Here is a 57,671-nt window from a genome sequence, read left to right on the forward strand (position 1 = left end):
AACAATGAAGACGAAGCGCGTCTGGCGGAAAAGTACCGCCTGCAGGGTGTGACCCGTACGGGCTTCGACGGCATGGACGTGGACGTGCTTGGTGGAAAATACAACCTGACGGACGTTGCCGCACGCGTGGGACTTGGCCAGATGCCGCATCTGGCGCAGTTCAACCGCCGCCGCACGGCGCTGGCACAGTGCTATTTCGACACGCTCGCGGGCGGACCGGCCGTGGCGCTCGGGCTCGGCCTGCCGCCGGCCGACTTCACGAATTCGAACTGGCACATGTTCCAGATCGAACTGCCGCTCGACAAGCTCACGATCGACCGCGCCGGCTTCATGGAAAAGCTCAAATCACGCGGCATCGGCAGCGGCGTTCACTACCCGGCCATCCACCTGTTTACAATGTACCGGGCGCTTGGCTTCCATGAGGGGCAGTTCCCGAACGCGGAACGTCTCGGCCGCGCGATTCTCACGCTGCCGCTTTTCCCCGCCATGACGAATGCCGACGTCGCTCGCGTCTGCGAAGCCGTTAACGCCATTTGCGCTGATCATCAAAAATGAATTGTCCACAACTCTCCGTCGTCATCCCGGTTTATAACGAAGAGGCCGGCCTCGCCGCGCTCTTCGCCCGGCTGTACCCGGCCCTCGACCAGTTGGGTGTGACTTACGAAGTGGTGTTCGTCAACGACGGCAGCCGCGACCGCTCGGCCGCGCTGCTTGCCGAACAATATCGCGCGCGTCCCGACGTCACGCGCGTGGTGCTGTTCAACGGCAACTACGGCCAGCACATGGCCATCCTGGCCGGCTTCGAACATACCCGCGGCGAATGGGTCGTCACGCTCGACGCCGACCTGCAGAACCCGCCCGAGGAAATCGGCAAACTCGTCGCGCAACTGGCGGCCGGTCACGACTACGTCGGCACCGTGCGCATGAATCGTCAGGACACCTGGTTCCGCCGCAATGCCTCGCGCGCCATGAACCGTCTTCGCGAGCGCATCACCCGCATTCGCATGACCGACCAGGGTTGCATGCTGCGCGGCTACAGCCGCCACATCGTCGACACGGTCAATCAGTGTCGCGAAATCAACACGTTCATTCCGGCGCTGGCGTACACCTTCGCGCAGAACCCCACCGAAGTGGACGTCGCCCACGAGGAGCGCTTTGCGGGCGAGTCGAAGTACTCGCTCTACAGTCTGATCCGCCTGAATTTCGACCTCGTCACCGGCTTCTCGGTCGTACCGCTGCAATGGCTGTCGGGCGTGGGCATCACGTTGTCGGTGGCCTCGGGCCTGCTGTTCGTCGTGCTCATCGCGCGACGCTTCATTTTCGGCTCCGAAGTCCAGGGCGTGTTCACGCTGTTCGCCGTCACGTTCTGCCTGCTGGGTGTGATTCTGTTCGGCATGGGCCTGCTCGGCGAGTACATCGGTCGCATCTACCAGCAAGTCCGCCAGCGCCCGCGCTATCTGGTGCAGGCCGTGCTCGAGGCTCCGCCGGCCGGTCGTACGGGCAGCTGCGCGAACACGGCCGAGCCGGGCGTCGCCCAGGCGCAGGCCGCCAGTGCCGCCGAGCTGGGATCGCAAACGTCATGAGCGCTCAGACGCCCAACACCGCCCGCGCCGTCGTCTTCGCCTATCACAACGTTGGTGTTCGCTGCCTGCAAGTGCTGCTCGCACGCGGCGTCGATGTCGCCCTCGTGGTCACGCATCAGGACAATCCGAACGAGAACATCTGGTTCGGCAGCGTTGCCGGCGTCGCCGCCGAGCATGGCATCCCGGTCGTCACCCCCGACGACCCCGCCGATCCCGCGCTCGCCGCGCGCATCCGCGAGGCTGCACCGGATTACATCTTTTCCTTCTACTACCGCCACATGATCCCGGTGACGGTGCTGGAGATCGCCCCGCGCGGCGCCTTCAACATGCACGGTTCGCTGCTGCCGAAGTACCGGGGACGCGTGCCGGTGAACTGGGCGGTTTTGCGCGGCGAAACGGAAACCGGCGCCACGTTGCACGAAATGGCCGCAAAACCCGATGCCGGCGCGATTATCGACCAGACGGCCGTGCCCATCCTGCCAGACGATACGGCGGGCATGGTGTTCGAGAAGGTCACCGTGGCCGCCGAGCAAACCCTCTGGCGCTGCCTGCCGGGCCTGATGGCGGGCACGGCGCCGCGTCACGTCAACGAGCTCGCCTCGGGCAGCTACTTTGGCGGACGCAAGCCGGAGGACGGTCGGATCGACTGGTCGCAACCCGCGCAGCATGTCTACAACCTGGTTCGCGCCGTCGCCCCCCCCTATCCGGGAGCATTCACCGATCTGGCAGGCCGCCGCTGGGTGGTCGCACAGGCCCGTCTGTCACGCGCGCCGGCACCGGCCGGTTTGCCCTGCGGACTGCAAGTAGTGGATAATGCGCTCCTCGGCATTTGCGGCGACGGAAATGCCATCGCCATTCATGAACTAACGCTGGACGGCAAGCCTGTCACGCCGGAACAGTTTTCCCAGCTCAATCACTGACCGCAATATGAAAAAAGTCCTGATTCTCGGTGTCAACGGGTTCATCGGCCACCATCTGTCGAAGCGCATCCTGGAGACGACCGACTGGGAAGTTTATGGCATGGACATGCTCACCGATCGCCTCGGCGATCTGGTCAACCACGAGCGCATGCACTTCTTCGAAGGCGACATCACGATCAACAAGGAGTGGGTCGAGTATCACATCCGCAAGTGCGACGTGATCCTGCCGCTCGTCGCCATCGCCACGCCGGCCACGTATGTGAAGGCGCCGCTGCGCGTGTTCGAACTCGACTTCGAGGCGAACCTGCCGATCGTGCGCTCGGCCGTGAAGTACGGCAAGCACCTGGTGTTCCCGTCGACCTCCGAGGTCTACGGCATGTGCACCGACAGCGAATTCGATCCGGAAAACTCGCCGCTGATCTACGGCCCCATCAACAAGCCGCGCTGGATCTACGCCTGCTCCAAGCAACTCATGGACCGCGTGATCTGGGGCTATGGCATGCAGGAAGGCCTGAACTTCTCGCTGTTCCGCCCGTTCAACTGGATCGGCGCCGGCCTGGACTCGATCTACACGCCGAAGGAAGGTTCGTCGCGCGTGGTCACGCAGTTCCTCGGTCACATCGCCCGCGGCGAGAACATCAGTCTGGTCGACGGTGGCCATCAGAAGCGCGCCTTTACCGACATCGACGACGGTATCGACGCCCTGGTGCGCATCATCGACAACAAGGACAACGTTGCCAGCGGCAAGATCTACAACATCGGCAACCCGAAGAACAACTTCTCGGTGCGCGAGCTGGCCAACATGATGCTCAAACTCGCGGCCGAATTCCCGGAATACGCCGAGACCGCCAAGAAGGTGCAGCTCGTCGAAACGTCGTCGGGCGCCTACTACGGTAACGGCTACCAGGACGTGCAGAACCGCGTGCCGAAGATCGACAACACGATGCAGGAACTTGGCTGGGCGCCGACCACGTCGATGGACGACGCGCTGCGCAAGATTTTCGAAGCGTATCGCGGTCACGTTGCCGAAGCTCGCCGTCTGGTCGAGGGCGAATAACGCGATATTGCGCGCCATTCCGCCTCATTCCGCGCTATCTCACGATATTCGCGAATGACCGCGGCAACGGTCCGGCCCGCCACTCAGGTGTTGCAGGCCGCGACGGTGGCACACGCACTGCACGCCCGGTGCGCCCTTGGCGCATCGGGCGTTTTTCCATCGGCAATGGAATTCGACATTCCCGGCATCGCGTCGCATGCCTGCGATGCCCCACACAAGGGCGGCTATGGCCAAGATTGTCCTGAAGATCGACGTCGACACGCTGCGCGGCACGCGTGAAGGCGTGCCCAACCTGCTCGCCGCGCTGGCGGAGCACCATGCGCAGGCGACGTTCCTGTTCAGCCTCGGACCGGATCACACCGGGTGGGCGCTCAAGCGCGTCTTTCGCCCCGGTTTCCTGAAGAAAGTCTCGCGTACGTCCGTCGTCGAACACTATGGATTCAAGACGCTGATGTACGGCACGCTCCTGCCCGGCCCGGACATCGGCCGCCGTGCGGCGGATGTGATGCGCACGGTGCAAGGCGCCGGCCACGAGACCGGCATCCACACGTGGGACCACACCTATTGGCAGGACAACGTGCGCACCCGAGACGCCGCCTGGACCCAGCGACAAATGTCGCAGGCATACGCGCGCTTCATGCAGATCTTTGGCACGCCGCCACTTACGCATGGTGCCGCGGGCTGGCAGATGAACAACGATGCCTTTCGCCAGATCGATGCATGGGGCATGAAGTATGCGTCGGATGGTCGTGGACGTGCGCCGCACTATCCCATCGTCGACGGCGTGCGTCTGAATCACGTGCAAATGCCGACGACGCTGCCCACCGTCGACGAGCTGCTGGGCGTCGACGGCCGTGACATCAACGGTGTGGCCGAGCATCTGCTTGCCCTGACTCGCGATCCGGCGCAAGATCACGTGTTCACGTTGCATGCGGAGCTCGAAGGCCAGAAGCTGGCCCCGCTGTTCCGTCAGGTGCTGGCCGGATGGCGTCGCCAGGGGCACGATCTGGTGACCATGGGCCAGTATTACGAGACGCTCGACCTCGCCGCGCTGCCCGCGCATCCGGTCGTCTGGGGTGAAATCCCGGGCCGCTCCGGCGATCTGATTCTCGAAGGCCGGGCGGCGAGCGCCTGAGTCCCGATCCACTTCCCCGTTCCGGCCTCGCAAGGCCACCCAAGGAGACCATAGTGACGGTAGCCATCGACACCCTCGTGCCCGATTTCACCGCACCGGCCACCGGCGGCGATTTTTCGCTCAACGCGCATCGCGGCCAGAAAGTCGTGATCTATTTCTACCCGAAGGACAACACGCCCGGCTGCACCACGGAGGGCATGAACTTCCGTGACATGTACGACCAGTTTCAGGCAGCGGGTGCGCAGATCGTCGGCGTGTCGCGAGACAGCCTGCGCTCGCACGAGAACTTCCAGAAGAAGCTCGGGCTGCCCTTCCCGCTGATTTCGGACGCGGATGAAGCGGTGTGCCAGTTGTTCGGTGTCATCAAGTTGAAAAAACTGTATGGCAAGGAACACATGGGCATCGAGCGCAGCACATTCCTGATCGACGAGAAAGGGGTATTGCGCCAGGAATGGCGTGGCGTGCGCGTGCCCGATCACGTCGCGGAAGTCCTGGCCGCCGTCCAGGCGCTCTGATCGGTCGCGTCCGGCGACGGCGTTGTCCCGCGCCTGTTGCAACCAGGCCGGTGGCGCCCGCCGGCAAGGGCATTCAACGCTATACAAGCACGGCGAGAGACGATATAGTCAGCCGTAATGATCAAGCGCATTGAACGAGACTATTGCAGGCGTCGCCAAGGCGGCGCCTTCAGCCAAGCCGCCTCTCCGGTGCGTCCGGGCAGGCGGCTTTTTTGTTGCCGGGACGTGTTGCACCGCCGTCTGTCCCGGCCGAGTTGTGTTGTGTTTTCTTGAACGGGAAATCTATGCCATTGCCATCGGCGCCGACCAAACCGGGCTCGCTGCTTGCCCCGGAACAATTCCCCACTCGCCTCAAACCTTCGCGCACGGAGGCCAAGAAACCGATCCCCTCGTCTGAACAACATGCACTGGGCGAGACGTCCGGTGCAGCGGGTACCGCCGGATCCCCCGGCACGGCCGAACTGAAGGTTGTCCCCAAGACACCCCCAGCGACGCAGACTGCACCACAACCGTCGCCCGTCGCACGCTCGCCCCAGTCGCCGCCGTCGACAGACTCTGCCGGCGCGTCCACCTCGCTCAAGGCGGTGAAGCCGTCGGTGGCGGGCCCGGGCTCGAAGCGCGCACGCAACAAGGATATGGAACCGGCCAAGCTCTTCGTGCTCGACACGAACGTGCTCATGCACGATCCGAGCAGCCTGTTCCGCTTCGAAGAGCACGACGTCTATCTTCCGATGATGACGTTGGAAGAGCTCGACAATCACAAGAAGGGTATGTCGGAAGTGGCGCGCAATGCGCGTCAGGTGAGCCGCACGCTCGACGGGCTGGTCGCGGAAAGCGGCACGAAGTCGATGTCCGAAGGCATTCCGCTTTCGCGCCTCGGCAACAAGGACGCCACCGGACGCCTGTACTTCCAGACCGACCTGCCCGAGGTACCGCCGCTCGAAGGACTGCCGCAGGGCAAAGCCGACAACCAGATTCTGGGCGTCGTGCGTGCCTTGCAGGACAAGTTCCACGATCGACAGGTCGTGCTGGTGTCGAAAGACATCAACATGCGCGTCAAGGCGCACGCGCTCGGCCTGCCCGCGGAAGATTACTTCAACGACAAGGTGCTCGAAGACAGCGATCTGCTGTACTCGGGCGTGATGGCCCTGCCGCCGGATTTCTGGACCAAGCACGGCAAGGGCATGGAAAGCTGGCAGGACAACCGGACCGGCACCACCTTCTACCGCATTACCGGCCCGCTGTGCGCCAATTTCCTCATCAACCAGTTCGTCTACCTGGAGACGAACAACGGCGAGGCGCCCTTCTACGCGCAAGTCAGGGAAATCAACGGCAAGACAGCGCTGCTCCAAACGCTGCGCGACTACGGACACCACAAGAACAACGTGTGGGGTATCACGGCGCGCAATCGCGAACAGAACTTCGCGCTGAACCTGCTGATGAATCCCGAGGTCGACTTCATCACGCTGCTCGGCCAGGCAGGCACGGGCAAGACACTGCTCGCCCTGGCCGCCGGGCTGGCGCAGACACTCGACGAGAAACGCTACAACGAGATCATCATCACGCGCGCCACCGTGCCTGTCGGTGAAGACATCGGATTCCTGCCGGGTACCGAGGAAGAGAAGATGCAACCGTGGATGGGCGCGTTCGACGACAACCTCGAAGTGCTGCAGAAGACCGACGACTCCGCCGGTGAATGGGGTCGCGCGGCCACGCAGGAGCTGATTCGCTCGCGACTCAAGGTCAAGAGCATGAACTTCATGCGCGGTCGCACGTTCGTGAACAAGTTCGTCATCATCGACGAGGCGCAGAACCTCACGCCAAAGCAGATGAAGACGCTCGTCACGCGCGCCGGCCCCGGCACCAAGCTGATCTGCCTGGGCAACATCGCGCAGATCGATACGCCGTACCTCACCGAAGGCAGCTCGGGGCTCACCTACGTGGTGGACCGCTTCAAGGGCTGGGGACACAGCGGGCATGTCACGCTCGCTCGCGGCGAACGCTCTCGCCTGGCCGATTACGCCGCCGAGATTCTCTGACGACGTTACGCGGTAAGCGAGCTGCCATGCTCGAGACGACGGCGCCTTCGGGCGCCGTTTTTTTGCATCCCGTCAGCACCGCCGCCTCCCCGGCGGCATCCCGTCAGCAGGGCGCGTGGACGACGAAATCGCCCCGGAAGTGGTGAATTTGTGACATCGATGCCACAGAATGTCCATGATTCGGCACTTATGCGATGCATTCGCGCAGCAAGCATCGTAAACTCGGCGCATGCGAAACCAGCGCTCACTCAGCCCATCTCGCTTTGCGGCTCGCCACGCAACGTCGTTGGCGACGCTGCCCGGTGCGTCCTGGCGAAGTGTCGCCGTGCTGGCGCTCACGCTGCTGGTTGCGGCTTGTTCGTCCGGTCCTGCGATCAGATCGGGCAGCAGTGCCAACTATGGCAACCGCACGATGGGCCCCGAGCACAGCGCCGGCCAGGAGGAGATCACGCTCGAAGCGATGAGTCTCGTCGGCATTCCCTATCGCTACGGCGGCAACACCCCCGATTCCGGATTCGATTGCAGCGGTCTCGTGCGTTATGTGGTGGCGCGCGCCGCCGGCGTCAATCTGCCGCGCACCACGGCTGACATGAGCGGTGTCGGCACGGTGCTCGATCGCGACGAGCTCGCCTCCGGCGATCTTATCTTTTTCAATACGACCGGACGCGCGCACTCGCACGTCGGCATTTACGTCGGTCAGGGAAAATTCGTGCACGCACCGAACACAGGTGGGACAGTGCGTCTGGAGAGTCTCTACATCCCGTATTGGGCGAGACGGATCGACGGTGTGCGCCGCGTTGCAGCCAACAAGGCGCCCGCGGGGAATACAACCTATGTGAACCGGACGCCGTCGCCCGCGCCTGTCGAGACGCAAAAGCCGAACGCGCCCGCCAGCATCGCTGCCTACACCGCCGGCACCCCCGTATCGCCGACGACTGCCGCACCGGCAAACCGGCCGCTCACGGCCTCGACATCCTCGCCGATGGATACCCCGCAGGTGTCGCCGCCGAGCAGCACAGCCAATCTCTCGACGCCGCCGTCGCAGGACGACGACCCCATCGCCCGATTCGCCAACAGTTCGATGTAGTTCACCTGCGGCCGACGAGGTACATCACCCCTGTCGGTCCGTAGCGCTCGGCGTGCGGTTCGTTGGCGCGCAAGTGAAAGACGTCGCCCTCGCGGTAGACACGCTCGTGCGCGCCGACACGAATCGCTATCTCGCCCGACAGAATCAGCGCCTTTGCCTCGAAGGGATGCACGTGCACATCCAGATCGCCGGCGTCGCGCGTTACCGTCACCCGTTGCGTGAAGCCCTCGCGGTCCAGTTCTCGTTCGAATACGTCCCGTTGCATCACTGCCTCCTTGCGGCGCAGGCGAGTGGGTCAGCGCAGATGTGCGAGCAAGGTTGCCGCACCACCCATGTTGATCGCTACGCCCATGAGCATGCTCAGTGGGCGGTTGCGCAGCGAGCGGTGGATCAATGCAGCCATGGTAGCCTCCTCGAGAAATATAAAACACTATGGATAAATAATATTCAATCGCAATAAACTATTGAAATTGATTATCCCGATCGAGGCGATACGCGGTCTCAATGCCGGCATGGCGCGTTGCGCGACAGACCGACGCAAAAAAAGCGGCCGAAGCCGCTTTTCTCGCCGTCTGGCGGGGCGCTCCGCGATCGCCGCGGCGCGCATCCCCGCTCAGGGATTACAGGATCTGCTTGCCGACCCACCAGGCGATAGCGGCGATGAACGCCGAGGCAGGAATCGTCAGGACCCAGGCCCAAACGATGTTGCCGGCCACGCCCCAGCGAACAGCGGAGAGCTTGCGCGTGGCGCCCACGCCGACGATGGCGCCGGTGATCGTGTGCGTGGTCGAGACCGGCACACCGAGCCACGACGCGAAGAACAGCGTGAAAGCGCCGCCCGTTTCCGCGCAGAAGCCCCCCACCGGCTTGAGCTTGGTAATCTTCTGGCCCATCGTTCGCACGATGCGCCAGCCACCGAACATCGTCCCCAGACCGATGGCGAGGTAGCAGCCGACGATCACCCACAGCGGAGGCTCGGCCGCTTCCTGCGGCCACAAGCCCGCCGCGATCAGCAACATCCAGATAATGCCGATGGTCTTCTGGGCGTCGTTACCGCCGTGCCCCAGGCTGTACATGCCGGCCGAGACCAATTGCAGGCGACGGAACCACCGGTCCACGCGCGCGGGCGGCGTTCGGAAGAACAGCCACGACACCAGCAGCATGAAGAACGAACCGAGCACGAAGCCGAGCAGCGGCGAAAGAAAGATGAAGGCCACGGTCTGGAGCAGACCGCTCGCCACGAGCGATCCCGTGCCGGCCTTGGCCACCGCGGCGCCGACCAGACCACCGATCAGCGCGTGCGACGAACTCGACGGGATGCCGTAGTACCACGTGATGATGTTCCAGGCGATGGCCCCGACGAGCGCGCCGAAGATCACGTAGTGATCGACGATCTCGGGATGCACCGTGCCCTTGCCCACCGTCGCCGCCACCTTCAGGTGGAAGATGAACAGCGCGATGATGTTGAACATGGCGGCGAAGGCCACCGCCTGATGCGGCTTGAGCACGCCCGTCGACACCACCGTGGCGATGGAGTTGGCGGCATCGTGAAAGCCATTCATGAAATCGAACAGGAGCGCGAGTGCGATCAGTAGTCCGACCAGCCAGAGGCTGATGTGCAGCGTTGCCATCGACAGTCTCCGCTCAGGCGTTTTCCAGCACAATGCCTTCGATGATGTTGGCAACGTCTTCGCACTTGTCGGTCACCGACTCGAGCAGTTCCGACACGGCCTTCTGCTTGATGAGCTCCTTCACGTCGGACTCTTCGCGGAACAGCTTCGACAGCGACGCACGTAGCAGCCGGTCGGCCTCGGATTCCAGGCCGTCGATTTCCTCGCACAGCTTGAGAATCTCGCTCGCGCGATCCATGTCGCTGAGCAGCGCCACGGTGCTTTGCACACGCTCGCAGCATTTCACGCAGATTTCGCCCAGCGTACGCGCCTCGGCGGGCACGCTCTTGACGTCGTACATCCACACGGCCGTCGCCACGTCTTCCATCAGATCCAGGATGTCGTCCATGGTGCTGATCAGCTTGTGGATCTCATCGCGGTCGAAAGGCGTGATGAACGTCTTGTGCATCAGATCGATGGTCTCGTGCGTGATGCGATCCGCTTTCTTCTCGCTGTTCTGCACGGCAACGGTGCGTGCCTCCGCATTGGGCAGGTCGTTGAGCATGGCGGACAGCTCGCGGCTGCCGGCAACCATGCACTCGGCGTGCTGGTTGAACAGGTCAAAGAACTTGCCCTCGGTGGGCATGAAGCGACCGAACATTATTGGAAAACTCCGGGTATTGATTGGGGACGGGTCGACACAAAAACGTCACATTCTACCTCGTCGCGGGCGCGCTTCACCGCACGCCCTTTCACACGAGGGGAAATCGGGGCGTCAGTACTGCGGTCCCGCCAGATTGTCGAACTTGGTATAGGCACCGATGAACGCCAGACGCACGTGCCCGATCGGACCGTTACGCTGCTTCGCGATGATGATCTCGGCAGTGCCCTTGTCAGGCGTGTCAGGGTTGTACACTTCGTCGCGATAGATGAACAGGATGATGTCGGCATCCTGTTCGATGGCGCCCGATTCACGCAAATCCGACATGACCGGACGCTTGTTCGGGCGTTGTTCGAGGCTTCGGTTGAGCTGCGAGAGCGCAATCACCGGCACGTTCAGCTCTTTGGCGAGCCCCTTGAGCGAGCGCGAGATTTCGGAGATCTCGGTCGCCCGGTTTTCGCCGCCGCCCGAGCCGCTCATGAGCTGCAGGTAATCGATGATGATCAGCCCGAGCTTGCCGCACTGACGCGCCAGTCGACGCGCCCGCGCCCGCAATTCCATCGGGTTCAACGCCGGCGTTTCATCGACGAACAGTTGCGTCTCGTTCATCTTCTGCATCGCGTGCGTGAGCTTGGGCCAGTCCTCGTCGACCAGCTTGCCGGTGCGCAACCGATGCTGGTCGAGGCGCCCGACCGAACCCAACATACGCATGGCGAGCTGCGTGCCCGGCATTTCCATCGAAAACACCGCGACAGGCAACCCCTCCTCCACGGCGATGTGCTCGCCGATGTTCATCGAGAAGGTGGTCTTGCCCATCGACGGACGACCGGCCACGATGATCAGGTCGCCGCCATTGAAACCCGACGTCATGCGATCCAGATCGACGAAGCCCGTCGGAATGCCCGTGATGTCGCTGCCGCCCTCGCGGTGATACAACTCGTCGATGCGCTCGACCACCTGGGTGAGCAGCGGTTGCAGCTCGAGAAACCCACTCGTGCTTCGCGAGCCCTCTTCCGCGATGGCAAAGACTTTCGCCTCGGCCTCGTCGAGCATCTGACGCACTTCCTTGCCCTGAGGGTTGAAGGCGTCGGACGCGATCTCGTCGGCCACCGTCACGAGCTTGCGCAGCACGGCCCGGTCGCGCACGATCTCCGCATAGCGACGGATGTTCGCGGCGCTCGGCGTGTTCTGCGCGAGGGCGTTCAGGTAGGCGAGACCGCCCACCTCTTCGCCCTTGCCGGCGGAACTGAGCGATTCGAAGACGGTAATGACGTCGGCGGGACGGTCGCTCGCAATCAGACGACCGATGTGCTGGTAGATGATCCGGTGATCGTAGCGATAGAAGTCGGATTCGGCCACGAAGTCGCCGATACGATCCCATGCGCTGTTATCGAGCAGCAACCCGCCGAGCACGGATTGCTCCGCCTCGATGGAGTGCGGCGGCACCTTGAGCGAATCGAGCTGGGGATCGGGCGCGTTCATGCCGGGCATTATACCGTTCCCGCGATCCCGGTCCGACCCGGCGAAATCCCGCTTGCGCGACGACTTTTCCGAGCGGGGTTTGTTCAGCAGTTTCCCTGGAGGCAGCATAAGACGGAGCTATCGAGCGGTGACAAACGTGCAAGGGGAAGGCGCGGCCGGGAGTCGATCGGCAGAGACAACAGCGCATGACCGGCAACCGGGCGTTCCGGCAGCCTACACGACAGAACGGACAGACATAAAAAAACGGAAGCCGGCGGGACCGACTTCCGTCTTTTGTTCGCGTCGGAAGCTGACGCGGGTACGACTTAGGCGTGCTCGCCGAGCACCGACACGTTCACGTCGACGAGGACGTCCGTGTGCAATGCCACCTGGACCGGGAAATCGCCCACGGTCTTGAGCGGGCCGTTCGGCAGACGCACTTGCATCTTCTCGACCTTGAAACCTTGGGTGCCCAGGGCTTCTGCGATGTCGAAGTTGGTGACCGAGCCGAACAGACGACCGTCAACGCCGGCCTTCTGCGAGATTTGCACGGTCAGGCCAGCCAGCTTCTCGCCTTCGGCTTGTGCGGCGGCCAGCTTCTCGGCGGCGGCCTTTTCCAGTTCGGCGCGGCGAACTTCGAATTCGGCGATCGCGTCCTTGGTGGCGCGGCGAGCCATCTTGCTCGGGATCAGGAAGTTACGTGCGAAACCGTCCTTGACCTTCACGATGTCGCCCAGGTTACCCAGGTTGACGACCTTTTCCAGCAGAATCACTTGCATTATCTATTCTCCTTCGTCGACTGGCGATTAAGCACCGTGCAGGTCGGTGTACGGCAGCAGCGCCAGGAAACGCGCGCGCTTGATGGCCGTATCGAGCTGGCGCTGGTAGTGCGCCTTGGTACCCGTCAGGCGAGCCGGGGTGATCTTGCCGTTGTCGCCGATGAAGTCCTTCAGCGTTTCGACATCCTTGTAATCGATCTGCTCGACACCGGCGACGGTGAAGCGGCAGAACTTCTTGCGCTTGAACAGCGGGTTTTGCTGTTGGCGGCGGCGATCAAACTTCTTGTTTTTACCGTTAGGACGCGGCATGTTCAACAATCCTTTTCAAATGCTTGCAATGCAGTGATGTGAAACACCAGGGTGCGGCTATTGCGATGCTTCTTGGCGAGGAACCCTGCCCACTGAGCCGGTTTCTCGAGTCCCAACGCCATGACGTTGGCGCTGATGGGACCGATCGCAACTGCCGGTATCGAGAATTCCACCTGACGGGCCACGCCCGCCTCTTCGGTGGTTCCCGCATGGGCCAATGTCACATCGATCACGGGGAGCCCGGCCGGGGTATGGCGCAGCGTGCCGATTTCGACGATGCTGGCCTCGAGCCGTAAGCGATTCACGCGGTCGACGGTTCCGTTGGCGCCCTGATGCGTTCCGGTGCGCTAATTACGAAGCGGCGGCTTCGGTAGCGGGCGTCGCGGCAGCCTTCTTGGCTTCTTCGCGGGCCACTTCCTTCATCATCGGCGACGGCGCCGTCTCGGCCTTCTTCATGCGGACCACGAGGTGGCGCAGAACGGCGTCGTTGAACTTGAATGCGTGTTCCAGCTCGTCCAGGGTTTCCTGGTCGCACTCGATGTTCATGCACACGTAGTGAGCCTTCGCCAGCTTCTCGATCATGTAGGCCAGTTGACGACGGCCCCAGTCTTCGACGCGGTGAATCGCGCCCTGACGGCCTTCGACCGTGCTGCGGTAGCGTTCGATCATCGCAGGCACCTGCTCGCTTTGATCGGGGTGAACGATAAATACGATTTCATAATGACGCATATGAGCTCCTTATGGACAAAGCCGCCTGGGCGTCAGAACCAGTGCAGCAAGGTTGCAGAACCCGCGATTCTAGCGGATTTCATGTCGATCATCAACTCCCGCCCTATCGGTACCATCCGGCCGCCCCCTGGCGGCAGCCCCGAGGGACCCGCCGTCGCGCCGTCCGGCGGCCCTGTCGCCACTGTCAGCCCCGCCCTCGAACCGCCCGGGTCGCGGGGCCGACCGGGTTGCGGTCGCCGCCTCAGACGTTTTCCAGCCAGTAGTTCGGACGTGCGTAGATCTGACGCAACTGGTCAATGAAGAGCCGCACCCGGGCCGGTTGGAATCGCTGCTGGGGGTAGACCGCGAGAATGTCGTAGTCGGGCAGCGCATATTCGTCGAGCACCGTTTCGAGCTCGCCGGAGAGCAGCTCGCGCTGGATTTCCCAGGTCGAGCGCCAGCCGAGGCCCAGGCCCTCCAGCGCCCAGCGGTGCAGCAACTCCCCGTCGTTGCAGTCCAGGCTGCCCGCCACGCGAATCGTCACCAGCTTGCCCTGGCGCTTGAAGTACCAGCCTCGCTGCTGTCCCCCCTGAAGGTTGAATGCGAGGCAATTGTGCTTCGACAGGTCTTCGAGCGTCTTCGGGCGGCCGTGCCGTGCGAAATACGCCGGAGTGCCGCAAACCACGCGCCGGTTCTGGGCGAGCTTGACCGCCACGAAGTTCGGGTCGACCGATCCGCCGATGCGGATGCCCATGTCGTAGCCCTCGCGCACGATGTCGACCACGCGATCGGTCAGGTTGAACGAGATCTGGACCTCGGGATGCTGGCGCAAAAACGCCGGCGCGTGCGGCGCCACGTGTTTGCGCCCGAAGGCCGCCGGCGCCGAGACGATCAGGTGTCCCGAGACCGCGTGGCGCCCCGCGCTGATTTCGTTCTCGGCCATCTCCCAGTCGCCCAGCAATTGCTTGCAGCGCTCCAGGAACGCGCCCCCCTCTTCCGAGAGCGCGAGCCGCCGCGTCGAGCGATACATGAGCTTGATCCCGAGGCGCTTCTCGAGCGCATCGATGCGCCGCCCGAGAATCACCGGCGAGACGCCCTCCTTCAGTGCGGCGGCGGCCAGACTGCCGGCCTCGGCCACCTGCACAAAGGTTTCGATCTGTTTGTAGCGATCCATCACGTCTCCATTCGATACTTTTTGTTCTTAAAAAAACGATCTTTTGTGATCTTATCAAACAAATCGTACCGGCTTAAAGTGACCTCCAAGCTCAATACTCATTACCCATTGGAGGAGTCACATGGCCAAGATGACCGCCGTAGAGGCCGCCGTCCGCGTGCTGGAGAAGGAAGGCATCACCACCGCGTTCGGTGTGCCCGGTGCCGCCATCAACCCGTTCTATTCGGCGCTGCGCAAGGCAGGCAGCGTGGAGCACGTGCTCGCGCGCCACGTCGAGGGCGCATCGCACATGGCCGAAGGCTACACTCGCGCCGAGGCGGGCAACATCGGCGTGTGCATCGGCACCTCGGGCCCGGCGGGCACCGACATGATCACGGGCCTGTATTCGGCGTGGGCCGACTCGATCCCCATCCTGTGCATCACGGGTCAGGCGCCGCGCGCCCGTCTGTACAAGGAAGACTTCCAGGCCGTCGACATCGAGTCGATCGCCAAGCCGGTCACCAAGTGGGCCGTGACGGTGCGCGAACCGGCCCTCGTGCCGCGCGTGTTCCAGCAAGCGTTCCACCTGATGCGCTCGGGCCGTCCGGGTCCGGTGCTCATCGATCTGCCGTTCGACGTGCAGGTCGCCGAGATCGATTTCGATCCAGAGACGTATGAGCCGCTGCCGGTGTACAAGCCTGCGGCCACGCGCGCGCAGATCGAGAAGGCGATCCAGATGCTGGTCGCCTCCGAGCGTCCGCTGATCGTCTCGGGCGGGGGCGTGATCAATGCCGACGCGGCCGACCTGCTCGTCGAGTTCGCCGAAACCGTCAATGTGCCGGTCGTGCCCACGCTCATGGGCTGGGGCACCATCGCCGACGATCACCCGCTCATGGCGGGCATGGTCGGCCTGCAGACGTCGCACCGCTTCGGCAACGCCACGATGCTCGCGTCCGACTTCGTGATGGGCATCGGCAACCGTTGGGCCAACCGCCACACGGGCAGCGTCGACGTCTTCACCAAGGGCCGCAAGTTCGTCCACGTCGATATCGAGCCGACGCAAATCGGCCGCGTGTTCGGCCCGGATTACGGCATCGTCTCCGACGCCAAGGCCGCGCTCAAGCTGTTCGTCGAGGTGGCACGCGAGCTCAAGGCGGCCGGTCGCCTGCCGGATCGCTCGCAGTGGGTGGCGGACTGCCAGAAGCGCAAGCGCACCATGCTGCGACGCACCGACTTCGACCAGGTGCCGATCAAGCCGCAGCGCGTGTATCAGGAAATGAACGCCTTCTTCGGCCGCGACGTGCGCTACGTCTCGACCATCGGCCTGTCGCAGATCGCGGCCGCCCAGTTCCTGCACGTGAACAAGCCGCGCCACTGGATCAACTGCGGCCAGGCGGGCCCGCTCGGCTGGACCGTGCCGGCCGCCATCGGCGCAAAGGTCGCGTCGCCGTCGTCGGACGTCGTGGCAATCTCGGGCGACTACGACTTCCAGTTCATGATCGAGGAACTGGCGGTGGCCGCGCAGTTCAAGGTGCCCTACATCCACGTGGTGGTGAACAACTCGTATCTGGGCCTGATCCGTCAGGCGCAGCGCAACTTCGACATGGACTACTGCGTGCAGCTCGCGTTCGAGAACGTGAACTCGCCGGAAGTGAACGGTTATGGCGTCGATCACGTGAAGGTGGCCGAAGGCCTCGGCGTGAAGGCGATCCGCGTGTTCCAGCCGAACGACATCCAGCCCGCGTTCGAACAGGCCCGCAAGCTGATGGCCGAGTTCTCGGTGCCGGTCATCGTGGAAGTGATTCTCGAGCGCGTGACGAACATCGCCATGGGCACGGAAATCAACAACGTCAATGAATTCGAGGAAATCATCGACGTCGTGGAGGAAGACAACACGGTCACGGCGTAAGCCGCGCACGTGAAAGGAATTGCGGGGCGCGCGCGTCCCCTCCGCTTTCGGCTAGACCCCGTGAACGGCCCAGGCGCGCGCTCCGCAACCCGGCATCACCCTTGCATCGAAATCGTCGAAACCACCCCCTGAAAAGAGAAAGAGAGGAGTCAGCGCAATGCCGAAATTTGCCGCCAACCTGACCATGCTGTTCAACGAGGTGCCGTTCCTCGACCGCTTCAAGGCGGCCGCCGCAGCGGGCTTTCGCGGCGTGGAGTTCCTGTTCCCGTACGCATTCCATCGCGACCAGATCGCCGACAAGCTCAACCAGTACCAGCTCGACCTCGTGCTGCACAACCTGCCGGCGGGCAACTGGGACGCCGGCGAGCGTGGCATCGCCATCTTCCCCGATCGCGTTGCCGAATTCCGCGACGGCGTAGGCGAAGCGATCACCTACGCCAAGGCGCTCGGCGTGAAGCAGCTGAACTGCCTCGTGGGCAAGCAAGGTGCCGATCTGTCGACGCAAACCGCACAGGAAACGCTCGTGGGCAATCTGCGCTTCGCGGCCGACGCCCTGAAGGCCGAGGGCATTCGCTTGCTGGTCGAGCCGATCAACACGTTCGACATCCCGGGCTTCTTCGTGAACCGCACGAAGCAGGCGCTGGAAATTTTCGATGCCGTCGGCTCGGACAACCTGTTCCTGCAGTACGACATCTATCACATGCAGCGCATGGAAGGCGAACTCGCCAAGACCATCGAAACGAACCTGGCGCGCATCGCCCACGTGCAACTGGCCGACAACCCGGGACGCAACGAGCCGGGCACGGGCGAAATCAACTACGCGTACCTGTTCGCATTCCTCGACCGCATTGGCTACAACGGCTGGATCGGCTGCGAGTACAAGCCCGCCACGACGACCGCCGAAGGCCTCGGCTGGTTCAAGGCAGCGGGCCTTCGCGAAGCGGCGTGATCGACCTGGGCATGGTCGCGCCGCATGTCGGATAGACAGCGACGCGACATTGCCGGCAATCCCCCCATAGCCGCGCGTCGCCTCCCCCGGCGGCGTGCAGACGAACGACGGAGCGCCCACCCCATCCGGCGAGGGCGCTCCGGCTGACCGGGTTTCGACGAGGAAGGGCCCCGCCGGCCGCATGCAGGGGGCATGCGGCCGGAGTCCGGGGCGCGCACGCGCATCACGACGCGCGCGACGGCCTCACCCGTTCCGGCATCAGCGACAACACTTCAAACTTTGGCAACAAGGAGTCTCGAAATGGCACAACTCGGTTTCATTGGTCTGGGCATCATGGGCGCGCCGATGGCAAAGCATCTGCAAAACGCCGGTCACAAGCTGTTCCTGTACGAGCGCCGCACGCCCCCGCAAGACCTGATCGACGGCCAGGCAACGGTTTGCACGTCGGCCAAGGAAGTCGCCAAGCGCGCCGACATCGTGTTCGTGATGGTGCCGGATACCCCTGACGTGGGCGCCGTGCTGTTCGGTCAGGACGGTCTGGCCGAAGGCCTGTCGGCCGGCAAGATCGTGGTCGACATGAGCTCGATCTCGCCGATCGAAACGAAGGAATATGCCAAGAAGATCAAGGCACTTGGCTGCGAATACCTCGACGCTCCGGTCTCGGGCGGCGAAGTGGGCGCGAAGGCCGCGACGCTGTCGATCATGGTCGGCGGCTCGCAAGCCGCGTTCGACGACGTGAAGCCGTTCTTCGAACTGATGGGCAAGAACATCACCCTCGTGGGCGAGAACGGTGCGGGCCAGACCTGCAAGGTCGCCAACCAGATCGTCGTCGCCCTGACGATCGAAGCCGTGGGCGAGGCCCTGCTGTTCGCCTCGAAGGCCGGCGCCGATCCCGCCAAGGTGCGCGCCGCGCTCATGGGCGGCTTTGCGTCGTCGCGCATTCTCGAAGTGCACGGCGAGCGCATGGTCAAGCGCAACTTCGAACCGGGCTTCCGCATCGCGCTGCACCAGAAGGATCTGAACCTGGCGCTGCAAACGGCGAAGACCCTGGGCGTGTCGCTGCCGAACACGGCCACTGCGCAGGAACTGTTCAACGCATGCGCCGCCAATGGTGGCGCTGCGTGGGATCACTCGGGCATGGTGCGCGCGCTGGAAATGCTCGCCAACCATACCGTCGCGTAACCGGGGCGTTAGCGAGAAGACGAAGGAAGCGGCTGTCAGAGCCGTGTGCAGGAAGTCTGAAGACGTACCGGAGTGGACTGGCAGCGGTGCCGACCGGCACCCTGCCAAGCATCACGGCGCAGGTCGGCGAACGCCCGACGGCGCCGTATTTTTTTGTGCGCAGCGCGCGAAACGCGCAGCCTCGGGCAGGTGCGCGCGGCGCCGCCGACGGCGACTCAATACTCGTCGAACACGCTCTGCATGCGCTCGCAGGGCACACCCGCCTGCAACGCCAGCATGAGCAGCACCCGCGCCTTGAAAGGGTGCAGATTCCCGGCGCTCACGAAACCGTACTGATCGTCGGGCGCCGCACCGTTGCGCATGACGTGTCCGCTGCCCACTCTCGCCGAGCGCACCACGGTCACACCGCGCTGCACGGCCTCGGCCAGCGCCTGCTGCAACAGCGCATGCAGCGAACCGTTGCCCGTGCCCGCCACCACGATGCCCTGCACGCCGGCCTCAACGAGGGCATCCACGGCAATGCGCGAGACGCCGGCGTAGCTCGACACCACCTCCACCGCCGGCAACTCGCCCGAGAGACCCACGAACTCGCTCTCCACGGTGTGGTACTGCAACGGGGCGCGCTGAAAGGCCACGCGTTCGTCCTGAACCCAGCCCAGCACGCCGATCTCCGGCGATTGGAACGCATCGACCTTGTAGGTGCTGGTCTTGATGACGTCGCGCGCGCAGTGGATCTGATTGTTGATGGCGACCATCACGCCGCGTCCGGCGGAAATCGGATCGGTCGCCACGCGCACGGCGTTGAGCAGATTGAGCGGGCCATCCGCCGAGAGTGCCGTGGCGGGCCGCATGGCCGCCGTGAGCACCACGGGCTTGCGGCTGTTGACCGTCAGATGCAGGTAATACGCGGTTTCCTCGAGCGTGTCGGTCCCGTGCGTGATGACCGCGCCTGCGACGTCCGGCTGCGAGAGCAACGCGTTCACGCGTGCGGCAAGCTTCTGCCAGAGCGCCACGCTCATGTCCTTGCTGTCGATCTGCGCGACCTGTTCCGCATGGATGTGCGCCACACTGCCCAACGCCGGCACTGCCGCGAGCAGGTCCTGAACGCCGAGCGCCCCGGCCTGATACCCGGCCGTGCGCGTGGCATCGGGCGCGCTGCCCGCGATCGTGCCGCCGGTGGCGAGCACGGCCACGCGTGGCAGGTCGCCCGACGACACGGTGTAATGAGGAATGGGGTTGAATGAGGTCAGGGTCATGCCAGCGATTGTATCCAATACTGCGGCGCTTCCCAATCGCTGAAAATATCGATCCCCCGGCCGCGCCGGATCGATATTGCACCGTGGCGAGGTGCGACCGCGCCGGTACCCGCCCTCCCCCCGGCACGAGCCACTGACGCGTCACGCCCCCATCAGGCGGCGAATTCCAGCGCTTCGCGCAGCTGCGTCGAAATTTCCCGCTCCTTGAGCGCGGGTGCGAGCATCTCGATGAACCGGTAGGCGTAGGACCGCAGGAACGCGCCACGGCGCAGGCCAATGCGCGTGGTGCTGGGCTCGAAGGCGTTATCGAGCGCCAGCACCGACAGATCCTGGTCCTTGCGGGGATCGACGGCCATTGCCGCCACGATGCCCACCCCCAGCCCGAGTTCGACGTACGTCTTGATCACGTCCGTATCGAGCGCGGTCAGCACGATATCCGGCACCAGCCCCTGCTCGGCAAACGCCTTGTCCACGTGTGAGCGCCCCGTGAAGTCGCCGTCATAAGTAATGATGGGATATTCGGCAATGTCGGCGAGCGTGACATTCTCGCGGCCAACCAGCGGATGCGCCTTCGGCACGACTGCCACGTGATGCCACGAGTAGCACGGGAACGTGACGATGTCGGGAAAGCGGTCGAGCGCCTCGGTGGTGATGCCGATGTCGGCCTCGCCGTCGATGACCATCTGCGCGATCTGCCGCGGGCTGCCCTGGCGCAGCGCGAGGTGCACCTTCGGGTACACACTCGTGAACTGCTTGATGACCTGCGGCAGCGCGTAACGCGCCTGCGTGTGCGTGGTTGCGACGACCAGATGACCGCTGTCCTGGTCGGCGAATTGCCGCGCCACCCGGCGCAGATTCTCCGCGTCGAGCAGCATGCGCTCGATCACCTGCAGCACCGCCTTGCCCGGCTCCGTCAGCCCCGTGAGGCGCTTGCCCCGTCGCACGAACACGTCGACCCCGAGTTCATCCTCCAGGTCCTTGATCTGCTTGCTCACCCCCGACTGCGACGTGTAAAGCGCGCTTGCCGCTTCCGTCAGGTTGAGGTTCTGGCGCACCGCTTCACGCACGTAACGCAATTGCTGAAAATTCATGATGTCACTCCGCCCTGTGGCTTTCCTGTCCCGGCGCCGGGCAACGCCCGGCGCACGACGTATCCTGTCTTGTTCGCGATGCGTCGCGGAGTCGCTTCCGCTTGTTCCGCTTGTTCCGCTTGTCACGCTTCATGGCTGTGCGCAGAACACCCGTAGTTGACGCGGCACGGCCCTGAGCGCCGCGCCGTCGTGCGCGCCAAGCGCCTGCCAGCCGGCCCGCGTCAGCTCGGCCTCCCAAACGACGTTGCCGGGCGCGGCAAGCTCGACGCGCACAGTGCCTCCGAGCGGGATCGCGCGGCGCACCGCGACATCGATGCCCGGGCCGCGGTCGCTCGACGGCAGCAGCGCGAGGTCATGGGGGCGCACATAGGCGATCGCCCGTCCGTCGCGCGGGGTTGCAGGCAAATCCTGTACGGGCACCGTTACGCGATACGCCCCGGCGTCCGCGATGAAATCGCTCGTGCGCAGTTCGCCCGGCAGACGATTCGCCGAACCGAGAAACTCGTAGACGAAGGCACTTCGCGGCGTGTCGTAGACGTCCTGCGGCGCGCCGATCTGCTCGATCGCGCCGCGATTCATCAGCACGATGCGGTCGGCCACGTCGAGCGCTTCTTCCTGATCGTGCGTGACGAAGATCGTGGTGATGTGCAGCTCGTCATGCAGCCGGCGCAGCCAGCTGCGCAATTCCTTGCGAACCTTGGCGTCGAGCGCGCCGAACGGCTCGTCGAGCAGCAACACCTTCGGCTCGACGGCCAGCGCGCGCGCGAGTGCGATGCGCTGGCGCTGCCCCCCCGAGAGTTCCGCCGGGTAGTGATCGGCCAGCCAGTCGAGTTGCACCAGGCCGAGCAACTCATGCACCTTGCGGCGAATCTGCGTGTCCGGCAGCCGCTCGCGGCGTGACTTCACACGCAGCCCGAACGCCACGTTCTCGAACACCGTCATGTGGCGAAACAACGCGTAGTGCTGGAACACGAAACCGACTTCGCGCTCGCGGGTGCCCACTGACGCCACGTCCTCGCCGTTGAGCACCACGCGCCCCGCGTCGGCAAATTCCAGGCCCGCCACGATGCGCAGCAAGGTGGTCTTGCCGCATCCCGACGGCCCGAGCAGCGCGACCAGCTCGCCAGTGGGGAATTCGAGACTGACGTCGTCCAGCGCCGCGAATTCGCCGAAGCGCTTCGAAACATGTTGTACCTGAATGCTCATCTGTCCTGCTCCTCGATGCGATGTCCGGGTGTGGCCGCTCAGGCCGACAAGGCGTCTTCGCGACGCGCCGCCTTGTCCTGCGCCAGCTTGCGCTCGGCCCACAGCTTCAATGCCAGCGTGGCCAGGGCGAGCAGCGCGAGCACCGACGCGGCCGCGAACGCGCCGACCGTGTGATAGTCGTTGTATTCGATCTCCACATGCAGCGGCAGCGTGTTCGTCTCGCCGCGAATGTGGCCGGAGACCACCGACACCGCACCGAACTCGCCCATGGCGCGCGCGTTGCAAAGGATCACGCCGTACAGCAACCCCCATTTGATCTTGGGCAGCGTCACGCGTGTGAACACCTGCCATCCGCTCGCCCCCAGCACGCGGGCGGCCTCCTCCTCCTCGCCGCCCTGCGCCTGCATCAGCGGAATCAGCTCGCGCGCAACGAACGGGAACGTGACGAACACCGTCGCCAGCACCAGTCCCGGGAGCGCGAAGACGATCTTCAGGTCGTGCGCCTCAAGGAAATCCCACAGCGGTCCCTGACGACCGAAGATCAGCAGAAACGTCATGCCGGCGATCACGGGCGAGACCGAGAACGGCAAGTCGATGAGCGTGGTCAGCACGCTCTTGCCCTTGAATTCGAAACGCGCGATCGCCCAGGAGGCCGCCACGCCGAACACCAGGTTCAGGGGCACGGCGATCGCCGCGATCGACAGCGTCAGGCGCATGGCGCCAAGCGCATCGTCGTTCGTCAGCCCTGCCCAGTACGCCGTCGCGCCCTTGCCCAGCGCGGTCACGAAGACCGACGCGAGCGGCAACACCAGAAACAGCGCGAAGAACACGAGCGCCACCGCGATGAGCAACACCTTGACGAGCGCGGGCTCGTCGGTCGGATCGGCCTTGCGCGTGTGTGCCGAACGCGGCATGGCGCGCGAAATTGCGAGGGAATCGGACATGCTCTGGACATTCTCCGAAGTCATGCGCCGCCGACGCGGCGTCCCGAATGACGGCGTTGCAGCCACCATTGCAGGGTATTGATCAGAAGCAGCAATACGAACGAGATCGCCAGCATCACCACGGCCAGCGCGGCAGCGCCCGCATAGTCGAATTGCTCGAGCTTGGTGACGATGAGCAGCGACGTGATTTCCGAAACCATCGGGATGTTGCCCGCGATGAAGATCACCGAGCCATACTCGCCAACGGCGCGCGCGAAGGCCAGCGCGAAACCGGTCAGCAAGGCAGGCAGCACCGCCGGCAGGATCACGCGACGCAACGTTTGCCAACGCGTGGCGCCCAGGCACGCGGCCGCCTCCTCCTGTTCGCGCTCGAACGCTTCGAGCACCGGTTGGAGCGTACGCACCACGAACGGCAGCCCGATGAACGTGAGTGCCACGAAGATGCCTAGCGGCGTGAACGCGATCCTGAAGCCGAGCGGCTCGAACCAGCGTCCGATCCAGCCGTTGGGGGCATAAATTGCGGCCAGTACGATACCGGCCACGGACGTCGGCAGCGCGAACGGCAGGTCGACCAATGCATCGACGAAGCGCTTGCCGGGAAAGGTGTAACGCACCAATACCCATGCCAGGACAAAGCCGAACACGGCGTTGAGCACGGCGGTCGCGAGCGAGATGCCGAACGTGAGGCGGTACGACGCCAGCACGCGCGGCGAGCTCACGGCGGCCACGAAACTCGCCGCGTCGAGCGAACTCGCCTTGACGAAGATCATCAGCAACGGCACCAGCACCACGAGGCTCAGATATGCCACGGTGTAGCCCATCGTCAGGCCGAAGCCGGGCAAGGCGCTGGGCTTTCGCCAAACCGGAAACCATGCGGTACTCATGCGAGGATCCTCAAGCGCGCCTCGCTCACTTCCTGGTGTAGATCTGGTCGAAGATGCCGCCGTCGGCAAAATGCTTCGCCTGCGTCTTCGTCCAGCCGCCCAGGTCGGCGTCGACGGTGTAGAGCCGCAGCTTCGGATACTGCGCCTCGTACTTCCTTGCAATTTCCGGCGAACGCGGACGATAGAAGTGTCTGGCGGCAATCTCCTGCCCCTGCGCAGAGTAGAGCCACTGCAGATACGCCTCGGCGACCTTGCGGGTACCGTGCTTGTCCACGTTCCTGTCGACCACGGCGACCGGCGGTTCGGTCAGAATCGACGACGACGGCACGACGATGTCGAACTTGTCCGGGCCAAGATCCTTCACCGAGAGCAGTGCCTCGTTCTCCCACGCGATCAGTACGTCGCCGATACCGCGCTCGACAAAGGTGGTCGTGGCGCCGCGCGCGCCCGAATCGAGCACGCCGACATTCTTGTAGAGCGCCTTGACGAAGTCCTGCGCCTTCTGCTCGTTGCCGCCCGGCTGCTTGAGGGCGTAGAGCCACGCGGCGAGGTAGTTCCAGCGCGCGCCGGCCGACGTCTTGGGGTTCGGCGTGACAACGCTGATGCCCGGCTTGACGAGATCGCCCCAATCCTTGATCTGCTTGGGATTACCCTTGCGCACGAGCAGCACGATGGTCGACGTGTAGGGCGTGGCGTTGTCGGGCAAGCGCTTCTGCCAGTCCTTGCCCACCAGTCCGGCCTGCGCCAGTTCATCGATGTCGGCCGAAATGCCGAGCGTGACTACGTCGGCCGGTGCGCCGTCGAGCACGGTGCGGGCCTGCTTGCCCGAGCCCCCGTGCGACGCCTTGACCGTGACCGTGTCGCCGGTGGCCTGCTTGTAATGGGCTTCGAATGCCTTGTTGTAGTCCGCGTAAAGCTCGCGCGTCGGGTCATACGATACGTTGAGCAGCGAGAGACTCGCCGCATGCGCCTGCACCGTCATCGTCGCGGCAAGCGCCAGTGCGCCCATCGCGACTGCCAGCCTGTTAGCTTTCCATCCCCGTGCTGCATTGCTCATGACTTGCACTCCTTGTTTGCTTCTCGTGTGTAGGAGGCCAGTCTATGAGGGCGTCTAAATAATTAAAAATAATATTTTTGCTTTTGTTTATACCGGAATATGGATTAGAGATTTTGTGCTGAAGACGATCGCCACGCGGGGCGCGTGACGTTGGGGAACGGTGCAATCGGTCGGAGAGATGGCAAAAGCGCGCGAACCTCATGCACTACATGAAGTTTTCCCTTGCCTTTTTGCAAACACTGTACAAAAATACAGCCACCTGTGCTTCCATACAGTGATGCCATGATCAAACTTACCGCCCGTCAACAGCAGGTCTACGAACTGGTTCAGCAAGCCATCGAGCGCACCGGCTTTCCGCCAACGCGTGCGGAGATTGCCGCCGAACTCGGCTTCTCTTCCGCCAACGCCGCGGAGGAGCACCTGCGGGCATTGGCGCGCAAAGGCGTGATCGAACTGGCCGCCGGTCAATCGCGCGGCATCCGCCTCAAGCGTCTGGACGAAGCCGGCGGTTCGCATCAGTTCACGTTGCCGCACATGGGCCTGATGCAACTGTCGCTGCCGCTCGTGGGTCGAGTCGCGGCGGGTAGCCCGATTCTGGCGCAGGAGCACATCGAGCGCAATTTCCAGTGCGATCCGAACATGTTCGCGCGCCAGCCCGACTACCTGCTGAAGGTGCGCGGGATGTCGATGCGCGACGCCGGCATTCTCGACGGCGATCTGCTGGCCGTGCAGAAGGCGGCCGACGCCCGTGAGGGACAGATCGTGGTGGCGCGTATCGGCGACGACGTCACCGTCAAACGTTTCCATCGCGTGCCTGGCGGTGTCGAGTTGATTGCCGAGAACCCCGACTTCGAGAACATCAACGTCGACGAAGGCAGCGGCGACTTTGCGCTGGAAGGAATTGCGGTCGGCCTGATTCGCAACAACGACCTCTAAGCGCGATCACGGGATCGGCGTTACCTGACGCCGCCCCCGACTCCCAGAAGACTTTGCTTTTCCGACTGCGCCGGGCTGGGTCCGGCGCCCGTGCCCTGCTGCGCTCGCGATTCGTCAAAACCGCGGCAGGACGCGCCCCTCAGACCCACATTGGAAGAAGGATTGCATCATGGCTCGACTCTTTGGTTTGCTGCGTACGTCGTTTGGTCAACCGCGCGTTCGTGCGACATCGCAGACCCGGTTGTCGGCGGTCTACGGCCTCTCCGCACTCTCCGGCCCCTACGCTTCGGCACCCGCCGTCGCCCGTTCCTACACCGTGCCTGCCCGAACGCGCACGACCGCCCTGCCCCGCACGCTCGTGGCGGCGACGTCGTCCGCAACACGTCGCACCTGCCCTGCGGGCAAGGCCGCCAAGGCATCGCGCGACGTGCGCGAGTTGCCGCGGCGCGATCTCGCCGCATCGGCCGAAGCCCACGATGTCCGCGTGTACCGCGACGTGTCGCATATCGTGATGGTCGGCAGCATCGCCGATATCTGCCGCAAACTCGATCAGGCCGTGGGCGAGCAATTCTGTCAGGCCGCCGTGTGACGCATCACCCCGGCGAGCGCGGTGCTGCCGGCTATTGCCCGAGGTCGCGCAACGGATGGTCCGCGCCTTGGCGCTCGCCGTCGAAAAATCGCGCGATGTCCGCGGGCTTCACGTCCTCAATGCGCTCATGCTGCCAGCGCGGCTTGTGATCCTTGTCGACGACCATCGCGCGGATCCCTTCCACACCCTCGGCCCCGCTGCGGCCGTCGAGGTTGAAGACACTACGCATCATCAACCACTCTTCTCGCAAATCGTCCACCAGCGACATGTGTCGTGCGCGGCGAACTTGCTCGAGCGTCACGCATACCATCAGCGGCGAACGTTTGGCGCGCAACAGGTCTTCCGTTTCCTGCGCCCAGCCAGAATACTCGCAGCGCGCCTCGCGCTGGAGCGATTTCAGTATTGTCGGCATGTCGGCCAGACCGAAGTGGCTGTCGATGACATCGCGCAACGGGGCGAGCTTGCCCGGTGCGAGCCCCGCGGGCGGCAGGCTTTCGCGCACGAACGTGCGAGCCGCATCGAGTACGGCGTCGCTGTCGCCCCATGCCCCGTTCGCCAACCGGTCACACAACACAGGCAGCAACGCGCGCGGCAGCACGACATCGGCCAGACCGATTTCGCAGGCATCGACGGCGCCGAATACGATCCCCGTGGTACCGAGATACTCCCCGAGATGACCGGCGAGATTCGCGAGGAAGTAGCCTCCGCCGACATCGGGAAACAGGCCGATCGCCGTTTCCGGCATTGCCATGCGCGTGGCCTCGGTCACGATACGCAGTGCGGCCCCTTGCGAGATTCCCATGCCACCGCCCATCACCACACCGTCCATCAGCGCGATATACGGTTTGGGATAGGTGGCGATCGCGTAGTTCAGCCGGTATTCGTCGGTGAAGAAGTCCATGATGTCGGTACGACCCGCGCTCACGGCTTCGTGGAAGTAGCGAATGTCGCCGCCCGCGCACAAACCCTTTTCGCCCTCCCCTTGCAGGACGACACCCAGCACCTTTGGGTCGTCGCGCCAGGCGTCGAGTGCCGACGCCATCGCCCGAATCATGTCGTGCGACAACGCATTGAGCGCCTTCGGGCGAGTCAGGGTGATGAAGCCGATACGGCCACGGATTTCGGTGCGAATGAATTCGGTCATGTCGGGGGCGGATGCTTCGAAAACGTCAAAGTGGGATGCGAAAAAAAAGCCGGCGCTAGGCACCGGCTTTCTTTCCAACTGACTGGCGTCGCTACGCGGCGGACCCGGGTCTGCCGCACACCGAAACCATCGCCGGCTTTTACTTCTCTTCGCGCGACGCACGCTTACGCTCGTGCTCCTTGAGGAAGCGCTTGCGCAGACGGATCGTTTGCGGCGTGACCTCGACCAGCTCGTCGTCGTCGATGAATTCGACGGCGTATTCGAGGCTCATGGCGATCGGCGGCACCAGGCGCACGGCTTCGTCGGTACCCGACGCGCGCACGTTCGTGAGCTGCTTGCCCTTGATCGGATTGACCACGAGGTCGTTGTCGCGGCTGTGAATACCGATGATCATGCCTTCGTACAGCGCGTCGCCCGGCGACACGAACATACGACCGCGGTCCTGCAGCTTCCACAGCGCATAGGCCACGGCAGCGCCATCGTCCTGCGAGATCAGCACGCCGTTGCGACGCTCGCCCAGCGAACCATCCTTGAGCGGAGCGTAGGCGTCGAAAATGTGGCTCATCAGGCCCGTGCCACGGGTCATCGACAGGAAGTCGCCCTGGAAGCCAATCAGGCCACGTGCCGGGATGCGGTATTCAAGGCGGGTACGGCCGCGGCCGTCCGACACCATGTCCAGCATTTCCCCCTTGCGACGGCCGATTTCTTCCATGACCGCGCCCTGGTGTTCATCTTCCAGATCGATGGTCAGCATTTCGTACGGCTCATGCTTCACGCCGTCGATTTCCTTGAGCACCACACGCGGACGCGACACGGCCAGTTCGTAGCCCTCGCGACGCATGTTCTCGATCAGAATCGTCAGGTGCAACTCGCCACGGCCCGACACTTCGAAGACGGAATCCTCGTCCGTGTCCTTCACGCGCAGCGCCACGTTGTGGTTCAGTTCCTTGTCCAGGCGATCGCGAATCTGACGGCTCGTCACGAACTTGCCTTCGCGGCCGGCCAGCGGCGACGTGTTCACGCAGAAGTTCATCGTGAGCGTCGGCTCGTCGACGGTCAGCAGCGGCAGTGCCTCGGGCGTATCCACGTCGCAGATCGTGGCGCCAATGCCCACGTCTTCGATACCGTTGATCAGCACGATGTCGCCGGCTTCCGCGCCATCTTCCGACATCACGCGCTCCAGCCCCTTGAAGGTCAGGACCTGGTTGATCTTGCGCTTGAGAATTTCGCCGTCCGGGCCCGAGCGCATCACCACTTGCTGGCCCGGCTTGATGCGGCCGCGCGTGATGCGACCGATACCGATACGGCCGACGAACGTCGAATAGTCGAGCGAGCTGATCTGCAGTTGCAGCGGCGCGTCCGGATCGGCGTCGCGCACGGGCACATGTTCGAGGATCGCGTCGAACAGCGGCTTCATCGTGCCCTCGCGCACATTCGAATCGAGGCTCGCGAAGCCGTTCAGGGCCGAGGCGTACACCACCGGGAAATCGAGCTGCTCGTTCGTGGCGCCGAGCTTGTCCATCAGGTCGAAGGTCTGATCGATGACCCAGTCCGGACGAGCGCCCGGACGGTCGATCTTGTTGACCACGACGATCGGCTTCAGGCCAAGGCCCAGGGCCTTGCGCGTGACGAAGCGCGTTTGCGGCATCGGGCCTTCGACGGCGTCGACCACCAGCAGCACACTGTCGACCATCGAGAGCACGCGCTCGACTTCACCGCCGAAGTCCGCGTGTCCCGGCGTATCGACGATGTTGATGTGGGTGCCTTCGTACTCGACGGCACAGTTCTTGGCGAGGATCGTGATGCCGCGCTCTTTTTCAATGTCGTTCGAGTCCATCACGCGTTCAGCGACTTGCTGGTTTTCGCGGAAGGTGCCCGACTGGCGCAGCAACTGGTCGACGAGCGTGGTTTTGCCGTGGTCGACGTGCGCGATGATGGCGATATTACGGAGAGCGCGGGTCATGAAGAAGGTGCTCGAAAAAGCCTTTGGAGAATCCGCGATTCTACCACTTGCGCATGTCCGGCGTCATGGCCTTTCTGCGATGCAACAACGCGCGGCGTCGCCGGCGGTCACGGCGTCCCGAAATCCATGCGGCCGTCCCGGCTCGCCGCCGCCCCCCTCGAACCGGGCCCGGGCTGCCGCCATGCAGCATCCGGCATCTTTCCCTCTGATCCGGCCACAATATTTGCCTAGTCAACTATTGCATTGACTTGCAATTTATTAAGTGAACGCTATAATCGTGACTAGTCAACTATTGCAGCAACACGAAACATGTCCGAACCGCCCGTCTCCGTTTCCCCGACCGCGCCGACGTCGCAGCCCGACGCGCCGCACGGCGATCCCCCGCGCAACGCCTACGACATCGACGATTCCCTCGGGTATCTGGTCGCCCGCGTGCGTCAGTTGATTCTCGCGGAATTGACCAAGGAGACGTCGCAATACGGGTTGACGAGCACCCAGGCGACCATGCTGTACAAGGTCGCCACCGGCAAGAGCAAGACGGCGGCCGACCTGGCGCGCGATTACTGCATCGACGCGAGCGCCGTCACCCGGTTGCTCGACAGGCTCGAGGCGCACGGCCTGCTCGAGCGCGAGCGCAGCAAGATGGATCGGCGCACGGTGAACCTGAGCGCCACCGAAGCCGGCCATGCGATGGCCGACCGCATGCCGGACATCTTCGTGCGCGCCGCCGATCATCTGTTGCAGGGCTTTACCCCGGAAGAAGTAGGATTTCTGAAGAGCTTGCTGCGACGCGTGATCGTCAACGGCGAAGCCGGATGACGACGCGTCCGCGCCAACGCCTCAAGAAAAGCATGCCGAGTCCACGGTTTCACGCGCTCGTGCCGGCCCGAATTCCCGATCAATGTCAGTAGAAGACTTCACTCGTAAAGGTTTTGCGATGAAAGCGGCCTCACCTTTCCTCCCGCGTCAGCGGGTCCACTCAGCGATTTCCGCCCTCAGCCTGGCGGTTGTCACGCTGGGCTTTGCCGGTTGTGCGAACTTCGCCGGCATCCATAGCGACAAGCAGATCAGCACACCCGATCAGTACCAGACCCAGCGCAGCCTGCCCTCCGAAGGCGGACAATGGCCGGGCACCGATTGGGCGCAGCGTTTCGGCGATCCGCAACTCGTGTCCCTGATCGACGAGGCGCTCGCCGGCAACCCGGACCTGGCGATGGCCGCCGCCCGCCTGAAGGCCGCGCAAGCCCAGACCGAAGGCGCCGCGGCGGCCCTGCTGCCCTCGGTCGGTTTTCAGGGCGACGTCTACCGCGAGAAGTTCACGGAGAACACCATCTATCCACCGGGTTACGGCGGCACGTGGTTCACCCAGGGCGACCTGACGGCCTCGCTGTCGTGGGAGCTCGACCTGTGGGGCAAGAACCGGGCGGCCCGCGCCCAGGCCACTTCGGCCGAGCGCGCGGAAGAGGCCGAAGACCAGGAAGTGCGGCTCGCGCTGGCCACCGCCGTGGCACGTTCTTACAACCAGCTGGCGCAGCAATACGCCCTGCACGACGTGCTCGAACGCGTCGCCAGACAGCGTGAGAACCTCGGCAAGCTCACGGCCGATCGCGTGCGTGCGGGCCTCGACACGCAGGTCGAACAGAAGCAGGCCGACAGCAACACGGCCGACATTCAGACCCAGATCGCGCAGCTCGACGGCCAGATCCTGCTCACGCGTCACCAGTTGGGCGTGCTGCTCGGCAAAGGGCCGGATCGCGGCCTCGATATCTCGCGACCGACGCTTGCCAAACTGCCCACGCCCGCCCTGCCCGACAACCTGCCGCTGGCGCTGCTCGGCCGCCGCCCGGACATCGTCTCGGCCCGCTGGGGCGTGGAAGCCCAGCTCAAGGGCGTGGACGTGGCCAAGGCCCGCTTCTATCCCGACGTCAATCTCAACGCCGCCTTCGGGTTCTCGACGTTCGGACTGGGCAAGCTGCTCAACGCCAGCAGCCAGACCATTCAGGCCGGCCCGGTCATCTCGCTGCCGATCTTCGACGGCGGCCGGTTGCGCGCCAATCTGAAGGGCCAGTACGCGGCGTATGAAAGCGCCGTCGCGAACTACGACTCGACGCTCAACAAGGCGCTCGGCGACATCGCGGATCGCATGTCGTCGATTCGTTCCGCCGACAAGCAGATGGTATCGCAGCGCGTGGCGCAGGACGCCGCCCAGCGCGCCTACGATCTTGCCGTCGATCGCTACAAGGCCGGCCTCACGCCGCAGTTGACCGTACTCACCGCCGAATCGTCGCTGCTCGCACAGGAACAGGCCCGCGTGAATATCGACAGCGCGCGCCGCGATCAGCAGATCGGCCTGATCAAGGCCCTCGGCGGGGGATTCGATGCACAGGCCGCAGGCCTCGTCGTGGGACAGGCGCCCCCGGCCAAGGCCGAGGACGGCGCCATGCAGACGCACTGAACGGCCCCCGTCATACAGAACAGACAACGTCAAAGCACATTAAGAGATTAGTACGGAGCAAATGATGAGCGAGAACCAACAACAAGCGCCTGCCCAGCCGGCCCAGGGCAACGGCAAGCGCCGCCGCATGATGCTGACGCTGACGGCCGTGATCGCGATCGCGGCGATCGGCTATGGCGCCTACTACGCGCTGTATGCGCGTTACTACGAAGACACCGACGACGCTTACGTCGCGGGCAACGTGGTGCAGATCACGCCGCAGGTGGCCGGCACCGTGACCGGCGTGAAGGTCGACGACACCCAGATGGTCAAGGCCGGTCAGCCGCTCGTCACGCTCGACCAGACCGACGCCCGCGTGGCACTGCTGCAAGCCGAGGCGAATCTGGCGCAGACAGTGCGTCAGGTGCGCACATATTTCGTGAACAACGATGCGTACGCCGCGACGGTGGCCATGCGCGAATCGGAACTCGCCAAGGCACAGGCCGACGTGAAGCGTCGCGAAATGGCGATTGCCACGGGAGCCGTGTCGCGCGAGGAACTTGCCCACGCCCAGGACGCCGTGAAGTCCGCGCGCGCCGCGCTCGAACAGGCCCGCGCCCAGCTGGTGTCGAACAAGGCGCTCACGGACAAGACGTCGGTCACGACGCACCCGAACGTGCAGCAGGCCGCCGCGAAGGTGCGCGCCGCCTACCTCGACTACGCCCGCACCTCGATTCCGGCGCCGGTCGACGGCTATGTGGCCAAGCGCTCCGTGCAGGTCGGCCAGCGCGTGGCCACCGGCGCGCCGCTCATGGCGCTGGTGCCGCTCAACCAGGTGTGGGTCGACGCGAACTTCAAGGAAGTGCAGATCGCGCACATGCGCGTGGGCCAGCCGGTCACGCTCACGGCGGACGTGTATGGCTCGTCGGTGGAATACAAAGGCACGGTCGCCGGCTTCTCGGCGGGTACCGGCAGTGCGTTTTCGCTGCTGCCGGCGCAGAACGCCACGGGCAACTGGATCAAGGTCGTCCAGCGTCTGCCGGTGCGCATCGCGCTCGATCCGAAGCAGTTGCAGGCGCACCCGCTGCGCGTCGGCCTGTCGATGCAGGTCAAGGTGAACGTGCGCAACACGGACGGCAAGGAACTGGGCGAAGCCCCCGCCCTGCCGGTCTATTCGACCGATGTGTATGACAAGGTCGGCCACGACGCCGACGATATCGTCGCCAAGATCATCACCGAGAACGCGGGTCCGGCAGGATCGGCCTCCGGTGGCGCCAGCGACACGCGCAATCAGCCGGCCCGCGCACGTCCCCTGTAAATCGGAGGGGGGTGCCCCCCACCCCCTTTGACATCTCATGGCAAATCAAAACGCTCCTGGCCCGCTCACGGGCGGCCAGCTGGTACTCGGCACCATTGCGTTGTCGCTCGCCACGTTCATGAACGTGCTCGACACCTCGATTGCCAACGTATCGATCCCCGCCATTTCCGGCGACCTAGGCGTCTCGTCGAGCCAGGGCACCTGGGTGATTACGTCGTTCGCTGTTGCCAATGCCATTTCGGTGCCGCTCACGGGCTGGCTGACGGAACGCTTCGGCGCGGTGCGCTTGTTCATCACCTCGATCCTGTTGTTCGTGCTGGCGTCGTGGCTGTGCGGCATGGCGCCCACGCTCGAATTCCTGCTCGCGGCCCGCGTGCTGCAAGGCGCCGTGGCCGGACCGATGATTCCGCTCTCGCAATCGTTGCTGCTCTCGAGCTATCCGCCGGCGAAGAGTTCGATGGCCCTCGCCCTATGGGGCATGACGACACTCGTCGCCCCGGTCATGGGGCCGATTCTCGGCGGCTGGATTTCCGACAACTACCACTGGCCCTGGATCTTCTACATCAACATTCCGGTCGGCATCGCCGCCGCGTATGTCACGTGGATGATCTACGCCAAGCGGGAAACCCCGACACAGCGCAAGCCGATCGACACCGTCGGACTGGCCTTGCTCGTCCTGTGGGTGGGCTCGTTGCAGGTGATGCTCGACAAAGGCAAGGAACTCGACTGGTTCAATTCGTCGACCATCGTGATCCTCGCACTGGTGGCCCTCGTGTCGTTCTGCTTCTTCGTCATCTGGGAGATTACGGAGCAGCATCCGGTGGTCGATCTCACGCTCTTCAAGCGCATCAACTTCACGGGCGGTGTGGTGGCGATCTCGGTCGGGTACGGACTGTTCTTCGGCAATCTGGTGATCCTGCCGCAGTGGCTGCAGATTTACCTCGGTTACACCGCCACCGAAGCCGGGCTCGTGATGGCGCCGGTGGGTCTGTTCGCCATCATCCTGTCGCCGGTGATCGGCAAGTTCCTGCCCAAGCTCGACGCGCGCTGGGTCGTGACCGTCTCGTTCCTGCTGTTCGCGCTCGTGTTCCTGATGCGCTCGCACTTCAACACGCTGGTCGACACGCGCACGCTGATGATTCCGACCTTCCTGCAGGGTGTGCCGATGTCGATGTTCTTCATCCCGCTCACGGCCATTATCCTGTCGGGCCTGCCGCCGCACCGGATTCCGGCCGCCGCCGGTTTGTCGAACTTCGTGCGCATTACGTGCGGGGCCGTCGGCACATCGATCGCCACGACGGTCTGGGACAACCGGATCACCCTGCATCACGCGCAGCTGACCGAGCATCTCACGCCGTACGATCCGACGTTCAATGGCTCGGTGCAGACCCTCAATCAGCTTGGCATGACGACGCCGCAGGCCAATGGCTTCATTGACCGGCTGGTCACGCAGCAATCGGCCATGCTCGGCGCCAACGACATCTTCTGGATCTCGGCCGTGCTGTTCGTGCTCATGATCGTGATGGTCTGGGTCACGCGCCCGATCCGTGGTGGCGGCGGCGCCGACGCCGCGGCCGGCGCGCACTGATTCAACGACTTCCCCCCGAGTGCCCGGACCTGCTCTGTACGACCGGGCACTTCTTGAACCCCGCTGAAACTGGCGGGGTTTTTTTATTGGGAATCCGCCTCGACCGTCGGCGCAATGTCGCGCGGGTCGACGCGGACGCACACCAGTTCGTCCTCCAGGGACGCGTCAGCCTCCGCGCTCGGGCGCGACGACACGAGCGACCCGGACAAGGCCGCGGCCAGCTTCGTTCCCGCGCCGAGACTTTCAAGCCACTGGTAAAACTCGGACAGGCCCTTCGGCAATTCGCTCACGTCGTCACTGAACGGCAGGCGGGCGATCAGCCACACGAAGACCCCGGTCGACAGGAGACGAATCCGGGCCGCGAGCGCCTTTTGCCAGACCGGATCGTCGTGCGCGACGAGTGCCGTGCGCAGCTTCGCAACCATCCGCTCCAGCACGCGCACTCGCTTGACGGCGGCGAGGATTGCGGCGTCATTTGCCCCGAGGGCGGCGTGCACCCGCTCGAACGCGCCACGCGCGTTGAGCCAGTACATCAGATTGGCAAGACTGTCCCCCTGAAACGGCAACGTGCCCGGGCGGTGAAACTCGACACCCCAGCAAATGAGATCGCCCAGCGCAAGCAGCGCGAAGTACGGCGCGACCATCATGCCCGGGGTGAAAATCGCCCTGCCGATGCGCAACACCTTGCATCGCCCGCCCCGGCCCGCGAAGGTTGCCGACGAACGCACTCGCTCGCACACCCGTGCGCCCGCAAGTCGCGCAAAGACATCGGGCGCCAGATACGGCGACGCAACGCTGACCATTTGAACGCCAAAACTGGCGGCGTGGGCGAGCAACACCCCGGAGCGCACTGGACAGGCATAGCCGGGGGGCTCGACCACCGGCGGCGTCGCGCCATCCGGCACTGAGGCTGAAGCGCGCGATATGCCGGAGGCGGGCGGAAGGCACACGGCCTCATGGGGCGTTTTTCCGCTCGAACGGTCGTGCGCCCCGTCCTTCGATTCACCGCCGATCAGCACGCGCATTTCGTCGTGCGTTCGCGCCGCCTCGCGGGCGTCTCGCGCACGCAGGCGGAGTGCGCGAAGCTGTGCATGCGTGTCGTCACCGATCCGCTCGATGGGCGCCCCCCCTTGCGCGGACGCAGCGTGGCACGCTTCGGCGGCTTGAATGCAAGAGACGCGTTGCACCTCGATGTCGACCTCGGCATGACCGTTCGACTCCGATGGGCGAGCGTCGGCCAGCGGTCGGTCCGGCAAGAGAAACGGCGGCATCGCAGGCACGACACGCCCCGCGCTGCCGGCACACGTGATCATGGAGCACCTCCCGTCGCCGACGTGCCGTCGGACCACATGGCCCACGCCCACCACGCCATGTCGCATCCACTGTGCGCCGCGTCGGCGTCGGCGCGCTTGCAGATTGTGCGCTCGACATTACGGGGCATGACGCAAAAGGCCCCGCACGGAAGTCACGCGCCGGGATTCCTGGGACGACCCACGCCCCGACGGGCACGGGCAGGACGGTTCCAATCGCAGTATCATTGCGCATCCCCGCCGACGCGACATTTTGCCGCGCCCGGACACGATCCATCCGCCCCCGATAACACGCACCATGACCGTCCCGCAGAACCCGAACGACCGCTCCGAGATCACCTTCCGTTTTCTGGCCGAACCGGCCGCCGTCAACTTCGGCGGCAAGGTGCACGGCGGCTCCCTCATGAAATGGATCGACGAGGTGGCCTACGCCTGCGCCGCAACGTGGTCGGGACGTTATTGCGTCACTGTGAGCGTGGGCAACATTCGTTTTCGCCGTCCGATTCTGGTGGGCAATCTGGTGGAGCTGCGCGCGCGCATCGTTGCCACGGGCCGCACCAGCATGCATATCCACGTGTCGGTCCACGCCGGCGATCCGAAGTGGGGAGAACTGCGCCAGACGACCGATTGCCTGATGGTGTTCGTCGCGGTAGACGAGAGCAATCACCCGGTAAGCGTGCCGTCGTTCGAGCCGAAGACCGAGGAACAGAAGGCATTGGCGAAGTACGCCATGGATGTGAAGGCAGCACTCGACGCCATCGTCGAGCTCAAGCCGGAGAATGTTGCAAGCTGACGGGGATCGTCATGGGCCTCTGACGTCCGCGCGCGTGTCCGCTGCGCGCTGATGCGGGCCTCGATGCATGGCCCGAACGCCAATGGCCCGGCATGGCCCCGCGGCATTGGTGACGGGTGACGGGCGTCATCGGCACGCCACCCGGCGCGCTCACGATGACTGTGTCTTGAGCAGTCGCTGCGGTGTGAGCAACGCTTCGCCATCGAGTCGCGCGACCCCCAGCAAGCGCGAAGTGGCTTCGCTCGTGGCCTCCGTGTAGACCTTGACTTCGATCTCGCCGTGCGCGGCTGCGTAAGCACGCAATGGCGTCGGACAGCGGATCTCGTCGAGTCGCAGACGCTGACCGTGACTGAAGCGTCGCGCCAGCGTTTCGTCGAGCATGATCGCGGGCAGCGTCTTGAGCAATGCATCGACCGGTGCGAGCTTCGCCACGCGTTGCGCATGATCCAGCGCGCTCAGGTCTTCGAGCGTGACGGCGCCGTCGAGTGTCAGCGGTCCCACCGCCGTGCGGCGCAAACCGCGCAGGTGAGCACCGCACCCCAACGCTTCCCCGATGTCTTCCGCAAGCGTGCGCACGTATGTGCCTTTACTGCACGTCACACGGAACGTGAATTCGTTCGTGTGCGGCAGTGCGCTTTGCGTCAGCGCCAGTGCATGGACGGTGACCTCGCGCGCCTCACGTTCGAGCGTTTGGCCCGCGCGCGCATATTCGTACAACGGTTTGCCGTCGCGCTTGAGCGCCGAGTACATCGGCGGGATTTGCGAAATCCTCCCCATGAAACGAGGCAATATGGCACGGATCGCCGCATCGTCCACCGTCACCGGCCGCGTTTGCAACACCTCGCCTTCGGCGTCGCCCGTCGTGGTCGTCTCGCCCAGGCGCACGTGCGCTTCGTAGGTCTTGTCGGCCTCGAGCAAGTCCTGCGAGAACTTCGTCGCCTCGCCGAAACACAGCGGCAGCAACCCGGTCGCCAAGGGATCGAGCGTGCCCGTGTGGCCTGCCTTGAGCGCCTGAAGCAAACGCTTGGCCTTGATCAGGGCATCGTTGGATGACAGGCCGAGCGGCTTGTCCAGCAACAACACGCCATCGAGTGCGAAACGGGGGAGCTTTTGGCGGGGTGCCTGCGAACGCGGGTCCGTCATGGTGCGGAGATTGCCTGAGAAATTCTGGTGGGAGTCAATGCCTGCCCCGTCACGCCGTCAGCAGCGCGGCGCACGGGCATCGCAACGCCGCCGGGCTTGCCATGGGCCGCCCGGCAGGTTGCGCTTATCGATCGACGGCTTACTTCTCGTCGCCGTCCTTGCTGCCTTCGTCACTGCCTTCGTCACTGCCTTCGCCCGCCTCGTCCCTCGCGCGCGTCGCGTTGGCCGTATCGATCAGGCGCGACATCTCGATCGCGCGTTCGATCGACTGGTCGAAGTGGAAATGCAACGTCGGCACGGTATGAATGTGCAAACGCTTGAACAGCAGATTGCGCAGGTAGCCTGCCGCCTCGTTGAGCGCCTCACCGGTGGCCTTGGGATCGCCGGTCAGCGTCGTATAAAACACTTTCGCATGCGCATAGTCAGGCGTGACTTCCACGCTTTGCAGCGTGACCAGACCAATGCGCGGGTCTTTCACTTCGCGCTGAATCAACTCCGACAGATCGCGTTGGATCTGGTCGTTGATACGAAGATTGCGACCCGGAACGCCACGTTTCTTTGCCATAACAAACTCGCTAATAATGCAATGGCCCACGCCGCCGGTTTCCCGGCTCGGTGGGCCATTCCACATCCATTGTGTCGACCGCGTTACAGCGAGCGCGCAACTTCCGTGATTTCAAACGCTTCCAGTTGGTCGCCTTCCGTGATGTCGTTGAAGTTCTTCACCGACAGACCACACTCGAAGCCGGACTTGACTTCCTTCACGTCATCCTTGAAGCGCTTGAGCGAATCGAGCTCGCCCGTGAAGATGACCACGTTGTCGCGCAGCACACGCACGTGCGACGAACGCTTGACGAAGCCGTCGAGCACCATACAGCCGGCCACCGTACCGACCTTCGGCACACGGAACGTCTGACGCACTTCGATGAGACCCGTGATCTCTTCCTTCTTCTCGGGCGCCAGCATGCCCGACATTGCCGCCTTCACCTCATCCACGGCGTCGTAGATGATGTTGTAGTAGCGGATGTCGATACCGTTCGACTCGGCCAGCTTGCGCGCCAGCGCATCGGCACGCGTATTGAAGCCGATGATGACCGCCTTCGAAGCGGTGGCCAGGTTGACGTCGCTTTCGCTGATGCCACCCACCGCCGCGTGAACGATCTGCACGCGCACTTCCGGCGTCGAGAGCTTGTTGAGCGACTGCGCGAGCGCTTCCTGCGAACCCTGAACGTCTGCCTTGATGATGAGCGGCAGCGTCTTGACTTCGCCTTCGGCCATCTGCTCGAACATGTTCTCGAGCTTGGCGGCCTGTTGCTTGGCCAGCTTCACGTCGCGGAATTTGCCCTGACGGAACAGCGCGATTTCGCGCGCCTTGCGCTCGTCCTGCACCACCAGCACTTCTTCACCCGCACCCGGCACTTCCGACAGACCCTGGATTTCCACCGGGATCGACGGGCCCGCTTCCTTCGCGTTCTTGCCGGTCTCGTCGAGCATGGCGCGCACGCGGCCGTAGGCCTGACCCGCCAGTACCATGTCACCGCGGTTGAGCGTGCCCGACTGCACCAGAATCGTAGCGACCGGACCCTTGCCCTTGTCGAGCTTCGCTTCGATCACGATGCCCTTGGCCGGCGCGTCCACCGGTGCCTTCAACTCCAGCACCTCGGCTTGCAGCAACACGTTCTCGAGCAAATCGTCGATCCCCGTGCCCGTCTTGGCCGACACCGGCACGAACGGCGAATCGCCACCGTACTCTTCCGGCACCACACCTTCGGCCACGAGTTCCTGCTTCACGCGGTCCGGGTTGGCTTCCGGCTTGTCGATCTTGTTGATCGCCACCACGATCGGCACACCGGCCGACTTCGCGTGGGCAATCGCTTCCTTCGTCTGCGGCATCACACCGTCGTCGGCCGCCACCACGAGAATCACGATGTCCGTTGCCTGGGCACCGCGCGCACGCATGGCCGTAAAGGCCTCGTGACCCGGGGTGTCGAGGAACGTCACCGTGCCGCGCGGCGTATCGACGTGGTACGCACCGATGTGCTGCGTGATCCCGCCGGCTTCGCCCGCCGCCACCTTGGCGCGACGGATGTAGTCCAGCAGCGAGGTCTTGCCGTGGTCGACGTGACCCATCACGGTGACCACCGGCGGACGCGGCAGCGCTTCCGCTTCGGTCGCCTCGTTGCCCAGATCCAGCAGCGTTTCCGGATCGTCGAGCTTCGCGGCGATGGCGCGGTGGCCCAGCTCCTCGACCACGATCATGGCCGTTTCCTGGTCCAGCACCTGGTTGATGGTCACCATCTGGCCCATCTTCATCATCAGCTTGATGACTTCCGCGGCCTTGACCGACATCTTGTGCGCGAGATCGGCAACGCTGATCGTCTCCGGCACGTGCACATCGCGCACCACCGGCTCGGTCGGCGCCTGGAACGCCTGACGGTCGTCCTGCGCATGACGATCGCCGCGACGCCCGCCACGGCCACCGCCGCGCCAGCCGTCCGAACCACCGCTGGTGTCGCCACGCGTCTTCATGCCGCCGCGCTTGTTGCGGTTATCGGCGTCCTTCTGCCAGGCACCGCCCTTCTTGTCCTTCTTGTCGGCCGCACCGGCCGTCGTCGTTGCCGGCGCAGCAGCTGCCGGCTTCTTGTCCGCCGGCTTGGCGGCCGCGGCACCTTCCGGCCTGGCCGGCTTGTGCAGCGTACCCTTCGCCTCGGGCTTGGCCGCCGCGGCAGCCGCGGGGGCCGGCTCCGGCGCCTTGAGCACACGGCGCGGGGCATTCATCATTTCGCGAATCGCACGCGCTTCGGCTTCCGCCGCGGCACGACGCTTGCGAATGGCTTCTTCTTCAGCACGCGCCTTGTCGGCAGCCGCACTGGCCTTCTCGGCGGCCGCGCGCGCTTCTTCGCTGGCCTTGCGTGCCTGCTCGCGCTCGGCCTCGGCCTTGGCGGCGGCAGCCTTGTCGGCATCGGCCTTCTCGGCTTCGGCCTTGGCAGCCTTTTCGGCATCCACGGTGGCCGCCTTCTCGGCTTCGGCGTCGGCCTTGGCTTCCGCCGCCTTCGCCTTTTGCTCTTCGGCCGCCTTGGCCGCGGCTGCGCGGTCCGCTTCCTCGCGCGCACGGCGCTCGGCAGCTTCCTTCTCTTCGCGCTCGCGGCGCTCGGCTTCCTCGCGCTCCAGTTGCTCCTGGCGACGCTTGAGCTCGGCAGCCTCGGCCGCCAGGCGCTCCGCCTCGCGGCGTGCGTCTTCCTCGCGCTGACGCAGCGCTTCGTCTTCCGCCGCGGCGGCTGCGCTGTCCACGCCTTCGGCCACGTCGTCACGCTTGACGAAAGTGCGTTTCTTGCGCACTTCCACCTGAATCGTGCGTGCCTTGCCGGTTGCGTCGGCTTGCTTGATTTCCGAAGTCTGGCGACGCGTCAGAGTAATCTTCTTTTTGTCGCCGTCGCCCGCGCCGTGGGCGCGGCGCAGGTGTTCCAGCAAACGGGCCTTGTCGGCTTCCGTCAGTGAATCGTCGGCGCTGAGTTTGTCCACGCCGGCGGCCTTGAGTTGCTCCAGCAACACGCCGGCCGGCATTTTCAGTTCTGCAGCAAATTGGGCTACGTTGATGCTCGCCATTCAAACCTCTTCAAGCAAGGCCAGACGCCTTGCGGTTAACTTCAAAGTTCACTGTTCCATATGCGTGCCGGGGCAGGTCATCATTGGAACCAGTGCTCTCGCGCTTTCATGATCAGGGCCTTTGCGGCTTCCTCGTCGACGCCGGTCATCTCGGTCAGTTCGTCGACGGCCAGCTCGGCCAGATCATCGCGCGTCTGAATTTCATGCTCGGCCAGCTTGGCCAACAGCTCGGACGTCATGCCGTCGAGGCTCTTCAGATCGAGCGCAACGCCCTCGACCTTCTCCTCGGTGGCAATCGCCTGCGTGAGCAGAGCGTCGCGCGCACGATTGCGCAGCTCGTGCACCGTGTCCTCGTCGAACGCTTCGATTTCGAGCATTTCGTTCAGAGGCACGTAGGCGATTTCTTCCAGGCTCGAGAAACCTTCCTCGATCAGGATGTCCGCCACTTCCTCGTCCACATCGAGACGCTGCATGAACAAGGTGCGCAGCGTGCCGCGCTCTTCGTTCTGCTTTTCGGCCGACTCGTCCGGCGTCATGATGTTGATCTGCCAACCGGTCAGCTCCGACGCGAGGCGCACGTTCTGACCGCTGCGGCCGATCGCCACCGCGAGTTCGTTCTCGTCGACCACGACATCCATGCTGTGCTTTTCTTCGTCCACGACGATCGACTGCACCGCCGCCGGCGCCAGGGCGCCGATCACGAATTGCGCCGGGTCTTCCGACCACAACACGATGTCGACATTCTCGCCGCCCAGCTCGTTGCGCACCGCCTGGACACGCGTGCCGCGAATACCCACGCACGTGCCGATCGGATCGATACGCTTGTCATACGCGACCACGGCGATCTTCGCGCGCACGCCCGGATCGCGGGCTGCCGATTTGATCTCCAGCAGGCCTTGCTCGATTTCCGGCACTTCCATGCCGAAAAGCTCGATCAGGAATTCCGGCGCCGTCCGCGACAGCTCGATCTGCGGGCCACGCGCCGTGCGATCGACCTTCACGATGAAGGCACGCACGCGATCGCCGATGCGCAGGTTCTCTTTCGGAATCAGCTGATCGCGGCGCAGCAGCGCCTCGACACGGCCCGACTCGACGATCAGGTTGCCCTTGTCGAGACGCTTGACCGTACCGGTCATGATCTTTTCGCCGCGCTCGAGGAAGTCCGACAGGATCTGCTCGCGCTCGGCGTCGCGAATACGCTGCAAAATCACCTGCTTGGCCGCCTGCGCGCCAATGCGGCCGAACTCGACCGACTCCACCGGCTCCTCGATGAACTCGCCGATCTCGACGGAGGGGTTCTCTTCCTTGGCTTCGAACGACAGGATCTGCTTGTCCGGCTCCTGCAGACCCGCCTCGTCCGGCACTACCAGCCAGCGACGGAAGCTCTCGTGCTCGCCCGACTCACGGTCGATGTGCACGCGAATGTCGACGTCTTCGGTGTAGCGCTTCTTGGTGGCCGAAGCCAATGCCGCTTCCAGCGCGCCGAACACGACATCCTTGTCGACGTTCTTTTCGCGCGCGAGCGCATCGACCAACAGCAATACTTCGCGACTCATCGTTTGCGACTCCTAAAATCAATCTGCGGCACAAGGCGCGCACGGTCTATATCCGCGAGGGTGAATTCGAGCAGCGCCGGGCCGCCCTTGCCTTCGAACTCAAGGCTCAAGTTTTCGCCTTGCGGCGCCTGCAGAATGCCGCGGAACTGCTTGCGGCCTTCGAGCGGCACACGCAACGTGAGACTCACTTCCGTGCCGGCGAAGCGCTCGAAGTCACGCAGCTTGCGCAGCGGACGATCCAGCCCCGGCGACGACACTTCGAGTCGGTCGTAATTGACGTTCTCGACCATCAGCACATGCGAGAGCTGACGGCTCACCGTCTCGCAGTCATCGATCGTGATGCCCTCCGGCTTGTCGATGTACACCCGCAGCAGACCGCCACCGGCGCGTTCAAGATCGACCAGCTCGTAACCCAGGCCTTCGACCGTGGTCTCGATCAGTTCTGGCAATTGCAACTTTGCTCACCCTAGAAAAACTCGCGCGCATCAACAGCGCCCGACATGTCTGCGCGCCCCGCATGGGACGGCGCACGATACCTGCCTCGACCGTCCGGGCCGGCATGCCTGAGTCGACACACCCACTCCCCGACGCGGCGGCATCGGCCGCGAAACGCTCGCGGCAAAAAAAAATGGGCGAAACGCCCATTTCTTGCAGCCTCATTGCGCATGAGGTGCGCGCCGCAACAGAACGTGCGACACGCAATACAGCTTATTATTTGATTTTATATGGTTTTGGGCCGATTTGCAACGCTTGCGCCCGCAAATGCCCGAAGGACGGGCGCCGGAGCGGCGTTGCCGCAGTGCAACATGCGAGCCGGCAAAGCCCGCCCCGCGCCATTCGGTCGGGGCGCCTTCGGCGCCCGATCCGGCCGACGCCTGCGGCGCGCCGATCCCATCAACGAGAACGGTTGCCGCCGCGGTTGCCACGGTTACCGGAATTGCCGCCGCCGTAGTTGCCACCACCGGCGCGGTTGCCGCCACGGCTGCGATTGCCATTGACGTTTCCATTGCCGTTGCCTCGCGGCTGACCACTGTAGCCGCCACCGCCCGCTGCGTTGCCGCCGCCGAAACGCCGGCCTTCTCCGCGAGGCGAAGACGTCTGCCCCGGGTAGCCGCCGCTCGGGCCGACGAACGCCGTAAGCGGATTGGCACGCGGACGACGCGACTGCCCCGGCTCGCGGCTGAACACTCCCAGCGCGGTCTGCATCGGATCCGGCTGTCGGCGCGGCTCCTTGACGGCGCCGGCCTTGCCGCCACGGCCCGGCTTGCCGCCCTTGTCGTCCGCGCTCGCCCCCGGCATTTTCATGCCGACGGCGGCGAACAGCGAACGCACCTGAGCGTCGTCAAGTTCCTCGTAACGTCCTCGCTTCAAGCCGCGCGGCAGCGTGAGCGGGCCATAACGCGTACGAATCAGACGACTGACCATCAATCCCGCGGCATCGAACATGCGACGCACTTCGCGGTTGCGACCTTCCGTCAGTGCCACGTGATACCAATGATTCGAGCCCTCGCCACCGCCGTCCTGCAAGCGCAGGAAATTGGCCTGACCGTCGTCGAGCTCGATGCCGCGCAGCAGCTGCTGGCGCGACGATTCGCTCAGTTGGCCGACAGTGCGCACGGCGTACTCGCGCTCGATGCCATAACGCGGATGCATGAACCGATTCGCCAGGTCGCCGGACGTCGTCAGGATCAGCAGACCTTCCGTATTGAAGTCCAGTCGTCCGACGGCGAGCCACTTGGCCGTCTTCATCGGCGGCAGACGGTCGAATACCGAGGCGCGACCTTCCGGATCGGCGTGGCTGACGATCTCGCCCGCCGGCTTGTGATACAGGAGCACGCGCGGCGGCTTGCTGGTGATGCGGCGCTTGACGAGCTTGCCGTTGATACGCACCTGATCGGTCGGGAGAATACGCTGGCCGATATGCGCCGGCTCGGCGTTGACGGATACTCGCCCGGCAAGGATCAGCTCCTCCATCTCGCGACGCGAGCCCATGCCGGCCTCGGCGAGCACCTTGTGCAGCTTCGGCGCTTCGTCGTCCGGCGACAGGACACGACGATCGGCCGGTCGACGGCCGCGCTTGGCAGCTGCCTTGGCGTCGCCGTCGGCGTCGTCGCTATCGAACCCGCCCGACGTCACGAACGCGAAGAGGTCGTCATCGCCATTCTTGCCGCCCTTGCCGCCCCGGCCCACCTTGCCGGCCCCGGCGCTTCGGCCACCGACGGCGGCGGCACCCTTACGGCCGCGGCCCTTGCCGTCACCCGGTTGCGCCTTGCCCGCCGGTTCGCCACCGGTCGCGGCGCCTGAGGCCTGCGCGGGCTTCGCCGCAGGCGAGGCGCCATCGCGCTGCTTGCCGCCGCGCGGCTTGCGAGCGCCCTGGCGGCCACGCGCTTGCGCCGCGGCGGGCGCCCCGTCGGCGTCGGGCGCCTGGCTGTGCGACGTTTCGCCGGACGGTACGCCCTGCGAAGCGTCGGACGCGGCAAATTCGCCCGTGCCGCTGTCGTCGCCCTCTCGCTTGGCTTGCTGCGCCGCGCGACGACGCGCGATCAGACTACGCGGTCCGCGGCGCAAGCCGCGGCGCGACGCCTTGTCGTCACCACCCTCGCCTTCCGGCGCACGTGCTTCGGCACCGGCATCGCGTGCGTGCAGGTCCTGGGATTCTTCGTTCTGTTTCAACACAACCTCATTGGAAAACGGGATCGTTGCGGGCCGGCATGTTGAGCCGCCCTGATCCGTGTTCGCACCATGAATGCGCGGCAAATCCTTGCCGCGACTTCGTTCTTAATCGCTAACGGCCCTGCTGTTGCGCGCGACGCAATGCGCCGGTGCCTCAGGTGCCCGTGACGAGAGTCTTGTCGTCCCCGTCGTTCTCGTCGTCATCCATCCCACCGGACATGGGCTGACCGGTGGCGGCTTCGTTCGCTGCCGGGTCGACAGCGCGCGGGGAAACCTCCTGCGTGACCGGCGCTGCGGGATCGTCCGCCTGCGTCGGTGCATCGTTTGCCTCACTTGCCAGGTACTGCGCATCTTGCGGCGGATCGTCGCCTTCCGCAGCCGCACTCCCCAAATCTTCGGAAAATTCCTCGACGCTCTGACGGCCCCGCACCTCCTGGCCGCCCTCGCCGACCGACGCGTCATCCTGCGGCGCCGCGACCTGCTCACTGACGCGTCCCGCCGGCACGAGTTCCTCGGCATCCGGCGGAATTGCCCCGACGTCACCATCGGCATTGGCAAGCGCCGCCTCGGATTCGCCGGAATACGCCGCATCCGCGGGGGCGTCGCCTTCGGCCATGACCGCGTCGAGCAGCGCCTCTTCCGTCACCGCATCGTCGCCGGACGTCGGCCGTTGTCCTTCCGGCAGGCCCTGCGCGAGCGGCAGATTGTCGGCTCGATCCTGCGCCAGGCGCGCCAGCGCTTCGGCGTCGGCCATCGGCGCGTCATCCGACGCCACGTCTTCTCCCGCTTCGCCTTCGGCCCGCTCGCCGAATTCGATGTTCTGCTGCGCGAGCAGGTCGATCTGCGCCTGCGCCGCCGGATCTTCGAGCGGCGGCAGCGCGTCGAGCGCGCGCAGCCCGAGATCGTCGAGGAAGTCCTTCGTCGTGGCGTACAGGCCGGGGCGCCCCGGCACGTCGCGATGGCCGATCACCTCGATCCAGCCGCGGTCTTCGAGCTGCTTGATGATCTGGGTATTGACCGTCACGCCGCGAATCTCTTCGATATCGCCACGCGTGACCGGCTGGCGATAGGCAATGATCGCGAGCGTCTCCATCACGGCGCGCGAATACTTCGGCGGCTTCTCCGGATTGAGACGGTCAAGGTATTCGCGCATGCGCGGACGGCTCTGGAAACGCCAGCCGGTGGCCAACGCCACCAATTCCACACCTCGGCCGTCCCATTGCATGCGGATTTCCTCGAGCAGCGCGCGCACCGTGTCGCCGGACACGGCGTCATTGAAGAGCTTGCGCAGATCGCCGACCTTGAGCGGCTCCTGCGCGCAAATCAACGCGGTCTCGAGGACGAGTTTCGCCTCTTGGGTATTCATGTGCGACTAAGCAAACCGGGGGCTTGGCAACCCGGAATCAGGAATAAATGGATGCTTGGAACACGAGAAACGGTCGTAGATCGAAAAAACAACCGCTTCGCATAAGCGCGCGCCCGTTTGTGTTCGGTCGTAGTGACGGCGGCGCAACCTGGATGCTTCGAAACGACCTGCCGGGAAAACGCCCAGGCCGATAGTGCGGCGAGACGGACGTCCGGTATGTGCGCAATTATTACTGAAACACTGTCGCCCGTAAAGCGTCGTGCAAACCCTCGCCATTCCTGGCGCGGAATCGACAGGTCGACGCCCCATGGTAAACTCTCAAAATAACTTCAGGGGCCTCCATGACCACAGAAATCGGTCGCATTCCCGTCGTCCAGCCCCGCTGTTCCACTTGCTCGCTGGGCCAGTTCTGCCTGCCCGTCGGCATTCCGGAAGCGGAACTGGAACGACTGGATGCACTCGTGAGCGAGCGCCGTCGCCTCAAGAAAGGCGAGGTGCTCTATCACGCCAACGATGACCTGAGCGCCGTCTACGGCATCCGCTTCGGGTCGCTCAAAAGCTGCGTCACGGCGCCCGACGGCCGTGAGCAGGTCGTCGGTTTCCACCTTCAGGGCGAGCTGATCGGCCTGGACGCGGTGGCCGACAGTCATCACCCCAGCACTGCCATTGCGCTCGAGGACAGCGAGCTGTGCATTGCGCGTTTCGGCGAACTGGAGACGCTTTCGCGTCAGGTACCGTCGCTGCAACGCCAGCTGCATCGTCTGATGAGCCAGGAAATCCGCAACGAGCATCAGCAACTGCTCGCCCTGGGCACCATGCGCGCCGAAGAGCGGCTGGCGGTCTTCCTGCACAACCTGTCCGAGCGTCTTTCGGCGCGGGGCTACGCCGCCAACGAATTTGTGCTGCGCATGAGCCGCGAAGAAATCGGCAGCTTCCTCGGCCTCAAGCTGGAGACGGTCAGCCGCCTGTTTTCGCGCTTCGCGCAAAACGGCATGATCGAAATCCGCCAGCGGCACGTCAAGATCATCGACGCTGCCGCCCTGCGCGAACTCGCCGGCGTGACCGGCATTCACTGCTGAGACCGGTCACCGGGGGCGCGCAGGCGTCCCCGCCCTTGGTTTGCCTCGCACGCCCCGTTCACCGGTTACGCTTCCCCGCGTTACCCCCATACGCTACCGGCCAACGACACCCACCGCCTTGCGCCAGATCAAGAGACGCGCACGAACGCCCGCACTCTTGCCGCCGGCCGTTCGACAAGCCCGGGCAAACCCTCCATAATCGGCGCGATCGCCGGACGGCGCATTCGCCGCCCGACGCCACATTCCGACGGAGGCCGCCGATATGCCCGCTGCCATTTTTCTGAGTCCGGAAGACGCCGAGCACGCCTATTACGAGGCGCTGCGCACGGGCGACGCCGATGCGCTGATGGACGTCTGGTCGGAGGATGAGGAAGTCGTTTGCATTCACCCGTCCGGCCCCCGCCATGTCGGCCCCGCGGCCGTGCGCAGCAGTTGGCGACAGATCCTGGCCAACGGTGGGCTACAGGTGTCGGTCAGTCACCTGCAGGTGGCCAACAACCCGCTGTGCGCCGTTCACAACGTGCTCGAGCAGATCCAGGTGGAATCACATCCCGAAGCGCGCTACGCCTTCGTACTCGCCACCAACGTCTATCTGAAGGAAGCGGACGGCTGGCGACTCGTGCTGCATCACGCCAGCCCCGCGATCGGGCACGAGGATAGCGCCGCGCCGCTCGCTCGCACCCATCATCTTCACTGAGGCACACGCCCCGCCCCGCTCGGGCCCCTTGCCCCGGCGCCCCGCTACGAGGCGTCTGGCCGCGCATCCCAGTACGGCACCGGCCCGGGACCGAAGCGGGCTTGCAGAAACTCGATCAGCGCGTGCGTCTTGGGGGGCACGAACGCCCGGCTGGGGTACACGCCCCAGATGGCGACCTCCTCGGCCAGGGGATAGGCAGGCAGTACCGCCACCAGGTCCCCGCGCTGCAGGTGCACGCCGACGTCCCAAGTCGATTTCAGCGCAATTCCCATCCCTGCGAGCACTGCGTCGCGCAGCACCTCGCCGTTATCGGAAACCAGCCGCCCGCCCACACGCACATTCAACTCGCCGCCCGGCGTGACGAACCGCCAGTCGCGCTGTTCCGCCAGAATCAGACATTCGTGCGAGGCGAGATCGCCCGGATGCTTCGGCGTGCCGTGGGCCGCCAGATACGCAGGGGACGCGCACAGCGTGCGGCGATTACTCGCGAGTTTGCGGGCAACGAGCGTCGAGTCGCGCAGCGCCCCCACGCGAATCGCCAGGTCAACGCCCTCCTCCAGCAGATCGACCACGCGATCGGTCAACCGGAAGTCCAGCGAAATCCCCGGGTAGCGATCGAGAAACGCCGGCAAGGCGGGCGAGACATGCTGACGTCCGAACGACGAGGAGCATGACACCCGCAAGCGTCCCTGCGGCGCCGCGCGCCCCTGCCCAACACTCGCGAATGCCTGCGCCTCGGCAGCCAGCAACGTCTGGGCCTGCGCGAGAAACATTTCGCCTTCCTGCGTGAGCGCCACGCGTCGGGTCGTGCGATGCAGCAGACGCGCCCCAAGCCTGGCCTCGAGTTGCGCCAATCGGGTGCTGGCCGTGGCAGGCGATAGCCCGCGTTCGCGCCCGGCCGCCGAGACGTTGCCCAGCGCCGCCACCCGAACGAACAACGCCACGGTATCGAGGTCCAATGCCATTTAACGGATTCTCCGAAAAATCTTTTCGGCATTATGCGAATTTTCAATGCAATCCACTAGCGGTAGTCTTTCGCTATTGCTTCGCGCGGCCCGCCGACGACATCCGGCCGACCACCATCAACGTAATGGAGAGTACTCATGAAAGCTGTTGGATTAACCCGTTATCTGCCGATCGACGATCCCGAATCCCTCGTTGACATCGAATTGCCGACGCCCACCCCTGCGGGGCGCGACATCCTGGTCAAAGTCGAGGCCATCTCGGTCAATCCGGTCGACACCAAGGTGCGCGCGCCGAAAGCCAAGGTCGAAGCCACGCCGCGCGTGCTCGGATGGGACGCCGCGGGCACGGTCGCCGCGGTGGGCCCGGACGCCACGCTCTTCCGGGTCGGCGACCCGGTCTATTACGCGGGGAGCATCACGCGCGCGGGCGCGAACAGCGAATTCCATCTGGTGGATGAGCGCATCGTCGGCCATATGCCGACGTCGCTCGACTTCGTGAGTGCGGCCGCCCTGCCGCTCACGACGATCACGGCCTGGGAAGCGCTGTTCGACCGCCTCGGCGTGGCGCCCGACGGCAGCGATGAAGGAAAGTCGGTGTTGGTCGTCGGCGGCGCGGGCGGCGTCGGTTCGATCGCCATTCAGCTCGCCCGGCGCGTGGCGCGACTGACGGTGGTGGCGACGGCGTCGCGGCCGGCGTCGGCCGACTGGTGCCGGCAACTCGGCGCGCAACACGTGATCGACCACTATCAGGACATTCCGGCGCAGTTGCTGGCCGCTGGCGTGCCGCAGGTGGACTTTGTCCTGTGCCTGAACGACACCGACGAGCACTTCCCGGCGTTGGCGCAGGCCGTCGCACCGCAGGGCAAGATCTGCTCGATCGTGGAGAACGCCCGGCCGCTGGACGTCGGCCTGCTCAAGAACAAGAGCGCGACATTCGTGTGGGAGTTCATGTTCACGCGCGCCATGTACGAGACGCCCGACATGATCGCGCAGCACAAGCTGCTCACTGAAGTCGCGCGCCTGGTCGACGCCGGCACCCTTCGTACCACACTCGGCGAGGTGATCGGCCCGATCAACGCCGTCAACCTGCGGCGCGCCCACGCCCAGCTCGAAGGCGGACGCACCATCGGCAAGCTCGTCCTGAGCGGCTTCTGAGTCCCCTCTGGGCGGCTCGACCGGGCGGTCCCCGGTGGCCGGGCGGTCGGGCCGTCATTGCGTCAATGGGACGTCACTGGGCCGAAGGCGCCGTCCCCTCGGGCAAGGCGGCGGCGTCCGCCGGATGGACGATCTCCCCATTGAGCGCGCTCACGCCGGCCAACAAGCGCTCGAATGCGGCCCCGACGAGAGCAGGCTCGCCCTTCACACCCAGGTCGATGTGGCGGCGTGCGTAGACCGGGCCGCGTTGTGCGTCGCCCACGCTCGGCAGGCTGAACACCTTCACCCCCGGATATTCGGCCTCGATGTCCTCCATGAGCGGCGTGAGCGTCGATTCGGCCAGCCCGAAGACCAGCACCGATCGTTCGGCGTGCCTGGTGAGGTGGTGCAGATCCGCGTAACAGGTGTCGAGCACCCAGGCCATCATCGGCCAGGCCATCACGGGGAAACCCGGCATGAAATGATGGCGGTCGATGGAGAACCCGGGGATCTTGTTGTAAGGGTTGGGCAGCACGCGTGCGCCGACCGGAAATTCGCCCATCTTGAGACGGTGCCGGTTATCGGGCTGCGTCATGTCGGCACGGCCGTCCGGACTGGTGTCGGCGATGCGCTCCATGATGAGCGCCTCGGCTTCGGGCGTGAGTACCAGCGGCACATTGAGCGCGGCGGCGGCGCATTGACGCGTATGGTCGTCCGGCGTGGCGCCGATGCCGCCGGTTACGAAAACGATGTCGTCGCTTGCGAACGTGCGTTGCAGGGTGGCCGTGATGCGCGCGGGATCATCCCCCACGTACTCGGCCCAGCCGAGCTGCATGCCACGCTCCGTAAGCAGTTCGATGAGCTTGGGCAGATGCTTGTCCTGGCGGCGTCCCGAGAGAATCTCGTCGCCGATGATGATGATGCCGACCGCCATGATGCTTCCTTTTCTTGTCGTCAGGGCCTTGGGGGGAGAAAAGCGCGGCGCCGCCGGGATTCAGACGACGAAGGTCCAATCCGGCAGCGCGCGGTGTGACGATTGTGCCACTTTCAGGGCGAACCGTTGGGGCTGCCCGGAGGGGGCAGTGCCGGCGGCAGGTCTTCGGTCTCCGGCCGGGCATCGTCGACCACCGGCAGGACCGTACCGGCGAGCGTCGGCTCATGCCGGGCATCCTCCGCGCGAAGGCGCGAGAGTGCGCGCAGGCAGTAATGGGCGAACCACAACGCCGAAAAGACGAAGATCACCACATAGAGCCAGATCGCGAGCAGCGCGATGACCGGGAACAGCACGATCATGATGACCGACGAGACCCACAGCAATGTGGGCAGCGAGCCGAGCAAACCGGTTGCCACACCGATCACGAGCAGCGGCAGACGCTTCTCCCGGACGATCCGGCGCCGCTCCTCGGCCGTGGCGTGGTAAGCGAGCGCGTCGTACGTCATCACGCGGTAAGTGAGCCAGCCCCACAGCAGCGGCGGCACGATGGCGAAGAATGGCGGCACCAGCCATAACGGCAGTGTGACGAGCGCGGCGACGAGGAAGATGAGCGTGGCCCCGAGCGACTGGCCCAGGCTGCCCCAGAACGAGCCGCCCTGACGCGCCTCGAGATGAATGAAGTGCCGGCGCGAGAGATGGCGCAACACCGCCGGCATCGACCATCCCGCAATGAGCAGCAGCGACGTGACGACGATCAGCGGCACGAGCAGCGCCACCAGAATGAACGGCGCGAGCGCCATGCGCACGCTGTCCACGCCGAAGAAGCCGAAGAAGCGGTAGATCCACTGGGTGAATTCCCACTGTTCGAGCCACACGCGCAGGAAGTCGGTGAATGGTTCCCAGCCGAACCAGATCACGGCGCCCCAGATCAGTCCGGAGACGACGAAGGGCATGGCGGTGAGCCAGAGCATGCGCGGATGCAGCAGGCTCACGAGCGCGCGCCCTAGCGCGCGAAGAATATCGTTCATGCAGAAACAGGACCGGGCGTCGACGACGCCCGGCGAGTGAAGCCCTTACGGCAATGCCCCGATGTTACAGCACCGGCGCACGGTCGTAGAAATAGATCCCGTGCGGCGAGCGTCCGACGGCAATCGTATTGATCAGCTTGCGCGAGGCCAGGTCGATGATGCCGACCTTGCGCGCCCACCGGAACGTGACCCACAGCGTCTTCTTGTCGGCCGAGAGCTCCATGTCGTCGGGGCCGGGCAGCAGACCGGTAATGTTGCCGACATTCGTGAGCGCGTCCTGATCGATGATGCTGATCGTGCTCGACACGCGATTGGAGATCAGCACGTGCTTGCCGTCGGCGAGCGAACGGAAGTTGTGCGCCCCCCTTCCGGTCGGGATCGTCTTGATCACCTTCCGCGCGCGCCAGTCGATCACGGCCGCGTAGTCGGCGCCGGTCATGCCCACGAGCAGGTACTTGTCGTTGGGCGTGAGCCACACGCCGGCGGGGCTGTCGCCCACTTTCAGCGTCCACAGCACCTTCTGGCTGGCCAGATCGATGGCGGCGATCTCGTTCGACTCCTGCAACGAGATGAACACGAGCTTGCTGTCCTGAGTGAAGACCAGGTGGCTTGGCATCTTCTTGAGCGGGATGCGCTGCGCCACGCTCAGGTTCTTGCCGTCGAAGCGGTAGACGTCCACGCGGTCCAGGCGCAGCGCGTTGGCCACGAACCACTTCTTGTCCGGCGAGAAGCCGATCTGGTACGGATCTTCGATGTTTTCGATCTTGCGCTGGATCTGTCCCGTCTTCGGATCGAGGAACACGAGATTGTTGCCCACCGAGTTCGCCACGATGAGCGACTGGTTATCGGGCGTGGCCATCAGGTGATGCGGCTCCTTGCCCACGGGAAACGTCTGGACGACCTTTTGCGTGGCCTTGTCGATAAGGCTTACGCTGGCGTCGGCCGAATTGAGCACGACCACCACGCTGTCGGGTGCCGGGGCTGCCGCCCGCGCCGGGCCGGCCAGCGCCGTCAGGCCCAGGGAAGCGGCCAGACCGGCGGCGATCAGAAGTTTGCGCATTGCAGGATCTCTCGGGAGAAAAAGGTGCGGAGAATGTCGAAAAAACGACGCCAGGGAAGCCGCGGGTGCCGGGCGGGAAAGCGCTCGGGTGAAAACGACGAGCGACGAGCGACGAGCGACGAGTGGCGCCTGGAACCGTCGCAAAACGGTGCCGCTATTGTAGGGCCGGAAAGCCCCCGCAACGCGTCGGCGGCGCACCTTTTTTGATCAGGCGAAACAACATTCCAACACTTTCTGACCCAGCGCAAACCGGCGCGGGCATTGCATGCAAAATTGGCGTCCGGGCATACGCGTCGAACGCCAACGGATGGCATGTCACCGACGGCCACCGCTCAGCGCTGCAGCGCCTCCCAGACCTTGTGGAGCCGCTTGACCGACACCGGCATCGGTGTGCGCAGCTCCTGTGCGAAAAGCGAGACGCGCAATTCCTCGAGCAGCCAGCGAAATTCGTCGAGTCGCGCATCGCCCTGATCCCGGCGTTGCGACGTGGCCCGCTGCCAGTTCTGCAACAACGGGCCGAGCTCGCTCATGGCACGCGCGTCGCGCGACGGATCGGCCTTGAGCTTGTCGATGCGCGCGGCCATCGCCTTGAGGTAACGCGGAAAGTGCGCCAGCTGGGCATAGGGCGTGTCGATCAGGAAGCGCTTGCCGACCAGACGTTGCAACTGCGCCGTAAGATCCGCATGCGCCTGCGCGAACGGCTTGGCCTGCGCGAGCTTCTTCTGCAACGCCGCGTACTCGGCCAGAATCTGCCCGGCCAGGCGCGCGATTTCCTGCGCGAGCAGCGTGAGACGTCCACGCCCCTCGTCCTTGCGCGCGACGAACGAGGCGTTGTCGCTCGGCCATGGCAACTGAAGACAGGCGCGCTCCAGCGCCAGATCCACGATCTGATCGCGCAGTGCCTCCTGTGTCCCGAGGTGCAGGTACTGCATGGCCATCTGCTGCAGTCCGGGGATGTTTTTCTCCAGGTACTTCACCTGCTCGCGCAACTGAATCGCGAACAGTCGCCGCAGTCCTGCCCGATGCTGACGTTGCGCTTCGTCCGGATCGTCGAATACTTCGAGGTCGCAGTGATCGCCGCGATCGACCAGCGCGGGATAGCCGAACAGCGTCTGGCCGCCGCGGCGAATCTCGAGCATCTCCGGCAACTCACCGAAGCTCCAGGTCGTCAGGTTGTCGTAGCGACCGGGCTCGACCGCCGCGGCGCCCGTGCCCGATGCCGCGGACGCCCCCGGTACGGCCTGCGCGCCGGTCTTGCCGCCTGCCTTGCCATCGCCGCGCGGCGCGGGGCCGCCGCGCGACGAAGATTCTGTCGCGGTGCCGCCGGTGGGCGTGGCACCGCTTCGGGCGGCCAGCGCCTGGAACGTGCGCTGCGCCTGCTGCCCGAGTTCGGCGCGCAACTGCGAGAGATTGCGTCCCATGCCGAGCTGACGCCCGTGCTCGTCGATCACCTTGAAGTTCATCGACAGGTGCGCCGGGAGCATTTCCAGTTTGAAATCGCTCGCCTTGAGCATGACACCGGTCTGCTCGCGCGCATCGGCTATCAGCGCGTCGAGCAGTGCGCCCTGGCCGAACGTGGCGCGATCGACAAACCCGGCCGCGTATTCGGGCAATGGCACGAAGTGACGGCGCAGCTTCTGCGGCAGCGACTTCATCAGCAGGTGCGCCTTCTCCTTGAGCATGCCCGGCACGAGCCATTCGCATCGGCGCGCGTCGACCTGATTGAGCGCGTAGAGCGGTACGGCCAGCGTGACCCCGTCGCGCGGCGACCCCGGTTCGAAGTGGTACGTGAGCGCCATTTCGACGCCCGCGATCGCCGTCTTCTTCGGGAACAGGTCGGTCGTGACACCCGCGGCCTCGTGGCGCATCAGGTCGTCGCGCACGAGGTAGAGCAGTCTGGGCGTGCCCTTGGACGTCTCGCGATACCAGTGCTCGAAGCTGGCGCCGTCGTAAAGGCCGGCGGGCACGTGTGCGTCGTAGTAGGCGTAGATCAACTCGTCGTCGACGAGCACGTCCTGGCGCCGCGACTTGTGTTCGAGCTGTTCGATGTCCGCGATCAGCTTGCGATTGTGCGCGTAGAACGGCAGCTTCGTTTCCCAGTCGCCCTCGACGAGCGCACTGCGAAGGAAGATCTCGCGGGCGCGACGCGGATCGCGCGGGCCGAAGTTCATGCGACGGCGGGCGTAGATCGTCAGCCCGTAGAGCGTGCCGCGCTCGTACGCCGTGACTTGCGCGGCCTTCTTTTCCCAGTGGGCGTCGGACAGCGAGGTCTTCACGAGGTGCTTGCCCACACGCTCGATCCATTCCGGCTCGATGCGCGCGATGCAGCGCGCGTACAACCGGCTCGTCTCGACGAGTTCACCGGCCATGACCCAGCGCCCGGCCTTTTTCACGAGCGAGGAGCCCGGCCAGATGTGGAACTTGATGCCGTGCGCGCCAAGGAAGTGCGGATCGTCGTCGGCCTTGCAGCCGATGTTGCCGAGCAAGCCGGCGAGCAGCGCAAGGTGCACCTGCTCGTATGTGGCTTCGGACTCGTTGATGCGCCAACCCTGCTCGCGCACCACGGTCAGCAACTGACTGTGAACGTCGCGCCATTCGCGCAGACGCAGTTGCGAGAGGAAATTCTCGCGGCAGGCCTGTGTCAGCAGGCGGTTCGACTTCTTGTGAGCGATCGCCTCCTCGAACCACTTCCATATCTTGAGCCAGGAGAGGAATTCGGACTTCTCGTCCGCGAATTTGCGGTGGGCGTTGTCGGCGGCGTCCTGGGCTTCGATGGGCCGGTCGCGCGGGTCCTGCACGGCCAGTCCGCTCGCGATGATGAGGACTTCGCGCAGCGACTGCTGGTCGCGCGCGGCCAGGA

The 57,671-nt window shown here is 64.6% G+C and carries 51 protein-coding genes (2 of these 51 cut by a window edge); 21 read left to right on the top strand and 30 right to left on the bottom strand.

Annotated elements, in window-relative coordinates; genetic code table 11:
* The 8 genes from W930_RS0113330 to W930_RS0113365 form a co-directional block, all read left to right on the top strand.
* Positions 1-555, top strand: the 3' end of a protein-coding gene (locus W930_RS0113330) for a DegT/DnrJ/EryC1/StrS aminotransferase family protein (RefSeq protein ID WP_023874122.1). The gene continues 612 nt to the left of window position 1, outside the view; 555 of the gene's 1,167 nt are visible here — the last part of the coding sequence; its start codon lies beyond the left edge, outside the window; the stop codon is at positions 553-555.
* The gene (locus W930_RS0113335) at positions 552-1,583 is read left to right on the top strand and encodes a glycosyltransferase (RefSeq protein WP_023874120.1); all 1,032 of its coding nucleotides are present in this window, start codon (positions 552-554) and stop codon (positions 1,581-1,583) included. The genes W930_RS0113330 and W930_RS0113335 overlap by 4 nt, the downstream gene beginning before the upstream one ends.
* Positions 1,580-2,503, top strand: coding sequence for a formyltransferase (locus W930_RS29165; RefSeq protein ID WP_023596300.1), 924 nt, complete (start codon positions 1,580-1,582; stop codon positions 2,501-2,503). Before W930_RS0113335 ends, W930_RS29165 begins: the two co-directional genes overlap by 4 nt.
* A 7-nt stretch (positions 2,504-2,510) precedes the next feature.
* Positions 2,511-3,560 carry a bifunctional UDP-4-keto-pentose/UDP-xylose synthase gene (locus W930_RS29170; protein ID WP_023596301.1) on the top strand — a complete coding sequence of 350 codons (1,050 nt, stop codon included), beginning with the start codon at positions 2,511-2,513 and terminating at the stop codon, positions 3,558-3,560.
* A 226-nt stretch (positions 3,561-3,786) separates the two neighbouring features.
* Complete coding sequence (locus W930_RS0113350; protein ID WP_023596302.1) at positions 3,787-4,695, top strand: polysaccharide deacetylase family protein; 909 nt, start codon at positions 3,787-3,789, stop codon at positions 4,693-4,695.
* A gap of 53 nt (positions 4,696-4,748) precedes the next feature.
* Positions 4,749-5,210, top strand: coding sequence for a peroxiredoxin (locus W930_RS0113355; protein WP_023874116.1), 462 nt, complete (start codon positions 4,749-4,751; stop codon positions 5,208-5,210).
* A 284-nt stretch (positions 5,211-5,494) separates the two neighbouring features.
* Complete coding sequence (locus tag W930_RS0113360) at positions 5,495-7,249, top strand: PhoH family protein (protein WP_023596304.1); 1,755 nt, start codon at positions 5,495-5,497, stop codon at positions 7,247-7,249.
* 286 nt (positions 7,250-7,535) lie between these two features.
* Positions 7,536-8,336, top strand: a complete 801-nt coding sequence (locus W930_RS0113365) for a C40 family peptidase (protein WP_023596305.1) — start codon at positions 7,536-7,538, stop codon at positions 8,334-8,336.
* Position 8,337: 1 nt separating this feature from the next.
* On the opposite strand, the gene W930_RS0113370 is transcribed toward W930_RS0113365, so the two are convergent.
* From W930_RS0113370 to W930_RS0113415, 9 genes are all read right to left on the bottom strand, one after another.
* The gene (locus tag W930_RS0113370) at positions 8,338-8,601 is read right to left on the bottom strand and encodes a cupin domain-containing protein (RefSeq protein WP_023596306.1); all 264 of its coding nucleotides are present in this window, start codon (positions 8,599-8,601) and stop codon (positions 8,338-8,340) included.
* Between the two features lie 355 nt (positions 8,602-8,956).
* Positions 8,957-9,967 (bottom strand): inorganic phosphate transporter, encoded by a 1,011-nt coding sequence (locus tag W930_RS0113380; protein ID WP_023596308.1) that lies wholly within the window; start codon positions 9,965-9,967, stop codon positions 8,957-8,959.
* 13 nt (positions 9,968-9,980) lie between these two features.
* The gene (locus tag W930_RS0113385; RefSeq protein ID WP_023596309.1) at positions 9,981-10,607 is read right to left on the bottom strand and encodes a DUF47 domain-containing protein; all 627 of its coding nucleotides are present in this window, start codon (positions 10,605-10,607) and stop codon (positions 9,981-9,983) included.
* Positions 10,608-10,721: 114 nt separating this feature from the next.
* Positions 10,722-12,089 carry a replicative DNA helicase gene (locus tag W930_RS0113390; protein ID WP_023874113.1) on the bottom strand — a complete coding sequence of 456 codons (1,368 nt, stop codon included), beginning with the start codon at positions 12,087-12,089 and terminating at the stop codon, positions 10,722-10,724.
* Positions 12,090-12,394: 305 nt separating this feature from the next.
* The gene (gene rplI / locus W930_RS0113395; protein ID WP_023596311.1) at positions 12,395-12,847 is read right to left on the bottom strand and encodes a 50S ribosomal protein L9; all 453 of its coding nucleotides are present in this window, start codon (positions 12,845-12,847) and stop codon (positions 12,395-12,397) included.
* 27 nt (positions 12,848-12,874) lie between these two features.
* Positions 12,875-13,156: a 30S ribosomal protein S18 gene (gene rpsR / locus W930_RS0113400; RefSeq protein ID WP_010803800.1), complete on the bottom strand. Its 282-nt coding sequence runs from the start codon at positions 13,154-13,156 to the stop codon at positions 12,875-12,877.
* Between the two features lie 2 nt (positions 13,157-13,158).
* Positions 13,159-13,461 carry a primosomal replication protein N gene (priB, locus tag W930_RS0113405; RefSeq protein WP_023596313.1) on the bottom strand — a complete coding sequence of 101 codons (303 nt, stop codon included), beginning with the start codon at positions 13,459-13,461 and terminating at the stop codon, positions 13,159-13,161.
* Positions 13,462-13,507: 46 nt separating this feature from the next.
* Positions 13,508-13,885, bottom strand: a complete 378-nt coding sequence (gene rpsF / locus W930_RS0113410) for a 30S ribosomal protein S6 (RefSeq protein WP_023596314.1) — start codon at positions 13,883-13,885, stop codon at positions 13,508-13,510.
* A gap of 241 nt (positions 13,886-14,126) precedes the next feature.
* A complete protein-coding gene (locus W930_RS0113415) occupies positions 14,127-15,038 on the bottom strand; it encodes a LysR family transcriptional regulator (RefSeq protein ID WP_023596315.1) in 912 nt (303 codons plus the stop codon).
* 121 nt (positions 15,039-15,159) lie between these two features.
* Here W930_RS0113415 and gcl point away from each other — a divergent pair, with 121 nt between their 5' ends.
* The 3 genes from gcl (at position 15,160) to glxR (ending at position 19,057) form a co-directional block, all read left to right on the top strand.
* Complete coding sequence (gene gcl / locus W930_RS0113420) at positions 15,160-16,926, top strand: glyoxylate carboligase (protein ID WP_023596316.1); 1,767 nt, start codon at positions 15,160-15,162, stop codon at positions 16,924-16,926.
* Between the two features lie 157 nt (positions 16,927-17,083).
* Positions 17,084-17,875: a hydroxypyruvate isomerase gene (hyi, locus tag W930_RS0113425; protein WP_023596317.1), complete on the top strand. Its 792-nt coding sequence runs from the start codon at positions 17,084-17,086 to the stop codon at positions 17,873-17,875.
* Between the two features lie 192 nt (positions 17,876-18,067).
* Positions 18,068-19,057, top strand: coding sequence for a 2-hydroxy-3-oxopropionate reductase (glxR, locus tag W930_RS0113430; protein WP_369798657.1), 990 nt, complete (start codon positions 18,068-18,070; stop codon positions 19,055-19,057).
* A 215-nt stretch (positions 19,058-19,272) separates the two neighbouring features.
* Here glxR and W930_RS0113435 read toward each other — a convergent pair whose 3' ends face one another.
* The 6 genes from W930_RS0113435 to W930_RS0113460 all read right to left on the bottom strand — a co-directional run bounded on the left by W930_RS0113435 (position 19,273) and on the right by W930_RS0113460 (position 25,495).
* On the bottom strand, positions 19,273-20,313 hold the full coding sequence (locus tag W930_RS0113435; RefSeq protein ID WP_024788528.1) for an asparaginase: 1,041 nt from the start codon (positions 20,311-20,313) through the stop codon (positions 19,273-19,275).
* A gap of 152 nt (positions 20,314-20,465) precedes the next feature.
* A complete protein-coding gene (locus W930_RS0113440) occupies positions 20,466-21,404 on the bottom strand; it encodes a CysB family HTH-type transcriptional regulator (RefSeq protein WP_023596320.1) in 939 nt (312 codons plus the stop codon).
* A gap of 129 nt (positions 21,405-21,533) precedes the next feature.
* Positions 21,534-22,610, bottom strand: coding sequence for a sulfate/molybdate ABC transporter ATP-binding protein (locus W930_RS0113445; protein WP_023596321.1), 1,077 nt, complete (start codon positions 22,608-22,610; stop codon positions 21,534-21,536).
* Between the two features lie 38 nt (positions 22,611-22,648).
* Positions 22,649-23,578 carry a sulfate ABC transporter permease subunit CysW gene (gene cysW / locus W930_RS27315; RefSeq protein WP_024788529.1) on the bottom strand — a complete coding sequence of 310 codons (930 nt, stop codon included), beginning with the start codon at positions 23,576-23,578 and terminating at the stop codon, positions 22,649-22,651.
* Positions 23,575-24,438, bottom strand: coding sequence for a sulfate ABC transporter permease subunit CysT (gene cysT, locus W930_RS0113455; RefSeq protein WP_023596323.1), 864 nt, complete (start codon positions 24,436-24,438; stop codon positions 23,575-23,577). Before cysT ends, cysW begins: the two co-directional genes overlap by 4 nt.
* A 25-nt stretch (positions 24,439-24,463) precedes the next feature.
* The gene (locus W930_RS0113460; protein WP_023874109.1) at positions 24,464-25,495 is read right to left on the bottom strand and encodes a sulfate ABC transporter substrate-binding protein; all 1,032 of its coding nucleotides are present in this window, start codon (positions 25,493-25,495) and stop codon (positions 24,464-24,466) included.
* 282 nt (positions 25,496-25,777) lie between these two features.
* Here W930_RS0113460 and lexA point away from each other — a divergent pair, with 282 nt between their 5' ends.
* Positions 25,778-26,431, top strand: coding sequence for a transcriptional repressor LexA (lexA, locus tag W930_RS0113465; RefSeq protein WP_024788530.1), 654 nt, complete (start codon positions 25,778-25,780; stop codon positions 26,429-26,431).
* Between the two features lie 169 nt (positions 26,432-26,600).
* Positions 26,601-27,020, top strand: coding sequence for a hypothetical protein (locus W930_RS0113470; protein ID WP_023874108.1), 420 nt, complete (start codon positions 26,601-26,603; stop codon positions 27,018-27,020).
* A 31-nt stretch (positions 27,021-27,051) separates the two neighbouring features.
* Here the strand turns inward: W930_RS0113470 and W930_RS0113475 are convergent, their stop codons facing one another.
* Both W930_RS0113475 and typA read right to left on the bottom strand, forming a co-directional pair.
* A complete protein-coding gene (locus tag W930_RS0113475) occupies positions 27,052-28,164 on the bottom strand; it encodes an enoyl-CoA hydratase/isomerase family protein (protein ID WP_023874107.1) in 1,113 nt (370 codons plus the stop codon).
* A gap of 139 nt (positions 28,165-28,303) precedes the next feature.
* The gene (typA, locus tag W930_RS0113480; RefSeq protein ID WP_023596327.1) at positions 28,304-30,127 is read right to left on the bottom strand and encodes a translational GTPase TypA; all 1,824 of its coding nucleotides are present in this window, start codon (positions 30,125-30,127) and stop codon (positions 28,304-28,306) included.
* Between the two features lie 309 nt (positions 30,128-30,436).
* Between typA and W930_RS0113485 the strand changes: the two genes are divergently transcribed.
* From W930_RS0113485 to W930_RS0113500, 4 genes are all read left to right on the top strand, one after another.
* The gene (locus W930_RS0113485; protein ID WP_023596328.1) at positions 30,437-30,946 is read left to right on the top strand and encodes a MarR family winged helix-turn-helix transcriptional regulator; all 510 of its coding nucleotides are present in this window, start codon (positions 30,437-30,439) and stop codon (positions 30,944-30,946) included.
* Positions 30,947-31,064: 118 nt separating this feature from the next.
* The gene (locus W930_RS27320) at positions 31,065-32,582 is read left to right on the top strand and encodes an efflux transporter outer membrane subunit (RefSeq protein ID WP_023874106.1); all 1,518 of its coding nucleotides are present in this window, start codon (positions 31,065-31,067) and stop codon (positions 32,580-32,582) included.
* A 64-nt stretch (positions 32,583-32,646) separates the two neighbouring features.
* Complete coding sequence (locus W930_RS0113495; protein ID WP_023596330.1) at positions 32,647-33,879, top strand: HlyD family efflux transporter periplasmic adaptor subunit; 1,233 nt, start codon at positions 32,647-32,649, stop codon at positions 33,877-33,879.
* Positions 33,880-33,916: 37 nt separating this feature from the next.
* Positions 33,917-35,467: a DHA2 family efflux MFS transporter permease subunit gene (locus tag W930_RS0113500; RefSeq protein WP_023596331.1), complete on the top strand. Its 1,551-nt coding sequence runs from the start codon at positions 33,917-33,919 to the stop codon at positions 35,465-35,467.
* A gap of 83 nt (positions 35,468-35,550) precedes the next feature.
* On the opposite strand, the gene W930_RS0113505 is transcribed toward W930_RS0113500, so the two are convergent.
* A complete protein-coding gene (locus W930_RS0113505) occupies positions 35,551-36,780 on the bottom strand; it encodes a hypothetical protein (RefSeq protein ID WP_023874105.1) in 1,230 nt (409 codons plus the stop codon).
* Between the two features lie 295 nt (positions 36,781-37,075).
* Here W930_RS0113505 and W930_RS0113510 point away from each other — a divergent pair, with 295 nt between their 5' ends.
* Positions 37,076-37,570, top strand: coding sequence for an acyl-CoA thioesterase (locus tag W930_RS0113510; protein WP_023596333.1), 495 nt, complete (start codon positions 37,076-37,078; stop codon positions 37,568-37,570).
* 150 nt (positions 37,571-37,720) lie between these two features.
* On the opposite strand, the gene truB is transcribed toward W930_RS0113510, so the two are convergent.
* From truB to scpB, 7 genes are all read right to left on the bottom strand, one after another.
* On the bottom strand, positions 37,721-38,713 hold the full coding sequence (gene truB, locus W930_RS0113515) for a tRNA pseudouridine(55) synthase TruB (RefSeq protein WP_023874104.1): 993 nt from the start codon (positions 38,711-38,713) through the stop codon (positions 37,721-37,723).
* 139 nt (positions 38,714-38,852) lie between these two features.
* Positions 38,853-39,278: a 30S ribosome-binding factor RbfA gene (gene rbfA / locus W930_RS0113520; RefSeq protein WP_023596335.1), complete on the bottom strand. Its 426-nt coding sequence runs from the start codon at positions 39,276-39,278 to the stop codon at positions 38,853-38,855.
* 83 nt (positions 39,279-39,361) lie between these two features.
* Positions 39,362-42,319 carry a translation initiation factor IF-2 gene (infB, locus tag W930_RS0113525; RefSeq protein ID WP_023874103.1) on the bottom strand — a complete coding sequence of 986 codons (2,958 nt, stop codon included), beginning with the start codon at positions 42,317-42,319 and terminating at the stop codon, positions 39,362-39,364.
* Between the two features lie 80 nt (positions 42,320-42,399).
* Complete coding sequence (nusA, locus tag W930_RS0113530; RefSeq protein ID WP_023596337.1) at positions 42,400-43,875, bottom strand: transcription termination factor NusA; 1,476 nt, start codon at positions 43,873-43,875, stop codon at positions 42,400-42,402.
* A complete protein-coding gene (gene rimP, locus W930_RS0113535) occupies positions 43,872-44,330 on the bottom strand; it encodes a ribosome maturation factor RimP (RefSeq protein WP_023596338.1) in 459 nt (152 codons plus the stop codon). The genes nusA and rimP overlap by 4 nt, the downstream gene beginning before the upstream one ends.
* 439 nt (positions 44,331-44,769) lie before the next feature.
* Positions 44,770-46,548, bottom strand: a complete 1,779-nt coding sequence (locus W930_RS0113540) for a pseudouridine synthase (protein WP_024788531.1) — start codon at positions 46,546-46,548, stop codon at positions 44,770-44,772.
* A 154-nt stretch (positions 46,549-46,702) separates the two neighbouring features.
* Complete coding sequence (gene scpB, locus W930_RS0113545) at positions 46,703-47,914, bottom strand: SMC-Scp complex subunit ScpB (protein ID WP_023874101.1); 1,212 nt, start codon at positions 47,912-47,914, stop codon at positions 46,703-46,705.
* A 341-nt stretch (positions 47,915-48,255) separates the two neighbouring features.
* Between scpB and fnr the strand changes: the two genes are divergently transcribed.
* Both fnr and W930_RS27325 read left to right on the top strand, forming a co-directional pair.
* Positions 48,256-48,993, top strand: a complete 738-nt coding sequence (gene fnr, locus W930_RS0113550; RefSeq protein WP_023874100.1) for a fumarate/nitrate reduction transcriptional regulator Fnr — start codon at positions 48,256-48,258, stop codon at positions 48,991-48,993.
* Between the two features lie 262 nt (positions 48,994-49,255).
* The gene (locus tag W930_RS27325) at positions 49,256-49,690 is read left to right on the top strand and encodes a nuclear transport factor 2 family protein (RefSeq protein WP_023596342.1); all 435 of its coding nucleotides are present in this window, start codon (positions 49,256-49,258) and stop codon (positions 49,688-49,690) included.
* Positions 49,691-49,734: 44 nt separating this feature from the next.
* Here the strand turns inward: W930_RS27325 and W930_RS27330 are convergent, their stop codons facing one another.
* Positions 49,735-50,655 (bottom strand): LysR family transcriptional regulator, encoded by a 921-nt coding sequence (locus W930_RS27330; protein ID WP_024788532.1) that lies wholly within the window; start codon positions 50,653-50,655, stop codon positions 49,735-49,737.
* Positions 50,656-50,793: 138 nt separating this feature from the next.
* Between W930_RS27330 and W930_RS0113565 the strand changes: the two genes are divergently transcribed.
* A complete protein-coding gene (locus W930_RS0113565) occupies positions 50,794-51,810 on the top strand; it encodes a zinc-binding alcohol dehydrogenase family protein (RefSeq protein ID WP_023596344.1) in 1,017 nt (338 codons plus the stop codon).
* A gap of 73 nt (positions 51,811-51,883) precedes the next feature.
* Here W930_RS0113565 and W930_RS0113570 read toward each other — a convergent pair whose 3' ends face one another.
* The 4 genes from W930_RS0113570 to hrpA form a co-directional block, all read right to left on the bottom strand.
* On the bottom strand, positions 51,884-52,723 hold the full coding sequence (locus W930_RS0113570) for a molybdopterin-binding protein (RefSeq protein WP_023874096.1): 840 nt from the start codon (positions 52,721-52,723) through the stop codon (positions 51,884-51,886).
* Positions 52,724-52,836: 113 nt separating this feature from the next.
* On the bottom strand, positions 52,837-53,751 hold the full coding sequence (locus tag W930_RS0113575; protein ID WP_023874095.1) for an EI24 domain-containing protein: 915 nt from the start codon (positions 53,749-53,751) through the stop codon (positions 52,837-52,839).
* Positions 53,752-53,815: 64 nt separating this feature from the next.
* Positions 53,816-54,811 (bottom strand): beta-propeller fold lactonase family protein, encoded by a 996-nt coding sequence (locus W930_RS0113580; RefSeq protein WP_023596347.1) that lies wholly within the window; start codon positions 54,809-54,811, stop codon positions 53,816-53,818.
* 332 nt (positions 54,812-55,143) lie between these two features.
* Positions 55,144-57,671, bottom strand: the 3' portion of a protein-coding gene (hrpA, locus tag W930_RS0113585; RefSeq protein ID WP_051399261.1) for an ATP-dependent RNA helicase HrpA. It continues 1,708 nt past the right edge of the window; 2,528 of the gene's 4,236 nt are visible here — the last part of the coding sequence; its start codon lies beyond the right edge, outside the window; the stop codon is at positions 55,144-55,146.

The sequence above is a fragment of the Pandoraea sp. E26 genome, assembly GCF_000681415.1.
GTDB lineage: Bacteria > Pseudomonadota > Gammaproteobacteria > Burkholderiales > Burkholderiaceae > Pandoraea > Pandoraea pnomenusa.

What these genes read in the sequence shown, in the direction of transcription:
- W930_RS0113335 (WP_023874120.1), top strand. Translation starts at nt 552, where the DNA reads ATGAATTGTCCACAACTCTCCGTCGTCATCCCGGTTTATAACGAAGAG.
- W930_RS29165 (WP_023596300.1), top strand. Translation starts at nt 1,580, where the DNA reads ATGAGCGCTCAGACGCCCAACACCGCCCGCGCCGTCGTCTTCGCCTAT.
- W930_RS29170 (WP_023596301.1), top strand. Translation starts at nt 2,511, where the DNA reads ATGAAAAAAGTCCTGATTCTCGGTGTCAACGGGTTCATCGGCCACCAT.
- W930_RS0113350 (WP_023596302.1), top strand. Translation starts at nt 3,787, where the DNA reads ATGGCCAAGATTGTCCTGAAGATCGACGTCGACACGCTGCGCGGCACG.
- W930_RS0113360 (WP_023596304.1), top strand. Translation starts at nt 5,495, where the DNA reads ATGCCATTGCCATCGGCGCCGACCAAACCGGGCTCGCTGCTTGCCCCG.
- W930_RS0113370 (WP_023596306.1), bottom strand. Translation starts at nt 8,601, where the DNA reads ATGCAACGGGACGTATTCGAACGAGAACTGGACCGCGAGGGCTTCACG.
- W930_RS0113380 (WP_023596308.1), bottom strand. Translation starts at nt 9,967, where the DNA reads ATGGCAACGCTGCACATCAGCCTCTGGCTGGTCGGACTACTGATCGCA.
- W930_RS0113385 (WP_023596309.1), bottom strand. Translation starts at nt 10,607, where the DNA reads ATGTTCGGTCGCTTCATGCCCACCGAGGGCAAGTTCTTTGACCTGTTC.
- W930_RS0113390 (WP_023874113.1), bottom strand. Translation starts at nt 12,089, where the DNA reads ATGAACGCGCCCGATCCCCAGCTCGATTCGCTCAAGGTGCCGCCGCAC.
- rplI (WP_023596311.1), bottom strand. Translation starts at nt 12,847, where the DNA reads ATGCAAGTGATTCTGCTGGAAAAGGTCGTCAACCTGGGTAACCTGGGC.
- rpsR (WP_010803800.1), bottom strand. Translation starts at nt 13,156, where the DNA reads ATGCCGCGTCCTAACGGTAAAAACAAGAAGTTTGATCGCCGCCGCCAA.
- rpsF (WP_023596314.1), bottom strand. Translation starts at nt 13,885, where the DNA reads ATGCGTCATTATGAAATCGTATTTATCGTTCACCCCGATCAAAGCGAG.
- W930_RS0113415 (WP_023596315.1), bottom strand. Translation starts at nt 15,038, where the DNA reads ATGGATCGCTACAAACAGATCGAAACCTTTGTGCAGGTGGCCGAGGCC.
- gcl (WP_023596316.1), top strand. Translation starts at nt 15,160, where the DNA reads ATGGCCAAGATGACCGCCGTAGAGGCCGCCGTCCGCGTGCTGGAGAAG.
- hyi (WP_023596317.1), top strand. Translation starts at nt 17,084, where the DNA reads ATGCCGAAATTTGCCGCCAACCTGACCATGCTGTTCAACGAGGTGCCG.
- glxR (WP_369798657.1), top strand. Translation starts at nt 18,068, where the DNA reads ATGCGGCCGGAGTCCGGGGCGCGCACGCGCATCACGACGCGCGCGACG.
- W930_RS0113435 (WP_024788528.1), bottom strand. Translation starts at nt 20,313, where the DNA reads ATGACCCTGACCTCATTCAACCCCATTCCTCATTACACCGTGTCGTCG.
- W930_RS0113440 (WP_023596320.1), bottom strand. Translation starts at nt 21,404, where the DNA reads ATGAATTTTCAGCAATTGCGTTACGTGCGTGAAGCGGTGCGCCAGAAC.
- W930_RS0113445 (WP_023596321.1), bottom strand. Translation starts at nt 22,610, where the DNA reads ATGAGCATTCAGGTACAACATGTTTCGAAGCGCTTCGGCGAATTCGCG.
- cysW (WP_024788529.1), bottom strand. Translation starts at nt 23,578, where the DNA reads ATGACTTCGGAGAATGTCCAGAGCATGTCCGATTCCCTCGCAATTTCG.
- cysT (WP_023596323.1), bottom strand. Translation starts at nt 24,438, where the DNA reads ATGAGTACCGCATGGTTTCCGGTTTGGCGAAAGCCCAGCGCCTTGCCC.
- W930_RS0113460 (WP_023874109.1), bottom strand. Translation starts at nt 25,495, where the DNA reads ATGAGCAATGCAGCACGGGGATGGAAAGCTAACAGGCTGGCAGTCGCG.
- lexA (WP_024788530.1), top strand. Translation starts at nt 25,778, where the DNA reads ATGATCAAACTTACCGCCCGTCAACAGCAGGTCTACGAACTGGTTCAG.
- W930_RS0113470 (WP_023874108.1), top strand. Translation starts at nt 26,601, where the DNA reads ATGGCTCGACTCTTTGGTTTGCTGCGTACGTCGTTTGGTCAACCGCGC.
- W930_RS0113475 (WP_023874107.1), bottom strand. Translation starts at nt 28,164, where the DNA reads ATGACCGAATTCATTCGCACCGAAATCCGTGGCCGTATCGGCTTCATC.
- typA (WP_023596327.1), bottom strand. Translation starts at nt 30,127, where the DNA reads ATGACCCGCGCTCTCCGTAATATCGCCATCATCGCGCACGTCGACCAC.
- W930_RS0113485 (WP_023596328.1), top strand. Translation starts at nt 30,437, where the DNA reads ATGTCCGAACCGCCCGTCTCCGTTTCCCCGACCGCGCCGACGTCGCAG.
- W930_RS27320 (WP_023874106.1), top strand. Translation starts at nt 31,065, where the DNA reads ATGAAAGCGGCCTCACCTTTCCTCCCGCGTCAGCGGGTCCACTCAGCG.
- W930_RS0113495 (WP_023596330.1), top strand. Translation starts at nt 32,647, where the DNA reads ATGAGCGAGAACCAACAACAAGCGCCTGCCCAGCCGGCCCAGGGCAAC.
- W930_RS0113500 (WP_023596331.1), top strand. Translation starts at nt 33,917, where the DNA reads ATGGCAAATCAAAACGCTCCTGGCCCGCTCACGGGCGGCCAGCTGGTA.
- W930_RS0113505 (WP_023874105.1), bottom strand. Translation starts at nt 36,780, where the DNA reads ATGATCACGTGTGCCGGCAGCGCGGGGCGTGTCGTGCCTGCGATGCCG.
- W930_RS0113510 (WP_023596333.1), top strand. Translation starts at nt 37,076, where the DNA reads ATGACCGTCCCGCAGAACCCGAACGACCGCTCCGAGATCACCTTCCGT.
- truB (WP_023874104.1), bottom strand. Translation starts at nt 38,713, where the DNA reads ATGACGGACCCGCGTTCGCAGGCACCCCGCCAAAAGCTCCCCCGTTTC.
- rbfA (WP_023596335.1), bottom strand. Translation starts at nt 39,278, where the DNA reads ATGGCAAAGAAACGTGGCGTTCCGGGTCGCAATCTTCGTATCAACGAC.
- infB (WP_023874103.1), bottom strand. Translation starts at nt 42,319, where the DNA reads ATGGCGAGCATCAACGTAGCCCAATTTGCTGCAGAACTGAAAATGCCG.
- nusA (WP_023596337.1), bottom strand. Translation starts at nt 43,875, where the DNA reads ATGAGTCGCGAAGTATTGCTGTTGGTCGATGCGCTCGCGCGCGAAAAG.
- scpB (WP_023874101.1), bottom strand. Translation starts at nt 47,914, where the DNA reads ATGAATACCCAAGAGGCGAAACTCGTCCTCGAGACCGCGTTGATTTGC.
- fnr (WP_023874100.1), top strand. Translation starts at nt 48,256, where the DNA reads ATGACCACAGAAATCGGTCGCATTCCCGTCGTCCAGCCCCGCTGTTCC.
- W930_RS27325 (WP_023596342.1), top strand. Translation starts at nt 49,256, where the DNA reads ATGCCCGCTGCCATTTTTCTGAGTCCGGAAGACGCCGAGCACGCCTAT.
- W930_RS27330 (WP_024788532.1), bottom strand. Translation starts at nt 50,655, where the DNA reads ATGGCATTGGACCTCGATACCGTGGCGTTGTTCGTTCGGGTGGCGGCG.
- W930_RS0113565 (WP_023596344.1), top strand. Translation starts at nt 50,794, where the DNA reads ATGAAAGCTGTTGGATTAACCCGTTATCTGCCGATCGACGATCCCGAA.
- W930_RS0113570 (WP_023874096.1), bottom strand. Translation starts at nt 52,723, where the DNA reads ATGGCGGTCGGCATCATCATCATCGGCGACGAGATTCTCTCGGGACGC.
- W930_RS0113575 (WP_023874095.1), bottom strand. Translation starts at nt 53,751, where the DNA reads ATGAACGATATTCTTCGCGCGCTAGGGCGCGCGCTCGTGAGCCTGCTG.
- W930_RS0113580 (WP_023596347.1), bottom strand. Translation starts at nt 54,811, where the DNA reads ATGCGCAAACTTCTGATCGCCGCCGGTCTGGCCGCTTCCCTGGGCCTG.